The organism is Microbulbifer sp. ABE4_465 (assembly GCF_056160765.1).
Genome location: NZ_JBSWXV010000002.1, coordinates 461372 through 519042, shown reverse-complemented (window position 1 = coordinate 519042; position 57671 = coordinate 461372). Strand labels below are relative to the sequence as shown.

Annotated in this window: 49 protein-coding genes (2 of these 49 running past the window's edge); 30 read left to right on the top strand and 19 right to left on the bottom strand. The window is 58.1% G+C overall.

What is annotated here, in order from left to right; all coding sequences use genetic code 11:
* Nucleotides 1-1118 carry the 5' portion of an S-(hydroxymethyl)glutathione dehydrogenase/class III alcohol dehydrogenase gene (locus ACXAG1_RS05865; protein WP_475091929.1) on the bottom strand. It extends 19 nt beyond the left edge of the window, so only the first 1118 of its 1137 coding nucleotides appear in the window; its start codon is at nucleotides 1116-1118; its stop codon lies off the left edge, out of view.
* 247 nt (nucleotides 1119-1365) lie between these two features.
* On the opposite strand from ACXAG1_RS05865, the gene ACXAG1_RS05860 reads away from it, so the two are divergent.
* Complete coding sequence (locus ACXAG1_RS05860; protein ID WP_475119209.1) at nucleotides 1366-1746, top strand: hypothetical protein; 381 nt, start codon at nucleotides 1366-1368, stop codon at nucleotides 1744-1746.
* A 121-nt stretch (nucleotides 1747-1867) separates the two neighbouring features.
* Here ACXAG1_RS05860 and ACXAG1_RS05855 read toward each other — a convergent pair whose 3' ends face one another.
* The 6 genes from ACXAG1_RS05855 to ACXAG1_RS05830 form a co-directional block, all read right to left on the bottom strand.
* Nucleotides 1868-2521, bottom strand: coding sequence for a hypothetical protein (locus ACXAG1_RS05855; protein ID WP_475091927.1), 654 nt, complete (start codon nucleotides 2519-2521; stop codon nucleotides 1868-1870).
* A gap of 297 nt (nucleotides 2522-2818) precedes the next feature.
* Nucleotides 2819-3766, bottom strand: coding sequence for a tyrosine-protein phosphatase (locus tag ACXAG1_RS05850; protein ID WP_475119208.1), 948 nt, complete (start codon nucleotides 3764-3766; stop codon nucleotides 2819-2821).
* Between the two features lie 40 nt (nucleotides 3767-3806).
* A complete protein-coding gene (locus tag ACXAG1_RS05845) occupies nucleotides 3807-6347 on the bottom strand; it encodes a TonB-dependent receptor (protein WP_475119207.1) in 2541 nt (846 codons plus the stop codon).
* Nucleotides 6348-6517: 170 nt separating this feature from the next.
* Nucleotides 6518-7732 (bottom strand): hypothetical protein, encoded by a 1215-nt coding sequence (locus ACXAG1_RS05840; protein WP_475119206.1) that lies wholly within the window; start codon nucleotides 7730-7732, stop codon nucleotides 6518-6520.
* Complete coding sequence (locus ACXAG1_RS05835) at nucleotides 7729-8601, bottom strand: hypothetical protein (RefSeq protein WP_475091923.1); 873 nt, start codon at nucleotides 8599-8601, stop codon at nucleotides 7729-7731. The genes ACXAG1_RS05840 and ACXAG1_RS05835 overlap by 4 nt, the downstream gene beginning before the upstream one ends.
* Nucleotides 8602-8707: 106 nt before the next feature.
* Nucleotides 8708-9775: an AraC family transcriptional regulator gene (locus ACXAG1_RS05830; RefSeq protein ID WP_475119205.1), complete on the bottom strand. Its 1068-nt coding sequence runs from the start codon at nucleotides 9773-9775 to the stop codon at nucleotides 8708-8710.
* A 566-nt stretch (nucleotides 9776-10341) separates the two neighbouring features.
* Between ACXAG1_RS05830 and ACXAG1_RS05825 the strand changes: the two genes are divergently transcribed.
* The 5 genes from ACXAG1_RS05825 (at nucleotide 10342) to ACXAG1_RS05805 (ending at nucleotide 14178) form a co-directional block, all read left to right on the top strand.
* Entirely contained in the window at nucleotides 10342-10779 is a 438-nt protein-coding gene (locus ACXAG1_RS05825; RefSeq protein WP_475091921.1) for a host attachment protein, read from the top strand.
* Nucleotides 10780-10964: 185 nt separating this feature from the next.
* Entirely contained in the window at nucleotides 10965-11918 is a 954-nt protein-coding gene (gene corA / locus ACXAG1_RS05820) for a magnesium/cobalt transporter CorA (protein ID WP_475091920.1), read from the top strand.
* Nucleotides 11919-12157: 239 nt separating this feature from the next.
* Nucleotides 12158-12856 carry a hypothetical protein gene (locus ACXAG1_RS05815; RefSeq protein ID WP_475119204.1) on the top strand — a complete coding sequence of 233 codons (699 nt, stop codon included), beginning with the start codon at nucleotides 12158-12160 and terminating at the stop codon, nucleotides 12854-12856.
* Nucleotides 12857-13022: 166 nt separating this feature from the next.
* Complete coding sequence (locus ACXAG1_RS05810; protein WP_475119203.1) at nucleotides 13023-13580, top strand: cytochrome b; 558 nt, start codon at nucleotides 13023-13025, stop codon at nucleotides 13578-13580.
* Between the two features lie 19 nt (nucleotides 13581-13599).
* Complete coding sequence (locus ACXAG1_RS05805) at nucleotides 13600-14178, top strand: YceI family protein (protein WP_475119202.1); 579 nt, start codon at nucleotides 13600-13602, stop codon at nucleotides 14176-14178.
* A gap of 72 nt (nucleotides 14179-14250) precedes the next feature.
* Here the strand turns inward: ACXAG1_RS05805 and ACXAG1_RS05800 are convergent, their stop codons facing one another.
* The 6 genes from ACXAG1_RS05800 to ectA form a co-directional block, all read right to left on the bottom strand.
* Nucleotides 14251-15669, bottom strand: coding sequence for a sodium/proline symporter (locus ACXAG1_RS05800; protein ID WP_475119201.1), 1419 nt, complete (start codon nucleotides 15667-15669; stop codon nucleotides 14251-14253).
* Nucleotides 15670-15762: 93 nt separating this feature from the next.
* Nucleotides 15763-16770: a tetratricopeptide repeat protein gene (locus ACXAG1_RS05795; RefSeq protein WP_475119200.1), complete on the bottom strand. Its 1008-nt coding sequence runs from the start codon at nucleotides 16768-16770 to the stop codon at nucleotides 15763-15765.
* A complete protein-coding gene (locus ACXAG1_RS05790; protein ID WP_475119199.1) occupies nucleotides 16758-18203 on the bottom strand; it encodes an aspartate kinase in 1446 nt (481 codons plus the stop codon). The genes ACXAG1_RS05795 and ACXAG1_RS05790 overlap by 13 nt, the downstream gene beginning before the upstream one ends.
* Before the next feature lie 133 nt (nucleotides 18204-18336).
* Nucleotides 18337-18741 carry an ectoine synthase gene (locus tag ACXAG1_RS05785; protein WP_475091913.1) on the bottom strand — a complete coding sequence of 135 codons (405 nt, stop codon included), beginning with the start codon at nucleotides 18739-18741 and terminating at the stop codon, nucleotides 18337-18339.
* A gap of 113 nt (nucleotides 18742-18854) precedes the next feature.
* On the bottom strand, nucleotides 18855-20183 hold the full coding sequence (ectB, locus tag ACXAG1_RS05780; protein ID WP_475091912.1) for a diaminobutyrate--2-oxoglutarate transaminase: 1329 nt from the start codon (nucleotides 20181-20183) through the stop codon (nucleotides 18855-18857).
* Between the two features lie 78 nt (nucleotides 20184-20261).
* Nucleotides 20262-20891: a diaminobutyrate acetyltransferase gene (gene ectA, locus ACXAG1_RS05775; protein ID WP_475091911.1), complete on the bottom strand. Its 630-nt coding sequence runs from the start codon at nucleotides 20889-20891 to the stop codon at nucleotides 20262-20264.
* A gap of 509 nt (nucleotides 20892-21400) precedes the next feature.
* On the opposite strand from ectA, the gene ACXAG1_RS05770 reads away from it, so the two are divergent.
* The 4 genes from ACXAG1_RS05770 to ACXAG1_RS05755 all read left to right on the top strand — a co-directional run bounded on the left by ACXAG1_RS05770 (nucleotide 21401) and on the right by ACXAG1_RS05755 (nucleotide 28936).
* On the top strand, nucleotides 21401-21934 hold the full coding sequence (locus tag ACXAG1_RS05770; RefSeq protein ID WP_475119344.1) for a MarR family winged helix-turn-helix transcriptional regulator: 534 nt from the start codon (nucleotides 21401-21403) through the stop codon (nucleotides 21932-21934).
* 525 nt (nucleotides 21935-22459) lie between these two features.
* Nucleotides 22460-23470, top strand: a complete 1011-nt coding sequence (locus ACXAG1_RS05765) for an FHA domain-containing protein (RefSeq protein ID WP_475091910.1) — start codon at nucleotides 22460-22462, stop codon at nucleotides 23468-23470.
* A gap of 77 nt (nucleotides 23471-23547) precedes the next feature.
* Nucleotides 23548-26208, top strand: coding sequence for a protein kinase domain-containing protein (locus ACXAG1_RS05760; RefSeq protein ID WP_475091909.1), 2661 nt, complete (start codon nucleotides 23548-23550; stop codon nucleotides 26206-26208).
* A gap of 115 nt (nucleotides 26209-26323) precedes the next feature.
* Nucleotides 26324-28936, top strand: coding sequence for a protein kinase domain-containing protein (locus ACXAG1_RS05755; protein ID WP_475119198.1), 2613 nt, complete (start codon nucleotides 26324-26326; stop codon nucleotides 28934-28936).
* On the opposite strand, the gene ACXAG1_RS05750 is transcribed toward ACXAG1_RS05755, so the two are convergent.
* A complete protein-coding gene (locus ACXAG1_RS05750; RefSeq protein ID WP_475119197.1) occupies nucleotides 28937-29434 on the bottom strand; it encodes a hypothetical protein in 498 nt (165 codons plus the stop codon).
* A 1070-nt stretch (nucleotides 29435-30504) separates the two neighbouring features.
* Between ACXAG1_RS05750 and ACXAG1_RS05745 the strand changes: the two genes are divergently transcribed.
* From ACXAG1_RS05745 to ACXAG1_RS05725, 5 genes are all read left to right on the top strand, one after another.
* The gene (locus tag ACXAG1_RS05745) at nucleotides 30505-31923 is read left to right on the top strand and encodes a S1C family serine protease (RefSeq protein ID WP_475119196.1); all 1419 of its coding nucleotides are present in this window, start codon (nucleotides 30505-30507) and stop codon (nucleotides 31921-31923) included.
* Nucleotides 31914-32948 carry an FHA domain-containing protein gene (locus ACXAG1_RS05740; RefSeq protein ID WP_475119195.1) on the top strand — a complete coding sequence of 345 codons (1035 nt, stop codon included), beginning with the start codon at nucleotides 31914-31916 and terminating at the stop codon, nucleotides 32946-32948. Before ACXAG1_RS05745 ends, ACXAG1_RS05740 begins: the two co-directional genes overlap by 10 nt.
* A 99-nt stretch (nucleotides 32949-33047) precedes the next feature.
* Nucleotides 33048-34133 carry a histidinol-phosphate transaminase gene (gene hisC, locus ACXAG1_RS05735; protein ID WP_475119194.1) on the top strand — a complete coding sequence of 362 codons (1086 nt, stop codon included), beginning with the start codon at nucleotides 33048-33050 and terminating at the stop codon, nucleotides 34131-34133.
* A gap of 271 nt (nucleotides 34134-34404) precedes the next feature.
* Nucleotides 34405-35295 (top strand): penicillin-insensitive murein endopeptidase, encoded by an 891-nt coding sequence (mepA, locus tag ACXAG1_RS05730; RefSeq protein WP_475119193.1) that lies wholly within the window; start codon nucleotides 34405-34407, stop codon nucleotides 35293-35295.
* Between the two features lie 10 nt (nucleotides 35296-35305).
* A complete protein-coding gene (locus tag ACXAG1_RS05725) occupies nucleotides 35306-36346 on the top strand; it encodes a D-alanine--D-alanine ligase (RefSeq protein ID WP_475119192.1) in 1041 nt (346 codons plus the stop codon).
* 158 nt (nucleotides 36347-36504) lie between these two features.
* On the opposite strand, the gene ACXAG1_RS05720 is transcribed toward ACXAG1_RS05725, so the two are convergent.
* Nucleotides 36505-37092 (bottom strand): HNH endonuclease, encoded by a 588-nt coding sequence (locus tag ACXAG1_RS05720; protein WP_475119191.1) that lies wholly within the window; start codon nucleotides 37090-37092, stop codon nucleotides 36505-36507.
* A gap of 919 nt (nucleotides 37093-38011) precedes the next feature.
* On the opposite strand from ACXAG1_RS05720, the gene ACXAG1_RS05715 reads away from it, so the two are divergent.
* On the top strand, nucleotides 38012-39439 hold the full coding sequence (locus tag ACXAG1_RS05715; RefSeq protein WP_475119190.1) for a DUF7133 domain-containing protein: 1428 nt from the start codon (nucleotides 38012-38014) through the stop codon (nucleotides 39437-39439).
* 153 nt (nucleotides 39440-39592) lie between these two features.
* Here ACXAG1_RS05715 and ACXAG1_RS05710 read toward each other — a convergent pair whose 3' ends face one another.
* Genes ACXAG1_RS05710 through ACXAG1_RS05695 form a run of 4 tightly spaced genes read right to left on the bottom strand, consistent with a single transcriptional unit; the run spans nucleotide 39593 to nucleotide 45151 of the window.
* Nucleotides 39593-40147 carry a response regulator transcription factor gene (locus ACXAG1_RS05710; RefSeq protein WP_475119189.1) on the bottom strand — a complete coding sequence of 185 codons (555 nt, stop codon included), beginning with the start codon at nucleotides 40145-40147 and terminating at the stop codon, nucleotides 39593-39595.
* Nucleotides 40144-41412, bottom strand: a complete 1269-nt coding sequence (locus ACXAG1_RS05705; RefSeq protein ID WP_475119188.1) for a sensor histidine kinase — start codon at nucleotides 41410-41412, stop codon at nucleotides 40144-40146. Before ACXAG1_RS05705 ends, ACXAG1_RS05710 begins: the two co-directional genes overlap by 4 nt.
* A 50-nt stretch (nucleotides 41413-41462) precedes the next feature.
* Nucleotides 41463-42983, bottom strand: coding sequence for a PepSY domain-containing protein (locus tag ACXAG1_RS05700; RefSeq protein ID WP_475119187.1), 1521 nt, complete (start codon nucleotides 42981-42983; stop codon nucleotides 41463-41465).
* A 47-nt stretch (nucleotides 42984-43030) separates the two neighbouring features.
* On the bottom strand, nucleotides 43031-45151 hold the full coding sequence (locus ACXAG1_RS05695) for a TonB-dependent receptor (RefSeq protein ID WP_475119186.1): 2121 nt from the start codon (nucleotides 45149-45151) through the stop codon (nucleotides 43031-43033).
* A 160-nt stretch (nucleotides 45152-45311) separates the two neighbouring features.
* Here ACXAG1_RS05695 and xseB point away from each other — a divergent pair, with 160 nt between their 5' ends.
* From xseB to ACXAG1_RS05625, 14 genes are all read left to right on the top strand, one after another.
* On the top strand, nucleotides 45312-45569 hold the full coding sequence (gene xseB / locus ACXAG1_RS05690; protein ID WP_475119185.1) for an exodeoxyribonuclease VII small subunit: 258 nt from the start codon (nucleotides 45312-45314) through the stop codon (nucleotides 45567-45569).
* A gap of 30 nt (nucleotides 45570-45599) precedes the next feature.
* On the top strand, nucleotides 45600-46502 hold the full coding sequence (locus ACXAG1_RS05685) for a polyprenyl synthetase family protein (RefSeq protein WP_475119343.1): 903 nt from the start codon (nucleotides 45600-45602) through the stop codon (nucleotides 46500-46502).
* Nucleotides 46503-46865: 363 nt separating this feature from the next.
* Nucleotides 46866-47321, top strand: a complete 456-nt coding sequence (locus ACXAG1_RS05680) for a hypothetical protein (protein ID WP_475091894.1) — start codon at nucleotides 46866-46868, stop codon at nucleotides 47319-47321.
* An 83-nt stretch (nucleotides 47322-47404) separates the two neighbouring features.
* The gene (locus ACXAG1_RS05675; RefSeq protein ID WP_475119184.1) at nucleotides 47405-47908 is read left to right on the top strand and encodes a Na+/H+ antiporter subunit E; all 504 of its coding nucleotides are present in this window, start codon (nucleotides 47405-47407) and stop codon (nucleotides 47906-47908) included.
* A gap of 15 nt (nucleotides 47909-47923) precedes the next feature.
* On the top strand, nucleotides 47924-48208 hold the full coding sequence (locus ACXAG1_RS05670) for an MrpF/PhaF family protein (RefSeq protein ID WP_475119183.1): 285 nt from the start codon (nucleotides 47924-47926) through the stop codon (nucleotides 48206-48208).
* A complete protein-coding gene (mnhG, locus tag ACXAG1_RS05665; protein ID WP_475091891.1) occupies nucleotides 48201-48599 on the top strand; it encodes a monovalent cation/H(+) antiporter subunit G in 399 nt (132 codons plus the stop codon). Before ACXAG1_RS05670 ends, mnhG begins: the two co-directional genes overlap by 8 nt.
* A gap of 98 nt (nucleotides 48600-48697) precedes the next feature.
* Nucleotides 48698-49789 (top strand): DUF4040 domain-containing protein, encoded by a 1092-nt coding sequence (locus ACXAG1_RS05660; protein WP_475119182.1) that lies wholly within the window; start codon nucleotides 48698-48700, stop codon nucleotides 49787-49789.
* A gap of 1 nt (nucleotide 49790) precedes the next feature.
* The gene (locus ACXAG1_RS05655; protein WP_475119181.1) at nucleotides 49791-50189 is read left to right on the top strand and encodes a cation:proton antiporter subunit C; all 399 of its coding nucleotides are present in this window, start codon (nucleotides 49791-49793) and stop codon (nucleotides 50187-50189) included.
* 3 nt (nucleotides 50190-50192) lie between these two features.
* Nucleotides 50193-51680, top strand: coding sequence for a monovalent cation/H+ antiporter subunit D family protein (locus ACXAG1_RS05650; RefSeq protein WP_475119180.1), 1488 nt, complete (start codon nucleotides 50193-50195; stop codon nucleotides 51678-51680).
* Entirely contained in the window at nucleotides 51677-53158 is a 1482-nt protein-coding gene (locus ACXAG1_RS05645) for a proton-conducting transporter transmembrane domain-containing protein (protein ID WP_475119179.1), read from the top strand. Before ACXAG1_RS05650 ends, ACXAG1_RS05645 begins: the two co-directional genes overlap by 4 nt.
* Before the next feature lies 1 nt (nucleotide 53159).
* Nucleotides 53160-53498, top strand: a complete 339-nt coding sequence (locus ACXAG1_RS05640) for a hypothetical protein (protein WP_475091886.1) — start codon at nucleotides 53160-53162, stop codon at nucleotides 53496-53498.
* The gene (locus tag ACXAG1_RS05635) at nucleotides 53491-55194 is read left to right on the top strand and encodes a Na(+)/H(+) antiporter subunit D (RefSeq protein ID WP_475119178.1); all 1704 of its coding nucleotides are present in this window, start codon (nucleotides 53491-53493) and stop codon (nucleotides 55192-55194) included. Before ACXAG1_RS05640 ends, ACXAG1_RS05635 begins: the two co-directional genes overlap by 8 nt.
* Nucleotides 55195-55380: 186 nt before the next feature.
* Nucleotides 55381-57297 carry a 1-deoxy-D-xylulose-5-phosphate synthase gene (gene dxs, locus ACXAG1_RS05630; RefSeq protein WP_475091884.1) on the top strand — a complete coding sequence of 639 codons (1917 nt, stop codon included), beginning with the start codon at nucleotides 55381-55383 and terminating at the stop codon, nucleotides 57295-57297.
* A gap of 368 nt (nucleotides 57298-57665) precedes the next feature.
* Nucleotides 57666-57671: the 5' portion of a DUF885 domain-containing protein gene (locus ACXAG1_RS05625; protein ID WP_475091883.1), read on the top strand. 1878 nt of this gene lie beyond the right edge of the window; 6 of the gene's 1884 nt are visible here — the first part of the coding sequence; the start codon lies at nucleotides 57666-57668; its stop codon lies beyond the right edge, outside the window.

The following is a 57671-nucleotide window of genomic DNA, read 5'->3' as shown; positions in this document are numbered from 1 at the left end:
TGAATCACACTGCGGATGCTTTTGCCTTCGTGCATAAGGTCGAAGGCCTCGTTGATCTGTTCCAGCGGCATGGTGTGGGTGATAAAGTCATCCAGCTGGAATTCTCCGGCGAGGTAGCGCTCCACATATTCCGGCAGCTGGGAGCGCCCTTTCACCCCGCCAAACGCGGTTCCGCGCCATACTCGCCCGGTGACCAGCTGAAACGGTCGGGTGGAAATTTCCTGGCCCGCCCCGGCAACGCCGATAATCACAGATTCGCCCCACCCCTTGTGGCAACACTCCAGTGCCGAGCGCATTACATTCACATTGCCGATACACTCGAAGGAATAATCCACACCACCGTCGGTGAGCTCCACGATGACTTCCTGAATCGGCTTGTCAAAATTTTTCGGGTTGATGCAGTCGGTGGCTCCCAGCTTTTTCGCCAGCTCAAACTTGCCTTCATTGATGTCGACGGCAATGACCCGGCCCGCTTTGGCCAGGCGCGCACCGATAATCGTGGCAAGTCCGATCCCGCCAAGGCCGAACACGGCAACGCTCGCGCCCTCTTCCACCTTCGCCGTGTTCGCCACGGCGCCCATTCCGGTGGTCACGCCACAGCCGAGCAGGCAGATCTCTTCCAGGGGAGCCGACTTGTTCACCTTGGCCACCGAAATTTCCGGCAGTACCGTGTATTCGGAGAAGGTGGAGGTGCCCATATAGTGGTAAATCGGCTCGCCGTTGACAGAAAAGCGCGTGCTACCGTCAGGCATCAGGCCCTGGCCCTGGGTGGAGCGGATCTTCTGGCACAGGTTGGTCTTGCCAGAAGTACAGAATTTGCACTCACCACACTCCGGGGTGTACAGGGGGATCACATGATCGCCGACCGCTACGCTGGTTACCCCTTCGCCGACGGACTCCACAACACCGCCGCCTTCGTGGCCGAGAATGGCCGGGAACACCCCCTCAGGATCATCACCGGACAGGGTGAATGCATCGGTGTGACACACACCGGTCGCCATCAGTTTGATTCGCACCTCGCCCGCCTTGGGTGGCGCTACTTCCACGTCTTCAATGGACAGTGGCGCGCCGGCTTTCCAGGCGACCGCGGCTTTACACTTGATCGGCTCCGCTGACATGTAGCTCTCCTGTTTGTTCTGATGGCCAATTAGGCAGAAAGCTTAACAGATCAGAACATGCCTGCCTGTCTTAAATACCCACCCAGCGCCTGGCTTCGCACCATTTTGCTTCAATGTCTGGGGCTCGCGCCCTCTACTGGTGCTCAGCCAGTGCCTCGTACTCGCCCTCCCCTTTCACCGCCCATTGCGCTGAACTGGCCCATTCTTTGCTCCGATACAGACAAAAGACAACAAAGGCTCGATAACGATGACTGACCACCAGTGGCTGATGACCTCGCAAGCGCTCAACGCTCTGCGCACTCTGCGCAAACGTATCCAGGCCGAATTCGGCATCAACCTGCGCTTTTCTGATTTCAATTTTGAGCAACAGCTGGCAGGCCTCAAGCACCGCAGCAAAGACACCCAATCACTCACTTTGATCGCGCAGCTGGAAGCCATGAAGGGAGGGCCATTCCTTACCGGCCAGGAACCACCAGAACGCCTGTATCGCGGACAGAGAGTACTGCAGGAAACCGGAGGAAAAGATATTTACGAAATGATTTACGGTGAAGAACTCGCGCTGCACGACGGACGGGGATCACAAGCGCAGCCGCGCAGAATGTATCGCGGCCAGCCTGTACTTGGCTGACCGGTAATTGGCAAGCCGTGACTTATTGCATAGATGACTTTTTGTATAGGCGACTTTTGTATTGGTGGCTTTATGTATAAAAAGTATCTTCCAAAAAATGGTTTCGCGCAGAAGTTGCCGACTACATACGAGCCAATTCCTGCAACGCATCGACTTCCAGAAAATCTTCCATCTCGTCGAGCAATTCCTCCGCAAGATCTTCCAACAGGCGCTCGGTGGCCTCGCGGGTGGTATCTTCTACCGTGCCGCCATCCTTGGGGGCTTTGGTCCGATAGCGCGCCCGCAGTTTCAGCTCGGCAATATCCACGGTTCCTTCCCGCAGAGGGGGGGCACCGGCCCTGGAGCTCAGTAGGCGGTAGTGGAATTTTCCATAGGCAGCCATACTACCCTTCTCTACGTCGTACTCTTTGCTACTGAAAATATCGAGTATTTTCTGACGCACGGTCACATCAAACTCAGTTTGTAACGTGAGCGGCGCTGCACCATCCACTACGCGCACGCGCTCGTCATCAAAAAACTCGCCAAATTGCTGTTGAATCTGCTGGCTCAGATATACGCCGAACGCCTCGTTGGCTTTTCTGCGCATTTCCCCCAGGCCACCGTTACTGCCCGACAGTGCCAACAATAACTCCAGGTTATTGCCTGTGAGTGGAGTCGGCGCCTCAATGCGAATGTCAGACGGCGCTACCGAAAGCCAGAATTCTGGGTCACTACCGGTGTAGCCAGACCAGCCGCTGGCAGTATTGGCGGACAACGCCTGAGACCAAACAGTCAAACAGGTGAGAATCAGTGCGAAGGTACACCGCAGGCCCTGGGATAGCGGGGAATGAGCGGAAGAGGAGTAGAGGGCGGAAACTGGGTCGGGGAATATTCTTGAGGGCATTCTTAGGGGCATGCTTAGGGGCATAGTCTCGCTCCCGGGTCTTCGGGTTAATTGATCGTGCGGCCAACGGGCGGAAAGCCAGTTTGCTGCACGAACACTATCCCTTGCAACCTGCGGGCCAGATTCGGGACCTGGCCCCGGGAGCGAGCACGCCGACGAGCGGCTCTATTGCCCCACTGCTAATACGCCCTACTGAAGGTAGCGGGCCTTGAGCAGTGCGAGTTCCTGAGCGTCCACATCCAGCGCGTGCTGAATATAGCCCTCTACCGAACCGTGCTGACGCTCCATCTCGGCAAATGCGGTTTCCAGCCAGGAAGCTTCCACGCCGGCGAGTACACCGACAACTTCCGGCGGCAGCTGGGCGAAGAACGCGTACATCTGCTTCTGCTTTTCGCTGGCGTCTTCCGGCAGTGTCAGCGAGCTGTGCTGTTTGCTGCTCTTGACGACTTCATTGGTCAGCAAGTAGTCCTGCTCGATGGTTGCGCGGTCCACGCCCAGTGCGGTCAGGATCAGCGCCGCGCCGATACCGGTGCGGTCTTTACCTGCGGAGCAGTGGAACAGCAGCGCATCGTCGGAGTCGATCAGCTTCTGAAACATGGCCTTGTAGTGCGGCGTCTGCTGTTGCACCAGGCCAACATACGCCTTGTTCATCAGCTCGGCCAGATCCTGCTTGGAAAAGTCGGGCTTGCGCAATACCTTGCCAAACTCCGCTTCCCAGTCACCCATCATCTCGTAATCCCAGGTCAGGTGATCGATTTCGCCTGCCTGCCAGTGGGTGGGCTCGCTGGAGCGCTCTTCGCTGGAGCGGAAATCCACCACGGTGGCAATTTCACGATCTTCCAGATAGTCGTAGTCGCTTTCGGAAAGATTGGTCAATACACCAGAGCGGTACAGCTTGCCCCACTTTACGGTTTTACCGTCGGCGGTTTTGTAACCACCGAGGTCGCGGAAGTTGCGCCCGCCTTCCAGTGGCAGTACACGGGTGTGCGCCACTTCCGCCTGCGCACTGGACTGCGCTTCAGTATGTGCGCTATTGGCGGTCAGGGAATTGCCAGCCATGGAACCGGAAGACGCACAGCCACCCAGTGCCAGGGCCGCAATTGCGGCCACCAGGGTATTGGATACAAATTTATTCATCATTCACCTCAATTTATTTTCTGCTTGAACGCGTTAATTTTTAGAAGTTCAACCGGAAACCGGCGAGGTAGCGGCGACCGTAGCTTTCAACCTGGTTCGGGTTGCTCTCATCACCGGTGTAGCGCACGTCCTGCTCGTCGGTCAGGTTGTTGGCGTTGGCGTACAGGGTGACATCAGAGCCGAACACCGCCATGGGCAGGTCGTAACTTACGGACAGGTCCACGCGCTTCTGCTCCGCCCAGTAATCGGTCATGCCGACGTTCTCGGTGGTGGAGAGCCAGTCGTCACGGAACTGGTGGTTCAGGCGAATGGAGATGCCTTCCATCTCGTAGAACACGGAGGCGTTGAAGATGGTTTCGGAGGTACCCGGCAGGCTGTGTCGCTCACCTGCAATGGTTTCAAACTCACTGTCCAGGAGGGTCAGGTTGGCACTGATACCGAAACCGTCCAGCGCGGGCAGGAAGTCTGCGGCCTGGGCAATGGCATTGAACTCGGCACCGCTCATCTTGCCGTTGCTGCCGTTTACGTACTGTGTGTACACCCAGTAGTCGGCGCCGATTTCCGGCATATAGTCTGTGCCCGCGATTACATCGCTCTGCGCGTAAATCACGTTGTCGATGCTGCGGGTAAACAGGCCCGCGCTCAGCAGGCTGGCGTCACCGGCGTACCACTCGAGAGAAAGGTCCGCGCCCACGGATTCTTCCGCTTTCAGAGAAGGGTTGCCCGCCGTCACGGTGCTCTGAATGAAATCTACAGTGTCGTCGCCGCGCCACTCGGAGTAGGTCGGGCGGCTGACACCGGTGGAAACAGACATACGCAGTTTCACATCTTCCGCGAGGTCATAATTGAGGTGCGCACTGGGCAATACACTGGTAAAGCTGTCTTCAAAGTTACCAGTGGGCCCTTCACTCAGATAGTCGGTGTTCTCGACGCGCATACCCAGCACCAGATTTCCCCAGTCGTAGTGGGTGGTAACCATGGCGTAGCCCGCGGTGATGTCTTCTTCCAGGCGGATCGCCTGGGAGTCATTCGGGGTCAGCTCAAGACCGCCGACAGCTGCGTCCCAGGCCGCGCGCAGGCCTTTGTTGTCGTAGTAGGTCGCGCCGGCGATGCCGTTGCTGAACTGGCTGTCCCAGGCTTCGCTGGTGGCGAAGTCATTGATGTCTACTTCAGACGGGAAACCGCCAAAACCCAAGACCATGCCGAAACCTTCGGCCTCGCGAGAGTCCATTTCGATACCGGTTTTTACTACGGCGTCCAGGCCAAACAGTGTCAATTCACGATCTGCGTCCAGCTTGAATTTGGTCGCATCGATGGCCATTTCAGAGCCGATCAGCATGCCCAGATTGACGGCAAAATTGATATCGCCGACATCCATTGGTGTTTGCGTCATGGGGTTGAGCAAGCCGTCTACTGCCGGGTCGTGCAGGTCACTGACATCAAAACTCGCCATCGCAAAACCACCCTCGCTGCGCGGTATCGGCAGGAACATGGTGTTTTCGGTTTCGGTAAAGTTGACACGGGATTCGATGTGCCACTCACCCAGTGCTAAATCCGCACCCAGGGTGTTGGTAAAGGTGGAGTTTTCATACAGGCCGTACTCCAACATACGACCTACCAGCGCAAACTGGTTTTCCGCCACTGGACCAACGGCCTGGGTCGCTCCAAAACCCGCAGCCGCTTCGGCACCGCCGGCAAAATCAAATACGTACTGGTTGCGCTCTTCGAAATCCTGGAATTCGTTGTACAGGGTGGAAACAAATACGCGTTCCAGCGCGCCGTCGCCGCGGAACTCGAAGCGGCCGCCGTAGGCGCGGTCTTCGCGGACAACTTTATAGCTGCGGAAATCCAGCTCATTGACCAACAGCTCGCCGCTGTCGGTGCGCTCGATATCGTACTCGCGGTTATCAGTAACCTGCTCGCGGCTGTTCTCGGAGGTAAACAGTGAGAAGCCGAAGTTTTCATTGGACCAGGAGGTACGCAGGGCTACTTTTTCGATATCGCCGTCGCCCAGTTCCTGGTTGCCCATACCCACGTCGGTGGAGAAGGCCCAGCCATCTTTCACAAACGGGTCAAACGTGGAAATGTTGATATGTCCGGAAACAGCGCTGCCGGGCATGTCTGCCATGATCGCCTTGTTTGAGTCGATGCGGCTGGTGATCACAGACGGGAAGCTGTCAAAGCGCGGTACGCGACCGTTCTCGGCACCGGGAATACTCAGGCCATCAATGGCGAGCGAGGTGTAGCGGAAAGGCGCACCGCGGAAGTTGATGTAACGGGCCTGGCCCTGGTCGCGCTCGATGGCGAGGCCCGGTACGCGGCCGAGGGAGTCCGCGAGGTTCTGGTCGGGGAAGCGGCCGATGGTGTCGGCGGAGATGATGTCGACGGTGTTGTCGGCATCGCGCTTGGCGTCGATGGCGGCTTTCTGGCTATCGCGGATAGGCTGCGCCATTACCACGATTTCTTCCACCGCCTCGCCGTCAATGCTTTGCGCCTGCGCCAAAACTGAAGACGGTGCTGCGGCACCAGCCAGGGAAAGGGAAATCAACAAGGACAGCTTGTTGTATTTGAATTCGATCATTTCTCTGCTCCGAAGTGTGTTCGGGTGGTTTTGCTTGTGTGGTCTTGCAAAGGCCCCGGGGGTGAACCGGGCCGCTCGCTGGGCATGATCGAAATTGCGTGTGACAGTCGGGTTAAAAAGAGGCTTTAGACGGGAAAAGAGATATCTCCAAAAGAAAAATCTCTTATAAATCAGGGTGTTAAAAAATCTACTCGACGGGCATCGAGGGCCAGTCGATAGCGGTAGCGGCCACTCTTGAGATCCCGCTCAGACTCAAAAAGGTAGGCTCGGGCGATTTCTTCACCCAGGGCAGACACCAGTTCATCGCGGATTTTGTTGCGGTTCTGGTCGAGAGTCTTGGCTCGCAGGCCATTGTCGCGCAGGTCGTTGATGGATTTTGCGTGACCGCCATGGGCTTCCATCAGGTCGATCAGGGATTCCGCATTCTCGCGATCCGGCCGGTTGACCGGCGGATTCAGCAGCCAGCCTTCGCCTTGCGCGCGCAACCGTGCGTACCAGAGATAGTAAAAGAAAGGGGTTTTTGACAACGCTATAGGTATGCCATGAATGGACACGCGGAAATGGTGACAATCAAACAGCAAGCGATCCGCGGCAGTGGCAGCAACCAGTGCATCGTCAATGGCTTTCAGCCAGGGCTCCCGCTCGGCGGGCAGATTGTCTGCTGAAAGCGCGCAATAAAACCAGCTCAACTGCTCGTGACTTAGAGCTGTGACGTCCGCCTGAGACAATCGCTGCAGTATCTCCGCTGGGGGCAGCGGTGAACTCTGGCAAAGGTATTCAAACAGCTGGCACTGTACGGAGTTGAAACGAGTAAGCTGCGCCTGTAGCCGACGGGCTGCGCGAAAACCAGAACCGGACGCCATCAGCGAGCGAACCTGTATCCGCGCCCTGTCGGTTAATGGCCGGGGCAACAAAAGAAAACCGCCCAACAATAACAATGCCAGCGCACCCTGGCTGCCCACCAGTATCGGCAGATTCACCCCGCAATCAACCGACAAGCGTGCACGTTCCTGGATATCGCCATCGCCAAACTGCCAGTGAATTGTGATTTCCCCGCTAACCGGAGCACTCCGGCCGGCCTCCGGTGCCGGGCCGTCGTCCAGTAATTGCACCACCAGCGCGCGGCAATTCTGCAGCAGAGGCAGACGCCCGGAGGCCTCAATCGAAGAGAGATCCTGTTCCAATTGTTCCGCAATCCAGGGTTGCGGCCCACGGTGGGTGAGTCGGTTTTGCAAGGCCAGTTGCAACCGTTCCGGTAGCTGCTGCTGCAGGGATTCTCCGAGGCGTGCGCGAAAACTGTGCCCTGTATGCCAGTAGGCAATCACACACAATACACAGGTGATCACAGCCCAGATGATCGTCGCGCGGAAAAGTGGATTTTTCATCCCTCCATTCCCTCGCATTTATCCGCGCCGGGAAAATCCCGGTGTGCGCTGAACAGGCCGCTACTGGCCCGGTCAAATGCATCGGCGATGACACAGTCGATATGCGATGGACGAGCGCGGCGCACAAACAGGGTGGCCGCAGTTACGTTGTCGGCCATCAGCGTGCGCTGAAGCGGGATATCAAGGTCCTGCTCAAGAAACAATCCACCACTGACCAGATCCAGCTCGCCATTTTGAAACGCGCGATACAGGCTGATGGCATCGTCAAAATACAGCAATTGTTGCTGGGAAATATCCAGTCCGATTTCTTTTAATGACGCCAGCGGCAACAGGTGAAAGGTATGGCTGAGCTTGTCGTTTAACAGGCCAATTTTTTTACCCTGAAAAAACGCGCGATCCAGCCGTGGCTTTTGGTCGCGGCTGAACCAGTACACCTTGTACTGATCGTAACGCAGCAGCGGCTCATAATACGTTGCGTACTCGGGCACCAGGCCACTCAGGCTGTGGGGGCGGCTCCAGATCAGATCGTAGTCCTCGTTGAGGACTTCTTCCGCGCGCAGTTGACTGCGGGGTTTCCAGGAGATCTGTACGGAGTGGAAGTAGCGTGCCATGTCCGGCGAGCGGCACAGGTTATCGGCAATTTCGCGGGCGTGAATCGATGAGACGGTAAGCAAGCTGAACACACCATCCACTGCCGTATCATCGGCGGCGCTTCCCTGTGTTGCGCAGCGGTATACGTGGTATTGGTGCAACGCAGGCACCTGGACATCCTGCCGTGTCAGCCACAGGCTCGCAGCCACCCCCATGGCCAATAGCAGGCACAGGGCAGCGAAATAGGCTTGTTGGCTGGCAAAGAAAAGCGGCGACATTCCGGGAGCGCTACTGGACGCAGGTTGTGGATTCAGCTCCGCAGTCTATGTACGTTTTGTGACAAACCGATTACGTGCAACCGGCCGAAGGGCGCACCGCGTAAAGTCAGGTCTCGAGTTCCGGCAGCACGCGACGTGCGCGGTGGCTCGTTACCAGCCGCGCGGGGGTTACATCGAAGCACTTTTTGAATGCCGCCACAAAATTTGACGGGTGATTGTAACCGGCCAAAAACGCCGCCTCACCGATACTGACGCCTTCCAGAACCAACGCGTTTCTGGCAACTTCAAGCCGGCGGCGGCGAACGTAATCAATTACGGTGTATCCATAGGCACTCTTGAATCGCCGTTGCAGGGTACTTACGCTGATTCCAAGAGCCGCGGCTATTTCGCCGAGGGTACGGCAATGGCGCAGCTGCTCGTCCACATTCCGCTTGAGCGATGCGTCGGGCCCGGAGTCCCCGCACTGCGACTTCGCTTCAAATGGCTGCAGCGCTAACTGCCGCTGGAACTCCTCGATAAAGGACTGAAGCAGCGCGACAGCGTGTACCTCACCGTTCAGGGACTGCCCCAGATTTCCGTCTCCGGGACACCGGGCTGCTTTTCCCCCCTGCGCCGATGCCTCCGACCGCATCAGCGCCTCTACCTGCTGTACCAGTTGATCGCTCGGTTGCCACGTTCGCAACTGGCCATGACCGTGAAACAGTGCCTGCAATTGCTCGAGCTGCTCGCTGGTCTGACACCGACAGTGCAGCCAATCGCGCTGTACAAACACGTTCAGTTTGCGGATCCGGCGGTTTTTCCGCGCGAAGCGTGTAAACAATTCCGGACGCGCCAGCGCGTAAGCGACACATTCCGGCCGGGAAGGTGTAGCCCGCAAGTGGTAACGGCGACTACCCAACGTAAAATCTACATTCCCATCCAGCACACAACTGAAACTGATCCCGGCAGGCAGTTCACGGGCACTGGTGAGGTCCTGTAATTCTTGCGCATCATTTATATGTAGCGACAGTCCACCCCAGAAACTTCGGTGAACAAACTGCCCCTGCATGACCGAATCACCGACCGGCTGCGATGGGTCACTGGCGTCCAGCCGGTGGCCGAGACCGCCCTCACCCAACATGTTTATTACCGCACCCTTGGAGATCCGCTCCCCCTGGTTCCCCTTTCCATCCATTTGGACTTCTCTCTGTTTCCCCAACTCCCCCCCATTTATTTTTCAGGGGACCCCGGAATCGCTCGCGCAGCCACTTTATGCCGCACTCCTTCCGAGCCGACAGGCACCGTGACGGTTTGGCATAGCACATTGACGCTTCCGCATAACGATTCGCCGCGACGAAGACATCCACATAAACTAACATAAATGATAACAATTCGCATTGCTAAATGATGCAGTTGGCAGCCAGCACCCCGGGAGTTCCCTCGACCGCCGGTGAGAGGCAGCTACAGCATCTGCTCGCGAAGTGTTTTATGCGCAGGGGGCCGGTCACAGGCGGTCCCCGGTAAGCGCGCTTGAGTACGCAGCGTATGGAAGCGCTGTCTCTGGAATACCTCCGCATCTTGCTATTCCAGGGCAAGTCGGTGTTATACGCCCACCGACTGGCGTAGTGAGTGCATGGACGCACTTTTTTTATCCATATCAGCGGGCCCTCCTCGCATTTAGTGCCACCATGACCGTTAGGAACCCTCTTCCAACGGTCCTAATATTCAGCGGTATCCCCCACAAAAACAGAGGTAACCGCTATGCCAAAAGCCTGGGTTCTGGTAGCCAACCATACTCACGCCCGCGTCTTTGAGGCGGAAAAACGTGCGGGCACTCTCACTGAAGTAGAATCGCTGGTGTACCCGGAAGGGCGTATGAAGGGACAGGAGTTGCTTCGCGACGCCCCCGGGCGCTCGTTCGACAGCCATGGCCAGGGCCGACACGCCATGGCCGAGCCCACCAGCCTCCGCAAACAGGGCGCACAAAAGTTCGCCAAAGACATTGCCCACACACTGGAGCGAGGGCGACAGGAGGGCCGATTCAATCGGCTGTATATTGTCGCGGAGCCGTCCATGGCCGGCAGCCTGCGGCTGTCCATGAGCTCACCCTGCCTGGCCACCATCGCCGGCGAGGCGCGCAAGAACCTCACCACCAGTAACACCGAAGAAATCCGTGCGCAGCTTCCCATGTGGTTGTGACGCTGTACCGAATTCTCCCGGCTTCGATTCACTCTAAACTCCCTTTCCCGCCCGGCAACAAATGCCGGGCGGCGCCAATTGATTTGTCCTTCCCACCCTGAGACCATGCCCTACCACCAGCCGGCAGCGACATGCCCGGCGCGCCCGAGCGGACTCCAGAGAAAATCAATCGAAAAGGAAGCGGTATGCTGAGACTGTTCCAAATCCAGCGCGGCAAGATCAAAGAGACCTACGCCGGTAGCGATTACCACAGCCAACCGCTATCCGACGCCGCCTGGATTGATCTGCAGGACCCGGAGGAGGATGAACGCGACCTGCTGGAGCAACTACTGCGCACCGAGCTACCGGAATCCGAAGACGTTGACGAAATCGAATCGTCCGCGCGCTTTTTTACCGACTCCGCCGGTATCCACGTGCACTCCCTCTACCTGACCCAGAGCGAAGGCCGCCACGACACCGCCACCGCCGCATTTATTCTGCAGCCCCAGCGCCTGATCACCGTCCGCGACAGCGAACTGGCGGACTTCCGCCTGCTGCGCATGCGCGCCCGGCGCAATCAGGTAGAGGCCCATAACGCACAGGAGCTGCTGATCCTGCTGTTCGAACAGAAAGTGGAAAATCTCGCCGACGCCCTGGAAGACAACTATCTCAAGCTCGGTGAAGTCAGCCATCTGGTACTGGAAGACGAAGAAGCCGACCTGGAAGAAGCCATCGATCACCTGGCCAAACTGGAAGACTCCAACGGTAAAATTCGCCTGTGCCTGATGGACACCCAGCGCTCCATCGCCTTCCTCCAGCGCCACCTGAAAGACGACCCGGAACTGCGTGAAGACTGCTGGGGCATCCTGCGCGACATCGACACCCTGATGTCCCACACCACCTTCCTGTTCGAAAAGATCAATTTCCTGATGGACTCCACTCAGGGCTTTATCAGCATCGAACAGAACAAGATCATCAAAATCTTCTCCATCGCCGCCGTCGTCTTCCTGCCCCCCACCATGGTGGCGAGTATTTACGGTATGAACTTCGAACATATGCCGGAACTGGAGTGGCTGCTGGGCTACCCCTGGGCACTGTTGTTGATGCTGATGGCGGGTATGGCGCCTTACCTCTATTTCAAGAAAAAGGGGTGGCTCTAACCCACCGCACGTTGATGCGAAGGCAGCGATACCGGGTATACGTCTGCGAGACCTTCACCGCCATGGACGGCGGTGCAGAGCCCCCATGGATGGGTACACGGCGTGTCTCGCAGACGTATACCCGGTAGCGCTGCCGCCACCAATCCTGATCTCAGCCACCACCCCACCAAATTCACCGCCAGCTGCTAACCTTTATGGGTAAAACGGGATAAAGGTCATTGCAGGGTAGCAGGGCAATAATGGCGACGTCGGACGACAAAACATCAGGGAAAAGCAGTCCCAAACCCTTTCATATGCGGCGCTGGCTCAGCGTACAGCAGGCGGTCGATCACCTGAGCGCCCTGTCGGAAGACCCACTCACCAGCGACGATCTCGCCAGCCTCGCCGCCGACCACCAGCTCGACCTCTACTGGTACCGGCCTGGCCAGAAACTCGTCTATCTGGACAAACCCGGCTGGGGCAGTATCGAACTCAGCCAGCCACTGCGCCTGTGTCCAGAGCACAGCAGCGATTGGCGCGCCATCGTCGGTGTCTTGCGCCACCGCCCAGCCTTGCCCGCGGAAGAGAATGACACCCCGACACTGGTGGACAGCGACGGAAACCGTCTGCGCATCACCTTCGATTTCAACAACCGCCCCGAGCCTTTCAGCACGCGCTGGTACCCCAACTACGCAGAGCTGGTGGTAAAGCGCCGCGATCTGGACAGCCTCGAGGATCACCTGTTTGACAGCGACGACGAGCCCGCCCTGGAACCAGCACTGTTACTGGACGTAATCTGGCAACTGGAGCAGATGGCGATGGAAAACGGTGAAAGCCACGGTCCCGCTCACGACCTGAAATGGTTGACCCACCAGCTCAGCGATCGCACCAAACTGCCTTCCAACCTTCTCGATAAAGTCCTGAATGCGGCCGAGCGCCAGCACGCCACCCACCACTAGCACTCGCCTCACTGCCCCTATATATCCACAGGGCCAGCACGGAGCGATGGCGCCCATGCGATTTTTTCGAAAAATCCTTCCAGCTTTTTGCGCTAGTCCCCGAGCGTAAAGTTTTTATAATCCGCTGCCATTGATACCGAATCTGCCCAACTGGAGGCGCGTGCCCGTGCAGTCCCGCAATAGCAACACCCACTACGGCTGGGTAGCCATAACCTTTCACTGGCTGATGGCTCCCGTCATCATCGGCATGTTCGCCCTCGGCTGGTGGATGGTGGGGCTCAGCTATTACGACCCCTGGTACCGCCAGGGACCGGATATCCACAAGTCCGTGGGTATTCTGCTGCTGATTCTGCTGGTTGCACGCCTGGCTTGGCGTGCACTGAATGTATCTCCTGCACCGGAACCGGCACCGCGCTGGCAACAGCGGGCCGCAGCGGCAACCCACGGCGTACTCTATTTACTGTTGATCGCCATTTGCGTTACCGGTTACCTGATCTCCACCGCCGACGGTCGTGCGATCGAGGTATTTAACTGGTTCAGTGTACCCGCGACGATTCAGGGGCTGGAAAATCAGGAAGACATTGCCGGCACCATTCACGAATGGCTGGCATGGACATTGATGGGGCTGGTACTGCTGCACGGCCTTGCGGCCTTCAAGCACCACTTCGTCAATAAAGACAACACCCTGCGTAAAATGCTGGGTTTAGGTAGAAAATACGATTAACCCACAAAGGAAAACTCCCATGAAAAAACTTGCTTCACTGCTGTTTGCGGCACTGGTTGCCAGCACCATCGGCACTTCCGTTCATGCGGCCGACTACCAGTTCGACACCAAAGGTGCCCACGCGTTTATCCAGTTCCGCATCAAGCACCTGGGCTACAGCTGGCTGTACGGCCGCTTCGACAAGTTCGACGGCAGTTTCACCTACGATGAAGCCAAGCCGGAAGCCTCTTCCGTTCAGGTGACCGTGGACACCACCAGCCTGAACAGCAACCACGCCGAGCGCGACAAGCACCTGCGTGGCGACGACTTCCTGAACGTAGCCAAATTCCCCACCGCCACCTTCAAGAGCACCAGCTTTGAACCCAAGGGCGATGGCAAAGCGCTGCTGAAAGGCGACCTGACCCTGCACGGCGTCACCAAGCCGATCACCATCGACGTTGAAGAAATCGGTGGCGGCAAAGATCCCTGGGGCGGCTACCGTCAGGGCTTCACCGGCAAGACCGAATTCAAACTGAAAGACTTCGGTATCGACTACGACCTGGGCCCGGCTTCCCAGACCGTGGAAATGATTCTGGATGTGGAAGGCATCCGCCAATAAGCCACGATTTCCGTCTCACAGGATGGACTCGCAGGATAAAAAGAACCCGGCCTTGGTGCCGGGTTTCTTGTTTTAGGCGTTTACTGTCCGACCTACGGACTCTCGGGCCATAAAGTGCCCCGCAGCAAATACCAATAGCCCCATAAGAATACCCGGCATCCCTTCGTAGATATGGGCATGCCAGCCCAACCAGCGCCAGATCAGTGCGGTTGCCAATCCAAGCACACTCATCACAATCGCCAGCCTCTGGGAAGGCTTGCCACCGGCGGCCAGCACCATCAGTAAAGGCGCAAACGCCGAGGCCAGAGCAGACCAGCTCATCACCACCAGGCTGAATACACTCTGCTTGTTCGCCAGCGCCCAGACTACCGCTGCAGCAGTTATACCTAGGGTCGCGATCTTCAGCAGGCGGGTATTTTCCGTGCGCTGCGGCAACAGATCGTGGGTTAGAGCCGCTGAACAGCTCAGCACCAGAGAATCCGCGGTGGACATGGTCGCGGCGAAAATGCCCGCGAGAATCAGTCCCACCAGGACGGGGGACAACAATTCCATGGCCATCATCGGCAGCGCCAGCTCCGCATCAAAAGTACCTGGGTCGTTCAGCAGGATTCGCGACAACATACCCACGCCGGTGGCCATAAAATAGAAAATGGTGAACCACAGGTAGTACCAGCAGCGCGCCTGCAGCATGCGCTTGGAATCGTTCAGAGCCATAAAGCGCACCATTACATGGGGCTGGCCCACCACGGAGATACCGGCAAACAGCCAGCTCAACGCAAACAGTACACCGCCGGCAACACCGGGCAACAGCAGGTCCTGTGGATACCAGTTGAGGAAGCCTTCCACCTGTCCCATTTGCTGCCAGGCAGCGCTGATACCACCCACCGATTGTGTCGCCACAACCAGCAGAATACTCATGGCAACCACCATCACCATCGACTGGGCCGCATCGGTCCAGATGGATGCGCGAATACCCCCGGCCAGGCAATAGGCCGCGACAATCACGCCGCCGATCACCGCCCCACTCCAGATCGGAAGGTCCAGCACCACGTACAGCGCTTTACTGCCGGCCACCAGCTGAGCGCTGGCGTAAGCAAGGAGGAAAAGAAGAGAGAGAATCCCGGCGATTTTCTGCCAGAGACCAAAGCGGGTGCCCTGCCAGCAGGCCAGCACACCCGCATAGCTGGATTCGCCACTGCGCTTTGCTGCCTCACGCAGGTTTTTGTGCATCCACAGGGAGCCGAGAAAATCCCCGAGAATCCACCCCAGCATCAGCCAGATGGAGGCGAGGCCAGTGGCATAGGTATAGCCGATCACGCCGATAAACATATAGCCACTGTTGTTGGTGGCTACCGCAGAAAGTCCCACCAGCATCGGCGAGACATCCTGGCTCGCGAGATAGTAGTCTTTTTTGGTACCGCGGCTTTTGCGGTAGGAGCTAACCCCTACCGCGGCGAATAGTGAAAGAAAAAACAGGAAACTGATCAGCACGTCCATTCCCCCTAAGCAGTTTGATTTGTTATTGAAATTTATTCACAGCGGCCGAGGTTGTTTTTATTTTCGGCCCGGGAAGTATTCCCGCGATTAGCGCGGTTCGTCGGGTTTCCCTCCCGGCGCCGGCTGGATACCAAGCAGTGTCGCGAATTCTTCTGAACCATAAAGGCCATTCAACGCGGAATCTTCCAGTGCCTCATCCCGATAGGCAGGAGAGATATCCAGTGCTTTCTGCAGGTAACTGATCGACTCCTCCCACTGCTCCAGGTACGCGTAAGCACAGGCCAGCTGGTAGTAGGCATTGCCATTCTGGCTGTCGATCTGCAGAGCCTGCAAACACAGATTGATGGCCCACTGTGGCTCATCCAGCTCCAGCACCGCATCGGCTTTGTACGTAAGTGCTTCGCCGTCGTCCTGGCGCAACTTCAGAATCTGGTCGTACACCGCGATCTTGCCGGTGGGCGTCTGTTCGCGCCCGGCGCGCAGCCACAGGGAGTGAACCTCCTGGGTCAGCTCAATCTCGTCCCGGTTGTCCTCGATATGCTGGGTCTTCTCAGACAGCTGCTCTTCAATACTGCGTAACCGTGCCTCGTACTGCTCAACCAGACTGGAAATTTCCTGATTGGCGAGGGTGTGCACCTTTTCTTTTACATCGCGAATAGAGGTCCAGCCCATGATCACCAGCAGGGAGCTGAAGCCGGCAATCAGATAGAAGAAGTACGTGATGGTGTCAGTGGCGTAGGTAATCGCCTTGTCTGCGGCGCTCAATTGCCGATCGACGATGTTTTCCGTCAGGGAGACTTTTTGCGCGGCCATATCCACCCGCAGCTGCTTCAGTTCATCCAGCACATAGCGTTCGATAAACGGCGAATAGAGAGGCTTGTCCAGATTGCCCGCTTCCGCGGCAACCCGCTCCAACTCATTCAGTTTGCGAATATTCTCTGTTTTTTCCTCTTCGCTGATTACCGGAGGCGGCACATCCGAATCCTGCTGCGCCAGGGCCAAGTGCGCGGGGAAAAAACCACAGGCCACAACCAACACTGCCGCCAGCAAAGCTGACGGCAGTTTCGGAAAGGTGCCTCGAGTCAGGCCGCGCATATGGCTTCGCCGTGTTCGTGCACTTCCACCAGTGCGGCGTGCAGGCTTTTGACGGCACTTTCGTAATCGCTTTCGTCGATCACAAACTGCATGTCGACCTGGCGCATGGACTGGTGCACCGCGAGGATGCTGATCGCAGAGTTGGCCAGCGCGCCAACCGCGCGAGACAACATGCCAGAGACTTTCATGTCGCTACCGATGGCGGAAACCACCGCCACCTTGCGCACCTGAATATCGCAATCCGGGAACAACTCGCCAATCGCCTTTTTAATACGCTTGACGGTTTTCAGGTTGTTGCTCAGATAGTGCGTAATCGTGTTGGCGTTCGTATCCTTGGTCACCACGCTGCCTTTAAAGCGCGCGATGATTTCATTGATCGCCCGGTCGTAACTGGTCATGCTGCCCATCATGTCCTGATCGAAACATTCAACAGCATAGATGCTTTTGCGCCCCGCGATGATTTCCACACGCGGTGTGTCGCTGACATAGTCGCCGGTAACCAGAGTACCGCGGTGCTCCGGCTCGAAGGTGTTCATCACACGCAGGGGAATCTCCTGCTGGCGCAGACCTTTTGCCGCGCGGGGGTGGATGGCCTCCATGCCCAGGTTGGCCAATTGATCCGCCACGTCGTAGTTGGTGCGACCGATAGGCACCGCCTGCTCTTCACCCACAAGGCGCGGGTCGGCACTACTCAGGTGGTATTCCTTGTGGATGATCGCCTCGCTGGCGCCGGTCATTACCGCAATGCGGCTGAAGGTCATTTCGCTGTAACCGCGAGCGAAGGTTTTCATCAGGCCCTCGGCGGTGTGCGCGTACCCGGTGGCGATGGGCAGTTCGGTATCGAAATCCACATCGGCAAAGGCGCGCTCGATGCGCTGATCCAGAGTCAGGTGTTCGCCATCGCGCCAGCCGGTCAGGTCGATAAAGCGCGCGTTGATACCTTCCTGTTTCAGCAACTGCGCCATATTCCAGGCACTGTGCGCTTCACCCAGGCTGGCGAGCATTTCGCTGACCACATCCAGGTGCCCTTCCAGAGCAAAGTGTCCGTGCTGACACACCCGCTCGAGGTCCGCCAGACAGTTGGCGGCATCGTCCAGGCGTTCGCCGATAAAGCCATTGGCCTTGGCCAGGGTGACCTCATCATCAAACAACTGCGCATTCACTTCTTCCATACGTGCGCGCAGGCCGGCAACCGCGTCGGACCACTCGCGCTCGTCGTCGGCACCGGCAAACAGGGCAAAAACTCCCGGGCGGCCGGATTTCTTGTGCTCCAGCAGCATGTCGGTGATGCCGCCGTAGGCAGAGACAACGAAAACACGGCGGTACAGGCCTTCCGCTTTCGCCTTGCCATTTTTCAGAATGATGTTGTCGCGTACCGCACGGTAGTCGCTCATGGACGTACCGCCGATCTTTTCAACCGTATGTGCTTTCATGGAATCCTTGCGTTGACCGTTTTCGAGTTTCGAGCCGGGAGCGCCACGGCTGTTACCGGAATCAAAATATTCCCGGGTGGTGCTCCAAAACTCAGCTGCCTTGTTGTGCATTGCGATGACGTTATCGGCCGGCTTATTTTTCGTCCTGCACCTCTTCCGCATCCAGCTCGTAGGCGCCTTCCGCGTTGTGCACTTCTTTGCCGTGCAGAGGGGGATTGAATACGCAGGCCATTTTCATTTCAGATTTGGCCTTGAGTACGTGCTTGTCGTTTTTATCCAGAATATAAATGGTGCCCGGGGTGATCTCGTGTACCACGCCGTCGTCTTCCGCCATTACGGAGCCTTCGCCGGAGATGCAGTACACCGATTCCAGGTGATTCTGGTAATGCAGATGCAGGTCGGCACCTTCATAAATGGTGGTGATATGGAAAGAGAAGCCCATATTGTCGTTTTTCAGCAGCAGGCGGGTGCTCTCCCAACCTTCGGAAACAATTCGACGGTCGCTTTTTTCGGCTTCTTGCAGTTTTCTTACGATCATTTCTAACTCTTACAAATTTTTCTAAATTCGGTCATCAATGCGCTCTTCAGTATGAGCGCTATAAAACGGCCCGCGCAAAAAGCGCAGGCCTTTTTTCACAAAGCGACTGACGATCAGGCAGCACCGGCGAGGGTGTTATCTTCCTGCTCCGCTTCGTCGGCAAAGAAGTCGTGTTCTTCCGGCACATCTTCGCCCTTCAGCACTTTGGCAACCGCCGCTTCCACAATATCCAGTGCCTTGGTCAGGTTCTCGTCACTGATGGTCAGCGGGCACAGAGTTTTCACTACGTGGTCGTCGGCACCACTGGTCTCGATGACCAGGCCGTTGCGGAAGGCCTCGGTGGTGATCTTGTCGGCCAGCTCGCCGCTCACGCAGTTCAGACCGCGGAACATGCCGCGACCACGGGTGGTCATATTGCCGTCGCCGTATTTATCGACGATGGTCTGCAGCCGTTTCTCGATGTACTCGCCCTTGCGCAGCACTTCCTTGGCGAACTTGTCGTCACTCCAGAAATGCTTGATCGCCGCAGTCGCGGTAACGAAGGCCAGGTTGTTGCCGCGGAAAGTACCGTTGTGCTCGCCCGGCTTCCACTGGTCCAGTTCCGGCTTCATCAGCACAACAGCGAACGGCAGACCGTAGCCACTCAGGGACTTGGACAGCGTGACGATATCTGGATCAATACCCGCTTCTTCAAAGCTGAAGTAGCTGCCGGTACGGCCACAGCCCGCCTGAATGTCGTCGACAATCAGCAGTACGTCATGCTTCTTACATACGTCCTGCAGGTTGCGCAGCCATTCAGCGCTGGCGGCATTAATACCACCTTCGCCCTGTACGGTTTCAACCAGTACCGCTGCCGGGTGGTCAACACCGCTGGAGGAATCGCTCAGTACCTTGTCCAGGTACGCCGTGGTATCAAATTCGTCACCCAGATAACCATCGTACGGCATGCGCGCAACACTGCTCATGCTCACACCGGAGGCACCGCGGTGGTGGGAGTTACCGGTGGCGGCCAGGGCACCCAGGCTGCAGCCGTGGAAACCGTTGGTGAAGGAGATGATGTTCTCGCGGCCTTTGTATTTACGCGCAATCTTCAGCGCCGCTTCCACCGCATTGGTACCGGTAGGGCCAGTGAACTGCATCACGTAGCTCATGTCGCGCGGCTTCAGGATATTCTCGTAGAAGGCTTCCAGGAATTCACGCTTGGCTTTGGTGTGCAGGTCCAGGCCGTGGGTGATGCCGTCCTGCTGGATGTACTCCAGCAGCGCTTCCTTGAAGATCGGGTTGTTGTGGCCGTAGTTCAGGGTGCCGGCACCGGCGAGGAAGTCCAGGTACTGGTTGCCTTCCTCATCGTACAGGTACTCGCCCTGGGCCTTGTTAAAAACCCGCGGGAAAGCGCGGGCATAGCTCATTACTTCAGATTCAATTTCGTCAAATACTTTCATTGTGACAACCCTTCTTGAGTCGTTGATTTCAATTACAAATTAGGAACAGAGAAACAGGTCATAGAGTGGTGTTACCACTCAGCCAGCGACACCCGCTTGCGCTGCAGACACATCAAACGGGCCGATGCGCAGCAACATTTCGCTGTCGTGCTGGCCGTTGAAGTGGCGCTCGCGGTCAAACATCACCGATTCAGCGAGGCCAGCGCCGAGCTTGCGCGCCAGGCTGCGAAACAGCGCCCAGGAGGCGTCGTTGTCCGGGGTAATGGTGGTTTCGAGATGATTCACCTGAGCGCAGGCCGGGCGCGCGAGAATTTCGCGCAGCATGCGGCCGGCGAGGCCCATGCCGCGGCCGTTCTCAGCCACCGCCACCTGCCAGATGAACAGGGTTTCGGGGCGCTCGGGAATGAGGTAACCGGAGATGAAACCCACCAGCTCGCCATTCAGTTCAGAAGCCACACTGGTGGCTGAGAAGTGGCTGGCCTGCAGCAGGTTGCAATAGAGGGAATTGGTATCCAGGGGCGGGCAGTTCCCGATCAGCTGGTGCACATTGGCACCGTCCTCACTGACCGGGCGGCGCAGCAGAACCTGGGTGCTCTTGTTAACCGCAGCATTGACCGCAGTTTTAGTCTTCAGAGCATCCACTGGCTGCGCCAGCTGTACCTTGTCGTCAGTCGAGTCGTCTTCTTTTAGTTCGCTAGTCGCGCTCAAACCAATACCTTTCGCTTCGCCTTACTCAATCTTTAGTCATCAAATTGTTAGAACAGTATCAAACTTCTGTAACACTTTTCGCGAATGCGACATTTCCTGTCGATACGCCCGTGTTCCGTTTGAAATTTGACCTTTCTCTCAAAAAGTTATTTACTGCTCTAAACATTTAAATCCATAGTACTCTAAATATTACCGAGGGCGCAAGGCCAAGCCTTATGCAACTTGATCAGAACGCAGCCAATTTCAGCGCCAGCGATGAGCACCAGAATCAAGCGCAACCCGCGCAGCCACAGGGCGTGCGCACCATTGACGGGCGCGATAACCCCTCCGGAGATGGCCACAAAAACACGGCACCAGATTCCACGCAGAAACCGACTGATAATTCAAAACCCGACTTTCGGCAGGGTCGCCAGGACACAACAATTGACAAACCCGGCGCAGAAACCAAAATCGGCCGCGGGCAATTAAGCCGCCGCGCCTGCCACCCCGATTTCGAGAGCCTGCTGCTGATGGATAAAATTGAAGAAGTACTGATTACCCTGCGCCGCCTGATCCGCGCCACCGACCTGCACTCCAAGCAATTGGTTAAAACCGCCGGGCTCACCGCCCCGCAATTGCTGCTGCTGCAGGCCATTCGCGAGCAGGGGCAGGTCACCATCGGCGCCCTCGCCAAGGAGATCAGCCTCAGCCAGGCCACAGTTACCACGATCCTCGACCGCCTGGAGAAGCGCGGGCTGGTGTACCGGGAGCGCTCCTCGGAAGACAAGCGCAAGGTGCACGCCTACCTCACCGACAAAGGCGCCGATATCATCCGTGACGCGCCAACTCCGCTGCAGGAGCACTTCGTCAAGCAATTCCGGGATCTGCGCGAGTGGGAGCAGTCGATGATCATCTCCTCTCTGCAGCGGGTCGCCCTGATGATGGATGCGGAACATATCGACGCTTCTCCGGTGCTCGACGTGGGCGACCCGGACCGCAAAGACGGCCGCAATCTGCCCACCCACGACACCGGCAAACCATCCAGAGCCGATCACGAAAATTGAACACCTGACGCAAAGATCACACGTTGACTCGCACGCCAGCGCAAGGTTTGCTCTATTTCGTAATAATTCTCATCCAATCATTGCATTCGGGCCGCAGTCGGGTATAAATGGAGCGACAACACTGAGGTGCTCTCCGGACCACCGGCTGACCTGTAAACAGGCAGCCAGAGGTAAGCGAGTACTGACTCAAGACAGCGGCGCACTGCACTGTCGCGGCAACAAACGGCTCAGCAATCTCCCGTAGCAACGATGGGTGGACGCAATAACCCGCAGGGCTTTCCGCAAGCGGGCCACATGCCTACCCCCACACCCGCGATCGCGCCCCGGCGAAAACTACCGGCAAGAATCCGGTGAGAGCGGCAATCGCCCTCTCTTCAACCGAGCACATGGCCGTGCTCGGTAAAAAGCAATTCCGGCCGCCCTGTCTTGCAACTTCTGTATGGAACCCGAGCACCCGCAACCGCCGCACTCGGCACGGGCAGCCCGCACGATGTTCCATACAGCCTTTTGGGGAAAGGACTGAACATGGCCTGCTTGCAACATCCTGACCGGGATCAACCGGTCTACCTGATGGCGCACCACACCGTTGGTCGCCGCCAGGGTGTCGCTGACACGCGCATCACACTGCCGGAAATTTCCGGTATCCACGCTGCCATCCAGTGGACCGGTAGCCACTGGATCATCCGTGACCTCAGCCGCAACGGTACCTGGGTCAATGGTCAGCAACTGATTCCCGCGAAAAACCAGCAGCTGCAACTGGGCGACAGACTGACGTTTGGCCGCAACGACAACCCTATGTGGGTAGTGGAAAACCTCGATCCCCCGGAAAACCTGCTAATCGATATGCAAACCGGTGAAGGCATTCCCCTGGAGTCCTACCACTTGCTGCCAGACGAACACGACCCCATCGCCAGCCTGCACTTCAACCCGGTTAACGGCGTATGGATCTACGACATTCTCGACTGCGCAGAAAACAGCGACAGCGCCAAGGTCGTCAACCACGGGGCGCGCATTGATTGCGCCCGCAGCAGCTGGCAACTGTTTCTCGGCAACAGCCAGAGCACCACAACCGAGCTGTCGTTCAAAAATCTGTGCATCTCCGACTTCCGCCTGCGCTACACCGTGAGCCATCACGAGGAGCACGTGCAGCTGCAGCTGGCCAAAGACGAGATGAAGCTGGACCTGGCTGCCCGCTCACACAATTACCTGCTGTTATATCTGGCGCGTGCGCGTATCCGCGATATTCAACGGGGTGTGGATGAAGCGGACCAGGGCTGGGTCGCCATTGACCTCGCCACCCGCGAACTGGGCATTACCGTCAACCACCTCAACACCCAGATTTTTCGCGCCCGCAAACAGATAGCCGACAGCCTGCCAGACGCCATCGACACGTCGCGCCTGGTAGAGCGCCGCTCCTATGAAATGCGTCTGGGTTGCACCCAGCTGGATATTTTCAAAGGGTCACAAAAAGAAGAGTTGGAAGCGTCCACCGGGGAATACCCGGTACGCGCAGTTTCCGAAGAGGAGCCGGCGTAACGCCGGCCCGAGCAAGGAGCAGGACTGAATCCACGGACGGCGGTTCTCCCGTAGATTTAATTACCGCAGTCATCAACATGCAGCCAGAGCAGTTACCGTTTTATATCGGCCGTTATCACGCCACCGCCAGACTGGGTTCCGGCGGTATGGGCGTGGTGTACCTGGCCACCGATGAGCGCCTCAACCGCCAGGTCGCGATCAAAAAACTCCTCCGCAATCCCAACAGCAGTAACGCCGACGAACGCATCCGTCGCGAGGCCATGCTGCTCGCGCAACTCAATCACAACAATATTGTGCAGCTCTACGATGTGGTGGAAGGGCAAGACGGCATCGCCCTGGTGATGGAATACGTCGACGGTTGTAGCCTCGACCGCTGGAGCAAAGAGCGCTCACCGGACCTGCTGCAAAAGCTGCAACTACTGAAACAGATCTGCACCGGACTGACCCGCGCCCACAGTGCCGGTATCATCCACCGGGATCTGAAAGCAGAAAACATCTTGGTGGACAGCAACGGTACCATCAAGATCACCGACTTCGGCATCGCCAAAAACTGGCACGAAGACAGCGACCTCACCCGAGAACAGCATGTGGCGGGCAGCTGGGGCGCCATGTCACCGGAGCAGGCCCAGGGCAAACCGCTGGACAACCGCAGCGACCTGTTCGCCCTCGGTGTGGTCGCCTACCGACTGCTGTGCGGGCAGAACCCCTTCGGCGACAACAACAGCCCCTATGTGATCGTCGATCGCATTGTCAAAAGCCCGCACCCACCGGCGGCAAAACTGGCACCGGAATTGCCCCATGCGGTGAGCGACCTGCTGGACCGGCTGCTGGCCAAATTACCAGAGCAGCGCCCGCTGAATGCCGCCGAAGTGGCCGCGGAACTGGAATCCCTGCTACAGCAGATTCGCGGCAGCGGCTCCAGCTTCACCCGCACTCACAGCGTTACCGCCACGGTGACCGCTGAGGGCTATTTCCACCAGCCCTACAAACCGCACCGCAAGTTTGCACGAATCGCCGGCATTACCGGTGGTATCCTGGCCGCGTGCGCCGCCGGCATCGCTGTGGTGCTCGGGGTATCGCTGTATTCGCCCCCCGCAGAAACCCAGACGGGCCGCTATATCGCGGTACTGGAGCCCAGCGTTCGCGGGCAGGAAAACATCTCCCACAATCAGCGCCTGCTGATCAGCAACGTACAGAACGCGCTCAAGCAGGGCCTCTCCGACCGCCGAGGCCTGCACCTGATTTCCTACTCCGAATCCCGCAGGCTCGCCGGGCAACCCCTGGCGACCCAGGCGAAATCCCTCAATGCCGACCTGTTGCTGGTTCCCGACCTGGAGTGCCAGGAGCACAGTTGTGAACTGTCCCTGGAGCTGCTGGACAGCACCTCCCTCGCAGTGATCGGCACCCGCAGCACCCGGCTCGCCATGGAGGAGGGGCTGGAAAGCCGCGCCCGCACCCTGTACAAGGTCGACAAACTGCTGGCAGACTACCCCGCTCAGGTAAACACCGGCGCCACCCAAATCAGCGACAAGGACTACCTCACTTACCTGGAAATCTACGAGCGCCGCTACGACTACCTGCGCCTCGGGGACCTGCTGGATCAGCTGGACGAGCTGCAAAAGCGCGCACCGGGCTTTGCCCCCCTATATGAACTCTACGGCGAGATGGTGATCGACCACGAGTTCAATACCCGTGCCGCGGAGGCGGACACCCGCCTCGCCGACCTGCTGCAAAAGGCACCGGCTCGGCTCGGTGAAACACCGGAGTTCATGATCAGCCAATTGCGCCTGGCGATGATGCGCGACGACCCCGGCAGCGCCGAAGCCCTGCTGGCCAAACTGAAACTCACTCTGCCGGACAAGGCCAGCTACCACCAGCTGAACGCCATTTACCACCAGCTGCGTGGCGACTACAGCCAGGCCCTCGAGAGCATCGACCGCGCGCTGGCACTGCGTACCAGTTACGCCTATCTGGACCAGAAGGCCCTGAACCTCACCCTGGGCGGCGATATGCCCGCGGCCAACGCCGTGCTCAAGCAGGCCATCGCCCTCAACAGCGATTACATCGATGCCATCTCCCTGCTCGCCAGCAACCTGCTGGACCAGGGGCAACCGAAGGAGACCATCCGCCTGCTCACCGAAGCCGGTCTCGATCGCATTGGCCCCATGGACACCTACAACCTGTGCCTGGCCTACTACATCGAGAAGCAGTACGACCAGTCCCAGACCTGCTTCCAGCGCGTGTCGGATCTCGCCCCCAAAGACGCCGACCCGCTGCTGTACCGGGCAGAGATAGCCCGCGAGCTCAAACAACCGCAAGTCGCCGAAACATTTGCCCGGCAGGCACTGACACTGACCCGCCAGCGCACCGACTGGGAGGGGCTGCTGATGCAGGCCCGCGCCTACGCCGAGCTGGGCGAAGGCGAGAAGGCAGTGGAAAACCTGCTCAAGATCCGCCGCGACGCCCCGGACGACCTCTACGTCAATTACGCCCAGGCCCAGGTGTACATCACCACCGGTGATCTGCTCTCCGCCAAGGTACATATCCGCAAAACCCTGGAACTGGGTATCTCCCCCATCTGGTATTGCACCCCGCGGTTTGTCAAAATCTGCAACCTGACCGCCTTCGATGATCTCCGGCAGCAATACCCCGGACTCTGCGGCGGTGCCGAACACAAGAACAAACCGGCCGGTGATTCCCAGATCGCCGCCAGTGGCGAAGCCAGCACGAAGCTTTGATCGCATAACCGATCCACTCTTCAACACTCCGGCGCGCCCGTTTTAAGTGTTCGTGTTTCCTATGTGGGCCCAGCGGTAACGGGTCCGGGCTCAATCACAACAAGAACACACGCAGATGGACATTGCCGACTCCGAGGTTGCACCGCAATCTCCCGCAACCGATACGCCGCAGCTGAGCGACCGCTACCAGATCCAGAGCACCCTCGGAGCCGGCGGCATGGGCGTGGTCTACCTGGCGGAAGACCGCAAGCTGCACCGGCGGGTGGCGATCAAGCGGCTCAAGGCCGACGCCGCCAGTGACAATGCCCACCAGCGTATCCAGCAGGAAGCGCGCCTGCTCGCCCAGCTCAATCACCCCAATATTGTCGCCCTGCACGATGTGCTGGAAGACACCCTGGACAATGGCGGCCGCAGCGTTGCCCTGGTGATGGAATATATCGAGGGCACGACCCTGCGCGCCTGGATGCGCGAGCGCACACCCAATCTGCAACAGAAACTCAGCCTGCTGATGCAGATCTGCCAGGGCCTGCAGCAGGCCCACGACCTTGGCATCATTCACCGGGACCTGAAGTCCGACAATATCCTGATTGCGGAAAACGCCAAGGGCGAACCGGTGGCCAAGATCACCGACTTCGGCATCGCCAAATCCCAGCAGCTGGACGAACAGACCCTCACCGCAGAAAACCAGCTGGCCGGCACCATCACCGCCATGTCGCCGGAACAGATCCTCGGCAAAGCCCTGGATGCCCGCAGCGACCTGTTCAGCCTTGGCACCATCGCCTACGAGCTGCTCACCGGCAACCGCCCCTTCGGCAAAAACGACACCGGCGCCCTGGCCATGGCCCACCGCGTCACCAACGACCCGCACACCCCGCCGCAACAGGCCTGGGCCGGTATCCCCGAGCCCCTGGCAGTCCTGCTGGACAAACTCCTCGCCAAAGATCCGGCCCAGCGCCCGCAGAGCGCGCAGATTGTGTACCAGGGCTTCGCTCTGCTGCATAAACAGGGACTGGAAGCCGAGGGAGAAGACTACACCGCGACCCTCACCGACCTGTTTACCCACCACAAAATCAAATCCCGCCGCCGCTGGCAGCGGGTACTAGCGGTTGTCGCCGCCGCATTGGTTTTGAGTGCCGGGGGTTACTGGGGCTGGAAGGAGTTTACTAAGCTAGAGCCCCAGTATATTGCGGTGATGCCGGTGGAGATTAATGGGGAGATTCGCGGAGAGAAAAATGCCAAGGCGCTGACCCGGACCATGGTGCGGCAGGCGTTGATGAATTCGGTTTCGCAGTTGAAGGCTAGTGCGTTGGTGAGTTTTGAGCCGAAGGAGGAGTTGGATTTTGAGGCGCAACTGCAAGAACTGAGGGATAAAGGCGTGACCGATGCCCTGTTTGCGCGACTGGAGTGTGCGGAAACTCGCTGCGAGATCGAGCTTCAACGAATAAAACCTGCTAAAAACCAAGTCAGCCGGCGAGACAGTTTTGCATTTTTGACCGAAAAACCTCAGGAAGCTCAATATCGAACAAGTAACAGCGCGACCACTTTATTCGCGCGCCCCTATCAAAAAGGGAAACTTGTTCGCACGGTCATGTCAGAGAATGATTACGGTGACTATCTCGAAATTTTGGCTCGTATGGATGCGAAAGAGCTAGAAAAAAAGGACCTTCACAAGCTTTCCACTTTGGGTCAACGCTATCCTGGTAATTCATCTATTTACCAAGCCATATCTGACGCAGCCGCTCGTTTATTCGTTCTTCATGATCAAAGAGAGCACCTAGAACTTGCATTGCGAATATTGGACCGAGGTGAGGAGCAAGGAATAGATAAGTCAATTATTTATCGCTTGCAACTATTCCTATATGGTCTAGGAGACTATTCTGACCAATATCGATACTTAGCTAATCGGCTTGAAAATATCAACATGCCGGCCGCCGAGCTGATGTATCAGCGTGCTCGCCACTTTTATCGCAGTGGAAAGTATACAGATGCGGCTATTAACTCCATGAATGCTTACAAGCTAAATCCATCCGCCGACTCTTTATACCTTTCAGCGATATCGCAAGGTGCGATGGGGGATTATGATGCCTCGAGAAACACCTTAAAACAACTTACAGAGGCGTACCCAAAGCACTGGTCATCATTCTCTGCCCTTGGAGTAATTGAGCTAGAGCGTGGAAATTTTACTGAAGCTGAGGCTGCGATCACCGCCATACCTGCACATCTTCGCGGGTGGCGCACCAAAGCTAACCTAGGTACTGTTTATTTTTTACAGCGCCACTATGAAAAAGCACTTTCCGAATTTAATGATGTCTTATCCGTGGTCCCCAAAGATCCAGGAAGCATTAGTCAAATTGCCGAAATATATGCACTACTAAATAAACCGGTGACCGCAAAAAAAAATTACACCAAGCTATTAAAACTGACAGAAAATGATAAGAGTTTCGAGGGCAGGCAGTATTACGCAATGGCTCTGGCCAATCTGGGAGAAGAGCAAAGATCTATCGAACTTATCAACACTCTTCTCCGTGAGAGCCCTCACGATACTTATGTGCAGCATGTGGCCGCGCAGGTACTTGCGCTCTCAGGAGAAACGCTTTCCGCAAGCTACCACGTCAAAAGTTTACTGGAAAAGGGGATGAGCCCAGCCTGGTTCAAATTACCCGCATACCAGACGATCTGTACCCACCCCCAAACACCAAGCTCGGTTAAGAGCGAAATCTGCGACTAATCAAAGCGGTTCAAAACGTGCCCTTGGGTCACCTGAGACAAAATGCATACCGCCATCAACGGCTTCACACAACCACAGGAACTTGAAATTGTCCGGCTTATTCTCTTTATCCTTGATAACGATTTTTAGCTCGGTATAGCGCCCATTCACTCGCTTGGCAGTAGTCTTGAACTGGTGTTTGAAGTCCGGACTGAGCGCCAGGATACCATCCAGTTTGCGGTTGGTACTCAGAGCAAACTCCAGATCACGCCCCGGCACGGCGGAGAGATCGAGAGTAAGGTTGATCACCACCTTGCCCCCGCGACCGCCAAATTTAAAGTCCATATTGCCAAACAGTTCGTTCGGATTGCACTTCTCATAGAAGGGCCAGTACTGTGCGGTACCATTTTCGGGATCTACCGGGCGCAGCATCATATCGATCTCCATGCCTTCCGCCGGCACATCCACCACCAGCTCCGGCAAGGAGTCGCAATAATTATCCACTTCTGCTTTGTTCATGTTGTCATCCCTATAATTGTAATCAGCGAGCGATTGCTCACCTGCCCTGCAAACCGCCCAGGGGGTCAATGGTCTTGGAAAGTATCTGAATCAGACGCAGACTCAGGACGAGAACTGCGTCACATAGCTTACTGCAACCGATTGGCTTGTTTCTATAGCACTTTGATTAAAAAAAACCGGCAGTAAGCAAGCTTACTGCCGGTATAAATCAGATGGTCCCAGCCATCTACGGTTACAACAACACTATCAAGAGCGAAATGAGGCATCCGTGCCTCTGTCAGGCCCTTCCACGATCCCGGCTTCCTAGGCTCTGTGGTTACCGGGCCGGCCTGACAGTTCGGCTTGCGCCGAAGTCTTCCTGATCTGGTTACCTGCCGCCTAGGCTCTGCGGAGACAGGTAACTACCAATCCTTTGGCAAAATGGTTAAAGGGCGCTTTGCTGTTTGCCGATGACGAGAGCAAATCCTTCGCTCCCGCTGATCCTTATCCGTAGATCCGTTTTCCGTAACGGACACCGGAAACAGGGTGTCTGCAATCCACCTTGCCGCGGCTCCTGTGAGGGCCGGGCATCGCGTCCCCTTCAACCTTGAGGTGAAATTTACGGATTTCGCCATTACAGGTCGATCACACGCCATTACACGCTATTACACGGGTGGGGATTTGTTGTTCAAGCTGGTGGATTCTCCGCCACCTCAACCCCGTCATCACGGCGAGGGAACGTCATGCCGGACTTGTTCCGGTACCGTGTTCCAGAGAGCGGAGTACTTGGATGGTTCCTTGCTGGATGCCGGATCAAGTCCGGCATGACGGTGATGTCGTCATCCCGGCGCAGGCCGGGATCCAGGGGGCGGACTGCCTGGGTGGTTCCTTGCTGGATGCCGGATCGAGTCCGGCATGACCGGTTTCGTTGGGCGCGGCGTGTTGCCCTGGCTTTCACTACACTGTGAAGTCGGTGCCCAATGCACCGGGCAGGTTTGCGCCTGCCGGACGATTGCTTGTTGGCCCGCAGCCGATCCCGTAAGATCGGCGGTCATTTCGCCCATCAATTAAACAGCGCTGATTAATTAAAAATGTCGAGAATGTTTACGCGCCTGGATTGTCGCGCTTTTTTCCGCACGCTTCCTCTGGCTGTTACTGCCTATATTGCGCTGCTGTTAACGGCCTCTTTTGCACAGGCGCAAAGCTACGAACGACTGTACAGCGATTACCGCGGCAGCCTGTATCAGATTCGCCTGATCGAGCACTCCTCCAATTCCAAGGCGGGGCTGGGTTCCGGTTTCCAGATTTCCAAAGATGGCCTGATCGCCACCAATTACCACGTGGTCTCCGAGGCGGTGCACGATGCCGACAAGTACGTCCTTAAATACCTGTCGGTGGATGGCAAGGAAGGCGAGCTTGAGCTGCTGGATGTGGACGTGGTCAACGATCTGGCGATCCTGCGCCAGAAGGGTACGCCCGGCCCGGATTTCCTGCAGCTGGCCAGTCAGGCGCCGAGCAAGGGCGAGACCATAGTCTCCATGGGTAATCCGCTGGATCTGGGAATGACCATCGTCCCCGGCACTTACAACGGCATCGCCGGTGGCAGCTTTTACGACCGCATTCACTTCTCCGGCTCCATCAATCCCGGTATGAGCGGCGGCCCGGTGATCAATCGCAACGGTCAGGTGGTAGGCATCAACGTGGCTACTGCGGGCAATCAGATCAGCTTTCTGGTACCAGTGGACAAGCTGGTGGCCCTGCTGCAGGACTATAAAAAAGAAGCCGGCGAAGGCAACGGCGCGCTGGAGCTGCAGCCGATTATCAGCCGTCAGTTGCATCAGAACCAGCAGCGCATCATCGACCAGATCCTCAACGCCAAATGGCAGCTGCGCCCCCTGGGCGATGCCATGGTGGTGGGGGAAATCGTGCCCTCGATCCAGTGCTGGGGTAACACCAGCGACGACGAAGACGAGCTGGTGAAGCAGGTGGCCAAAGGGTGTACCGGGCAGGATGTGGTATTCCTGTCGGAAACCTTTGATACCGGGCGGGTGGAATACGAATTTTTCTGGCTGGAGTCCGAAGACGATTTTCTGTCTTCGCGTTTCTACGCGGCCTACGAGGAAAATATGAGCGGCTTCTTCCCCGGCAACAGTGCCGGAGAGGACGATGTAACCGACTTTAACTGCAAGCAGCAATTCACCACCCACCCGCGCAACGGCAAGACGCACTCTGGCAACGGTGCAAAAAACAAAGAAAACGGCGAGGACTCCGGCGACGAGGCGCAAACGCCGCCCAAAGCCAACGGCAGCAGCGAGCCGGTGATCGCACGCACCTCCTACTGTGTGCGCCGCTACAAGGACTACCCGGAGCTGTTTGACGTCTTCTATGTGAGCCTCACGGTGGATCACGACAACCGCGCCCTGGTGAGCCACTTCACCCTGTCCGGGTTCACCCAGGAATCCGCCACCGCCTTTACCCAGAAGTTTGCGAGCGAAGTTCAATGGCACTGATTATCGAAGAAATCAATCGTGCCCACCGGGTGTGTAACCGCTTCCGCCTGAACGGCGAGCGCGCCACGCTGGGCCGCTGCTACAGCAACGACGTGATGCTGGAAGACCCGCACGTAGACCCGGTACACGCGGAAGTGGTACAGGACGAAGACGGCTGCTATGTCCTGCGAGACCTGAACAGCCTCAACGGCATGCGCCTGATGCGCAATTTTCGCGATAAATCCGTCAAGCAGGCGGACGTGAGCGAGCGCCAGATCCAGTGTGGTGACGAAGTGCAGATCGGCAAAAGCCGGGTGCGTTTTATCGATGCGGAAATGAGCGTGGCGCCGGCGGTACCCCTGCACTCGGCGGAAAATGTGTTCGATCGGGCGGCAACGCCGATTGTCGCCATCGCCCTGTGCCTGCTGGTGGCAGGGCTCAGCCTGTGGCTTGCCTACCTCGGCAGCACCATGGAATTCGAGTGGACCGGGGCGGTGGAAGTACTCACCGACGCGGTGATCGGACTGCTGATTTACGCTGCGGCCTGGGCCTTTATCGGCAAGGTGGTCAAGCACGAGGCCCACTTCCTCGCACACCTGTCCATCGCTGCCACCGCGGCGCTGGTCTATGCCGCCTGGCAGTGGTTTGGCTCCCTGCTCAACTTCAACTTCAACCTGCACCAGGCGCTGCCGCTGCTGAATATTCTTGCGCTGGCGGTGATCCTGCCGGTAATGCTGTGGTGCGCGGCCTATCTTGCACTGAATATCGCTCCCCACTGGCGGCTGGTGGCCTCGGTGCTGCTGCCCTGGTGCTTCCTTGGCTTTGCCGCGGCGGTGGAGATTGGCAAGATGGACGAGTTCAGCGACTCCCCCGAGGTGTCCAAGGAGCTGAAATCCAAGAGCCTGCTGTGGCGCAAGCCGGTGCCTCTGGAAGACTTCCTGGCATCCACGCCGGCGCTGTTCGATATCCCGCTGGAGCCGGACGACGAGACAAAGCCGGCCAAGAAGAAGACGGCGGAGGCGGAGCTGGAGGTACGCGGCGAGTAATCGCCCACTTTATTCCACCGCAACCGTCGAACTCTGTGCCGTGAACACATAAAATCTCCGCGCGCCGCTGCCTTCTGGCGCGCACAAGGAGTGAATGTCATGACCGAGTCCCGCAAAGATCACAGCCTTTTCTGGAGCCCCGCTGTGGCGAAGCTGCAGCCGTATGTTCCCGGCGAGCAGCCCAAGACCACCGCGCGCCTGATCAAGCTGAATACCAACGAGAGCCCCTACCCACCTTCCCCCAAGGCACAGGCGGTGCTGCAGGAGGAAGGCCTGGCCGCCCACCTGCGCCTCTACCCGGACCCGGAATCCACCCAGCTGCGCGAGACCATCGCCGCCCAGTTCGATCTGTCACCGGAGCAGGTGTTTGTGGGCAACGGTTCCGACGAGGTACTGGCGCACGCGTTCTATAGCTTCTTCCAGCGCCCGGAGCCGCTGCTGTATCCGGACATCACTTACAGCTTTTATCCCGTGTACTGCCAGTTTTACGGCATCGAGTCACAAAAGCTGCCCCTGCGGGACGACTTCTCCATCGCGGTAGAAGACTTTGCCATCGATAACGCCGGCGGCGTGATTATCCCCAACCCTAACGCGCCAACCGGGCGCTATTTGCCGCTGGCGGAAATCGAGAAGCTGCTGCAGTTGCACCCGGAGCGGGTGGTGGTGATCGACGAGGCCTATATCGATTTTGGGGGCGAGAGTGCGGTCGCCCTGATCGACCGCTACCCGAACCTGCTGGTGATTCACACCCTGTCCAAGTCCCACGCGCTGGCGGGTTTGCGCCTGGGCTATGCGATGGGGCAGGCACACCTGATCGAGGGGCTGAACCGGGCGAAGAACTCCTTCAACTCCTACCCTATCGACGGTATTGCCCAGAAGGTGGCAACGGCGGCGATTGCCGACCGGGAGTGGCTGGCGGACAACTGTGCCAAGGTGATCGCGACCCGCGAATGGACCTGCTCTGAGCTTTCGGGCCTGGGCTTCGATATCGTCCCTTCCACCGCCAATTTTATCTTTGCCAAGCCGCCGAAGATCTCCGCCGAGGATCTGTTCAAGGCCCTGCGCGAACGCAACATCATTGTGCGCTACTTCAACAAGCCGCGGATTAGTGAGTACTTGCGTATCAGCATTGGTACCGATGAGGAGATGCAGGCGCTGGTGGCGGCTTGTCGGGAAGTGCTGTAGCACTCTCCCATTTTGCTTCCTCAGGACTAGAAACTACCTTGGCGGCCCTGCTACCGGGTAGGCCCTTGCGAGACACGCCGTGAACCCATCCATGGGGGCTCTGCAAAAACATCCTGTTTTTGAAGGTCTCGCAAGGGCCTACCCGGTAGCAGCGCCTTCGCATCAAACCTCAACGAATTACTACGAAAGCGGATACTTCCACAGAACTAGCGGACGGAACCTCTATAATTTCTCGACCACTAAACCCTAAATCGACGTACCCGCAGTAACCATGTCGCCTCAGATCAAGAAAGCCTTTCAAATCCTATCCGCCGCCACACTGGCTGTGCTGGCGAGTACTACTTTCGCCAAAAACCCCTGGGAAGCGGTAAAGAAACCGTCCAACCAACTGCCGGAAAGTATCGGCGGCTACAGCAATGGCTGCCTGAGTGGCGCGGAGCAGATGCCACTGCGAGGCGAAGGCTTCCAGCTGGTGCGTACCGGGCGCGACCGTCACTATGGCAATCCGTATCTGGTGGAGTTTCTCAAGGATTTTTCCAACGCCGTGGAAGAACACAACCTTGGGCGGCTGCAGATTGGGGATATGTCCATGGCCCGCGGCGGGCCATTTAGCAGCGGGCACAAGAGCCACCAGCAGGGGCTGGATGCAGATATCTGGTATTCCCAGGACGAGCGCGCCGCCGAGCGTCCGCTGACATCCTGGGAGCGGGATAATATCTCCGCCATCCCCATGGCCGATGACCGCAAGCATATGCTGCTGGAGAAAAACTGGGACCCGCGTATTCCCGGTATTCTGCGTCTCGCCTCTGAGGATCCTCGCGTCGCGCGAATCTTCGTGCATCCCACCATCAAGCGAAAAATGTGCAATATTGCAGGGAGCGATAACGAATGGCTGCGCAAGGTGCGCCCCTGGTGGGGGCACAACTACCATTTCCACGTGCGCCTGAATTGCCCGCCGGGGGACAAAAATTGCAAGCCGCAGGCGAAGGTACGCGGCAATCCCTGCGGCGGTGGTCTGGACTGGTGGTTCAGCGATGAGTTTTACGCCATTCTAAACGGTACCGCGCCGACCAAACCCAAGCCGGAAAAGCCGCCGAAGAAACCAGAGATGCCAACTCAGTGCGCCCAGGTACTGACGGCACCGGCAGAGCCGAACAACTGATGAGAGCCAGATGAATAAACAGGCCCCAAATAGCAACCCATCACAGACCATTCACGTTTTGCTGATCTGCGGCGGTGGCGGCAGTGAGCACGATGTCTCCCTGCGCACCGCAGATTTTATCCAGCGGGAACTGGCGAAGTCGCCAAAGTTTCAATTGACGCGGGTGACCATGGACGCCGACGGCCGCTTTGTGGATGAAAGCGGTCAGGTGCGGGAGCTGCGTTCGGACAAGCTGTTGTACAGCGCTTCTGGCGGGAATTCCGGCAGTGCGCAACCGGTGGATTATGTAATTCCCTCTATTCACGGTTACCCCGGCGAAACCGGTGATCTGCAGTCGCAGCTGGAAATTCTCGGGCTGCCCTATTTCGGCTGCGGGCCTGAGGCAAGCAAGGTGTGTTTTAACAAGATCACCACCAAGCTGTGGCTGACGGCGCTTGGGATCGACAACACCCCGTATCAGTTTCTGTGTGCGGACAACGCAGACGAGGCGGCGAAGGCGCAGGATGCATTGAAGCAATGGGGTTCGGTGTTTGTGAAGGCGTCGAATCAGGGGTCTTCGGTGGGCTGCTACAAGGTGAGCGATCCGGAGGCTCTGGACGGCGCTTTGCGGGAGGCGTTCAAGCTGTCGCCCTACGTGCTGGTGGAGAAGTGCCTGAAGGTGCGGGAGCTGGAGGTGGCGGCTTACCTCTATGACGGCGAATTGGTTGTGACGCCGCCGGGGGAGGTGTGTGCACCGGAGGATACTTTTTACAGTTACGAGGAAAAGTACGCGGAGGCGAGCCGGGCACAGACCCATGTGATGGCGGAAGGCTTGTCGGATGCGCAGCTGGGTTGGATTCGCGAGGCGTCGAAACGGGCGTTTGTGGGGTTACAGTTGAAAGATCTTTCGCGAATCGATTTCTTTCTGACGGATGACGGTGAGATTTACCTGAATGAGGTGAATACTTTTCCGGGTATGACCTCTATTTCCATGTTCCCGAAAATGCTGCAAAACCAGGGGCATGATTTTTCTTCTTACCTCGGTGCTCTGATCCACTCAGCGGTCTCTTGAACACTGTGGCGGCGCCGCTACCGGGTAAAGCCTTGCGAGACACGCGGTGAACCCATCCCTGGGGCTCTGCACCGCCATCCATGGCGGTGAAGGTCTCGCAAGGCTTTACCCGGTATCGACGCCTTCGCCCCAACTTTATGGGGTACTTTCTACTATCGCTAACTTGCTTGCGACAGTACTTCTGACAGCCACCCTTCCTGCCTTTTTCTCGAAAACTGCCCCCGCAAAAACTCCATCTGATCTCCACGAATCCGCGCGCTGTTGGTAAGTGCCAGGTATTCCGCCGCATTGGGCACAAATGGCAGTGCCAGTAGTTCCATGTCGATATTTTCCAGTAGCCGGTTGCCCTTGTGCTGGTTGCAGCGCCGGCAGGCGGTGACGACGTTTTCCCAGGTATCGCGGCCGCCTTTGGAGACCGGGTGAATATGGTCACGGGTGAGCTCGCGGATGGGGAAGCGGTTGCCGCAGTACAGGCAGATGTGCTGGTCGCGGGCGAACAGGGCGCGGTTGTTGAGTGGGGGGCGGGTACGGGGGCGGGCCATGCGGTCGCCGCCGCAGGCGATGATGGCGGCGAGGTCGAGGGTGGAGCGTTCGCCCAACCGATTGAAGCCACCGTGTACGGTCTGTACAACGCCACCGAGGGTCCAGGTGACCAGTTCCCGCACATACAGACAGGCGGCTTCTTCCCAGGTCAGCCATTCAAGGGGTTGGCCGGCGAGATTCAGCCTCAGGATTTGCGCTTGCACGAGTTCACCTCCCGTTTTTGCGAGCTCAGGAAACCATCCAATAAACAACAAAGCCCCGCGGACAGTCCGGCGAGGCTCGGGGAATTTAAAAAGTTGTCAGGGAAAACGTTGGCAGAAGACTTGGAGAAAGAAGCGGAGAGAGAGAAATTCGATGCGCGGGAGGAATGGAGCGAATTTTGGAGCCGATGGAGGCTCGACCACCAGTGATGAGCGGGTGGTTGCGATACGAACGGGTACAGCATTTGATTACTGAATTCGTTATCCTCCTCATACTCACCAGTCATAAAATTGGACCGGCTTGCTCTGATTAAAGCGGAGGTTTGTTACGATTTCCAGACAGTGGAGGCAATCCGCTGCAGAATTTTGCCAAACAGCGGCAGCAAGCCTGTATAGACAAGACGTGAAAGCAGTAAAACAAGAAGAGCGATACGGCGAGTTCGGGAAGGAAAGGAATTTTGCAGGCCCAGAACGTAAAACACCGCTTGAGCAATCCGGCCCAAGCGGTGCGTCTCACAGGATGGTGCCCAAATCCTTTCGGGCTGGCAGCGCGGTCTCCAATCCTTGGTGACCTGTCCTTGCCGCCGTTGCAATCCGTTCTCCGTCCTTGCAAATACATTATGGTCGAATGGGAAAATTAGGGTAGTGGGAAAGTGCTGAACTTGTTGTAAGAGATGTCTTACAAGCGAGTGACGGGCGTCACATTAAACCTGATCAGGTCCGGGGGGAGTGCGTGGCGCGTATCGCAACTGGTACGTCTGTGCGACATTCAGCGGCTTACTATAGTTACTTCTGTTACGAGATCAAGACAACTGTGAGATCTACGTCGAAAAAAGCGCTAGTTTTTTATCTTTTCGCAGCATTTGGCGCCATTGGGGTATTTGCGCTGGTAATTGCACTTTCACTGGGATGGGTGCCCGGGGTGAATGTTCCCTGGGGACAACTGTTCGGTGCGAGTACCAATGAAGATACGGTACGGCACCAGATAAAGGTCGCCGACGGTTTTCACGTTGCGTTGTTTGACGATCAGGTTCCCAACGCGCGCTTTATGGCGATTACCCGCAACGGCGACCTGCTGGTGTCACAACCCAAGCTCGGGCAGGTCAGCCTATTGCTGGCGGATCGCAACCGCGACGGGAAAGCGGATGGCAAGCGGGTACTGATCGACGGTCTCAAGCGCCCCCATGGCCTGGCACTGTTTGAAGACTGGCTGTTTATCGCGGAAAGCGACGGCGTGGGGCGAGTTCCTTTCGACCACTCGGATGGCCGTATCGCCGGCAGTTACCAGAAGGTCGTTAGCGGCCTTGCCGATACCGGTAACCACTGGACAAAAACCATCGGTATGGGGCCGGATGGCTGGATGTATCTTTCCAGCGGCTCTACCTGCAATGTCTGCGCAGAAGAAGACCCGCAGCGCGCAACGATCATGCGCTTTCGACCGGACGGCAGCAATTTCGAGATTTTCGCCACCGGGCTGCGCAATAGCGTCGGCTTCGACTGGTCTCCCAAAGATGGCGCCCTCTACGCTACAGACAACGGCCGCGACTGGCTCGGCAATGATTTCCCGCCCTGCGAACTGAACCGAATTGAAAAAGACGGGTTTTACGGCTGGCCCTACGCCAATGGCGACCGTATTCCAGACCCGGACCTGGGAATTAACGGCAGTGCGCGCATTCAGCAAAAAATCAAAACGTCCATTCCACCGGTATATGAATTCCGCGCGCACAACGCGCCGCTGGGGATGCGCTTTTTACGCAGCCCCCTGCAACCGGCCGATTTCCGTGATTCGGCCCTGGTCGCGCTGCACGGCTCCTGGAACCGGGATGTCAAAGACGGCTACAAGGTACTGGTACTGCACTGGGATGAGGACGGACGCATTCACGCAGAGGACTTTGTCTGGGGGTTTTTATCCGAAGACCGCGAGACGGTGTTCGGGCGACCGGTGGATATCGCCGAAGATGTACGGGGCAATATTTATATTTCCGACGATTACGCCGGTGCGATCTACCGCGTGCGCGCGGGCGCACCCTCGGGCGAGAATTCAGCGCCTGCGGACGGGCGCCCGCCGATCAGCGCCCCCAAGAAACCACTCGCCATCGACAGTAGTGCCGCCCGACAGGGCGCGCAGATTTACCAGCGCCGCAATTGCATCCGCTGCCACCAGCAGCTTCCATTAGAAGACCTGAGCCGTCGCTACACCATCAAGCAGCTCGCGGATTACTTCGATACCCCCACGCCGCCGATGCCCAATTACGGTTTTAGCAACAGCCAGAAGCGCGCCCTGGCCCACTACCTGATGGAACAGGAGATAAAGGGCGGCGGGCGGCAGCTGGAACATTTTCTGCCTTAAAACGGCGCACCCCGATGAAGGCCGGGATCCAAGAAACGGAGTACTCGGCTGGTTGCGGGCTGGATGCCGGATCAAGTTCGGCATGACGGTGGATCCCATCATCCCTACCCAGCGGCGGGTATGGAGAGATTGGGCGGAGGGGTGAGAAAAGAGTTACTGCCCTTTCGGCCGTTTCTGCAATTTGCGCTGCAAGGTCCGCCGGTGCATCCCGAGGGCACGGGCGGTTGCGGAAATATTGCCATCGTTTTCCGCCAGCACCCGCTGAATATGCTCCCACGCCAGCCGGTTGACCGACGGCGGTGCGCTGGCGATTTCCGGCAACTCCGGTACATCATCCAAGGCGCCCTGCTCGCCGGTCAACGCCGCCATCAGTTGATCGCCTCCGGCCGGTTTGCACAGGTAGTCGTCCGCCCCCAGTTTGATGGCCGCCACCGCGGTTGGAATACTGGAATAACCGGTCAAAACGATGATCCGCGCACGCGGGTTGGCCGAACGCAGTGGCGCTATCAGCTCCAGCCCACTGTCGTGGTGAATTTTCAGATCCAGCAGTGCGCAATCGAATTTTTCCCGCGCGACCAGTCCCTGCGCTTCATCCACCGACTCTGCCACCCGGGTGTCAAAGCCCCGGCGCGACATGGCCCGCTCCAGCATATTGCGGGTACCGGATTCATCGTCGACGATGAGTAGTCGCGGGGCGGAGTGACTCACAAGATTTCCTCACGCTCGACTTCCAGCGGCAATTCGATGGTGGCGACCGTACCCGGAACATCCTTGCGCGCGGTCAGCGTCAACTTGCCGCCAAGCTGCGCAAGTGCGGTTTTGCACAGGATCAGTCCAATACCGAAACCACCGGATTCCGTAGCGGGGCTCTCAGACTCGAGCCCGCGGCCACTGTCGGCAATTTCGATGCACAGGCGATCTCTGCTCCAGTCCACATCGAGGGCCACCGGTTGTGGAATATCCCCGGCTAGAGATGCATCCAGGGCATTGTTCAGAATATTGATCAGGGTCTGCTCCAGAGTCAGCGGCAGGCGCGCCTGTTGCTGATCGGAACCACGCTGCTGGAGCGTGAAGCGCGCATCCGGGCGCAGCAACTGCCAGCGTTCCAGGCTGCGCTCGATAAACGCCGCCACCGACTGCAGCTCTTCACTGCCCGCAGGGTCCCGCGCGCGGCTTTTCAGCTGCTCCAGGGCCTGCTTGCACAGATTGACCTGCTGCTGCAGCAATTCCAGATCGTCTTTTACCGGCTCGGAAAAGTCCTGCTGTTGCGCCTGTAATTCCTCCACCAGCAACCCGATCGTCTGCAGGGGCGAGGCCAACTCGTGGGCAGTGCCCGCCGCCAGCGTCCCCAGGGAAAGGACCTGATCGCGCCGCGCCTGCTCCTGTCGCAACTTGTGCAGGTGGCGATCGCGGCTGCGCAGGGCCTCCGCCATGCTGTTGACGAAGCCGGCGATAAGCAGCGCAGAGAAGGTGAAGGTTGCCCACATGCCGATCAGGTGTTGATAAAAATCACTGCCCTCACTGGCGTGGCTCATGTTGTGGCCGGCGTGAGCACCGTGCCCACTCTCCACACCGGGAAAAAACACCATCAATCCGGTGTAGATGGCGATACTGATGGCGGCCATCAGCCAGGCAAAAAAGCGCGGCTGGGTGGCCGCGGCGATAGTCAGGGGAACCAGCAGATAGGTGACGAAGGGATTGGCAGCGCCGCCGCTAAAGGCCAGCAACGGCGGCAGCCACAGCCAGTCCATCAGCAGGTGACCGAAAAACTCCCGCCGCCCCACCGCAACACTGCCGCGCGCGCGCCAGCCGCTGATCAGCGTGGTGACCACTCCGAGCAATACAAACACCAGTGCACTGCCACTGAGAGAATCCGCCAGCCACAGGCTGACACCGATATAGGCCGAGAGCGCGATGGCCCGCAGCGCCGTAAGGCGCCGCAGGTTGGTGATGATGGTTTTGTCTCCACCCAAGGGTGGCGCTGGGGATGACACGGGCAATCTACTCGGTAAAACGTATATTGCTATTGTGTCGCGGGGGCGGGCATTGGGCCAGTACTCGCGCTCCGGGGTTTGCGCACCGCCTTTTTACGGCGCCCCGCGAGCATCACACCGCCGATCACACTGCTGCCGATCAATACCAGCTGGGTGGCGACGATCAGGTAATCCCGCACCTGACGACCGGTAAACGGGGTCAGGTGGCTCCATTTGTGCAATAGGGAGAAAGACAGGCTCTCGACACGATCGACGCCACGGGACTGATCCACCAGAACTCCGGTCACCGGATCCACAAACAGCATGGTCTTATCGTCATTGGCGACGTCCACCTGCCACACCGGCAGGCGCTTGTTGCGAAAGTCGTAGCCGGGCCCGTAGCGGGTCACCAGCGACATTCCGGCGATATCCTGCGGCTGAATACCGGCAAGCCGCGCAGCCAACAGCTGAGCCTGTTCGCGGTCACCAAATTCGGTCAGTAACTGGCCATTGCGCGCATCCACAAACACGGACCCCGCTTCCGATGGGCGGCCGTCAAAGCGCTGGTTGCGATTGCCGGGCGCGGTACTTTGTGCCGGCGCCAGGCCCACGCGGTACAGGGGTATGCCCTCTGCGCCGCGAATCAGCGACAGGCTGTTGATGGCACGGCCATCCAGCGCGTTTACCCAGGCAAAATCCGTATTCAGATTGCGGTACTCCCCCGCTTCGCCAAGGCGCAGCCCCTGCACCGACTCCACCAGAGAGGACTGCAGCAGGTGGTAGAAACCACTCGCGGACCAGCCCAGTAGCGGCAGCCACAGCACATAGCCGAGCAGGCGGTGATAGCGGCGCTTGCCGTCCTTGATCTTGCGCTGCTTCAAAGCAAATACCAGTGCGAGCCCGGTAGCCGCAAAGGCAAATAGGGTCAGCATCAACAGGCCCACCAGAATCAGCCGGCCGTATTCCAGATCGTCCAGCCAGGCAAACGTGTGCAGCTGGCGGAACACACCCTGCATTACGGTTTTTGTGCTGTCGGTCATGGAGGCCAGGGCCGCCGTTTCCGTATGCACGAACAGGGTCAGGCCATCGTCACCTTCAAACCGGATCCGGTAAACCGGCAGCAGTCGATTGACCGAGGGATAGGTATTGTCGAACCGGGTTTGCACCTGCACCTCGGCAATCTCATCGACCGGGCGGCCGCTGTAATAGGCCGCCAGCCAGCGGGCCTGGTGCAGGTCGCCGTCGAGCACCTCACGGCCACTGTCGAGGTCGTAATAACGGCGCGGATCCGTCTCGGAGTGGGTCACCTGCAGCAACGGTGCACCGTCGCTCGGCACCAGTTTCACAACACGCGCGCCGCTGACCTTTTCCCCGTCCGCCAGCAGCGCCGGCAGCCTGCCCAGTTCAGAGGCCTCGAGGCTCACCGAGGGCGGGAAGAACTTGGCCGCCGACGGCCCAAACCAGGCCATCATCGGGTGGCTGATACCGGAAATGGCCCATATCAGGATACCCGCCAGCGCCCACCAACCGAGCTTGTTGTGCCAGTCCAGCCACTGCTTTTTCAGGTTCATGCTGTTCTCTTTTGATTGTTGTTTTTATTACGCCGTGTATCAGGGAATCAGAAGCGGTAGCGCACACCGGCAAACAGCGAGCGCGGCAGTCCTGGGCGGTAGCTCAGGTCTTCATCGCCCACCTGGTTGGAGGTGTAGGTGGAGTAGCGCTCGTCGGTAATATTCGACAGGCGCGCGTAGACAGACAGGTCTTCACCCACGTCGTGGGTGGCGCGCAGGTTGAACAGTTCGTGGCCGGCGTATTGCTGGGTATTGGTTTCGTCGGTGTAGTAGTCACCCATATGCGACCACTCCAGTTCCATGCGCAGGCCGGTGAGCCACTCGGGCGTATAGGCCAGAGTGACGTTGGCGAGGGATTCCGGTGCGCGGCTGATATCGTTGCCGGCGAAATTCAGGTTTTCGCTGACCATGCAGAAACAGCTCGGATCAAACCGGCTGAATACATAGGAATAGTCCTCGTACTGCTGGCGCATGGCCGCGTAGGAAACCCCCAGCTGCCACTCCTGCCCCACCGGTGCCTGTACGGAAACCTCCACCCCCTGGTGGCTGGTCTCACCGGCGTTGGTGGTCTTGCGATCATTGCCCTCGATGTAACTGACAATGTCGTTTTCGGTGGTCATGTCATACACCGCCACCTCGTAATTCACCCGCTCGGCGACGATACCGCGCAGGCCGATCTCCTGGCTGACACTGGTCACCGGTTCCAGCTCGGTGGTGCCCTCGGAGGAACCCGGACGGAACAGGGTACCCACGGTGGGCGCGCGGAAGGCGTGGCGATAGCTGGCGTAGAGCTGGTGGCTGTCGCTGAGTTTGTACACCGCCCCCAGTTTGGGGCTCAGGTTGTCGTAATCCCGGGACTGGGATGCGGGACGGAAGTGCGACGGGTCCGTATTCGGCGTACCTAGCTGATCCTCATAGTCCACCTCGAACACGTCGTAGCGCAGGCCGGCACTCAACAGCCAGTTTGCGCTGGGGGCGAATTCCGCGTGTACGTAGGGAGATACGGAGGTCTGCTCCGCTTCAAAGTGGTAGGTCAGCTCGCCGGTGCGCGCGTAATCCACAAAGTACTCGCCGTCGCGTGTGACGGTGATGCGTTCCTCGCGGTATTCCGACGGGGTGTAGTCCGCGTCCACTCCGACAATCACTTCACCGCCGTCGAAATCCCGGCGGTACTTCAGCAGCAGGCCGTAGGAGCTGAATTCGGTATCGCGGATATTCGGGTCGTAGGTCACCATCCAGCTGGGCATCATCGCCGAGGTGTTGTGGCGCACAAACGGGGTGGCGGTAATCAGGCTCTTCTCGTTCGGGGTGTAGGACAGCTCGGAAGACAGGCGAAAGGCCTCGATATCCCGACCGCCGATATCCCCATGGTACAGGTTTTTCTGCACATTGTTGCGGTAGTCCTCTTCTTCAAGACCGGACACACCGCTCTGATCGATGGTGGAGTACGACAACACCGTCTTGCTGTCCCAGCCCTCCGCAAACTGGCTGTCCAGGCGGCCGCTCATGGAGGTGCGGGTGTAGTCGGCCTCCTCGCGGAAACCTTCACTGGCGGTGCTGTTCAGGTCAAGGCGAAAGGCGCTGCTCTCACCCAGCTTGTTGCCGCCGGAGATCAGCGCGCGCTGCCAGCCGTCCGCACCCAGTTCGCCATTGAGGGAAAATTCGGCAGCGTCCGGTGCCGCCTTGGTGACCGCATTGATCACCCCGCCGATAGCATCGCTGCCGTATAGCGCCGACGCCGGGCCCTTGGTGACCTCCAGCTGCGCGCTCTGGGGCACATTGATCTCGTACAGGCCGTTGTGGTTGAAGAAGCCGGTGGGACGGGTGGGAATGCCATCTTCCAGAAACAGGTAGACCCCGGCGGTGGAGATGGGCTGGCGGATCGAGGTCATATGCCCTTCCCCGCCCAGGTTATTCACATGCACCCCGGCCACGCGGTTGAGGGCGTCCGCGGGATGCGCCGGGGCGATATGCTCCAGCGCCTCTTCGCTGATCACACCGACGGATTCCGCCAGCTCCGAGCGGGTTTTGGCCTCGCGCGTGGCGGTGACAATGACCTGCTCGAGTGCATTGTCGGGCAGCGGGGCAGTCTCTGCGGCAGCGAAGGTTGCGGGAATCAGCGCGATCAGGGCGAGCGGACGCAGTGTAAATGGGGCAGTGCGGGACACGGTAACTTCCTTGTTCGGCGTTTGTATCAACAGATGAATCCTACCGAAAAAGTCCGCTGCGCAAGTGCGCCATATTGTCGCAGGTGGGCGTCCCGTTGACCCCTTTTCCGCTTGCGGCTAAGGTTGCCCGCACCCGCAAGCCCTATCAGAGATTTTCCCCATGCCCGCAAAGAAGAAAGCCGCAACATTTGAGAGCGCACTGGAAGAGCTGGAACAGCTGGTGGAGCGACTGGAAAGTGGCGAACTGCCCCTGGACGAGGCGCTTGCGGACTTTGAGCGCGGGGTGAAACTGACCCGCGAGTGCCAGCAGAAACTGGCCAGCGCCGAGCAGAAGGTCAAGGTACTGATGGAAGAAAACGGCAAGGTGCAGGAACTGCCCTTTGACGCCGCCGACGAATTCTCCGGAGACGCGGACTAAGTGAGCAGCTCCTCCCCGGTTTCCACCCCTGTGCCCGCCAAACTCAAAGCCTTCCTGCAGTCCTCCAGCCTGCAGGTCGAGCAGACCCTGAAGTCCGCCCTGGCCGACCGGAGCGACGCCGAATCCCTGTTTGCCGCCATGCAGTACGCGGCACTCGGTCCCGGCAAACGCTTGCGCCCGGCATTGGTGTACGCCTCCGCATTGGCACTGGGCGGCGAAACCGCCGCGAAAGATTGCCACGAAGCTGCCGCCGCTCTCGAGTGTGTACACGCCTACTCTCTGGTCCACGACGATCTCCCGGCCATGGACGACGACGACCTGCGCCGCGGCCGCCCCACCTGCCATATCCAGTTTGACGAGGCCACCGCAATCCTCGCCGGTGATGCACTGCAGTGCCAGGCATTCGAGCTATTGGTGAACTCGGCGCTGCCGGCGGAACTGAAGGTAAAGGTGATTGGCGAGCTGGCCCATGCCTCGGGAGCCCGCGGCATGGTGGCCGGTCAGGCGATTGATCTGGCGGCAGTGGATCACACCCTCTCTCTTGAGCAACTCAAAGAAATGCACCGCCTGAAAACCGGCGCACTGATTGTCGCCAGCGCGCGTATCGGCGCCCTGATCGGCGGAGCCAACGAGATACAACTGGCCGCCACTACCCGCTACGCCGAAGCGATCGGCCTGGCATTTCAGGTGCAGGATGACATTCTCGATGTGACCGCCGATACCGAAGTCCTGGGTAAAACCCAGGGCGCAGATGCGGCGCGCAACAAACCCACCTACGTGTCGCTGCTCGGGCTGGATGGTGCGCAGGCCAAGGCAGAGGAACTGCATCGGGAAGCCAGTCAGGCCTTGCAGGAAATCTCCACTGGCGCCGAAAACGTCAACCTTAATATTCTCCAGCAGCTCGCGGATTACATTGTTAAGCGGGATCACTGATCGGCCTGACCGAAAACGTCCCGCAGCCCCTTCGCCTCCCCACCTGTATATGCTCTACCGCGACCGGTTTTCTACAACTGGCTCGCGGCCTGTGACTTTTTAACGAAAAGTTGTGAAATATTGTGCGCCACGGGCGCTCAAGATCTCTAAAACAGCGCTAAAAAATATCAATATAGAAAAATAGACCAGAAAAAATCCAATCTCTGGCACCCGAGCTTATTTGACGAAACCCGCAAACTCTGCAAGATTTACCACTGGCTGTGCAGTTTTCAGACTGCGTGCACTTCACAAAATTAACAATGGGAGGGTTCGCAGACCGGCGCAGCCTTAAAAAAACATAAATAAAAATAATAGGTGACGAGTATGAAGCGAAAACTGCATGCAGTGATTGCCCCCGCGGCCGTCGCCGCATTGACAATTGGCCTGACAAACGGTGTACTTGCACAACCTCTCACGGCAACGGAGCTGATAGAGGCTTGCAAAAGCCATCAGGTTGACCAGCAAAGCGCCCAAGCCACCAGCTGCCGGGCATTTATCCACGGCTACCTGTCTGCCAGCAAAGATATTGTTGCCGCAGACGAGCGCCCTTCCGAATTTGTCGCACGCGCCATTCGCACGCGTGCCAGCCGCCTCTCCGACGACGCGGCCCAACGGCTCAGCAGCCGCTACTGTCTGCCAGAGGCAGCAACGCTCGACACCCTGATTGGCAAAGTCTCAGAACTTTCACAGCCCTTTGCCGAAGAGGCAACGGCGGAATCCGCAATGCTGACAGTTTTTGAAAATCACTATCGCTGTAAAAAAGATGTACCGAGCCCCTGATGTAGTTTCGTTGTCCCACTTGGCCAGCGCTCACCACATCGGACTTATTCGCACTCTAATATGGTTTTTGTAGTAGATTATTCATGCGTTATACCCTGTGCCTTTTTGCCGTTCTCGCATTTATTTGGCTAAGTAACTCCGGGCAATACACTGCTCTGATTCTCACTTTTGGCTTAGCCTCCACGGTCTTTGTAATCCTCATTGCCCGGCGCATGAAAGTGGTGGATGGAGAATCCCTGCCTCTGCAATTATGGGCAACATTACCCGGTTACTATCTGTGGCTACTGCGCAAAATCATCGCCAGTAACCTGGAGGTGGCCGCCTGTGTGTGGGGCGGTATCCTTTCCCGACGCACGACCATCTCCCCCTGCAGTGAACGCATCCCCGTCGACCTGCCATCCGATCTCGGTCGAGTCCTCTATGCCAATTCCATTACCCTGACCCCGGGCACAGTAGCAGTGGACGTCGATAGTGACTCGGTGCTGGTACATGCCCTTCGCCGCAGCGGCCTGGATGACCTCAAGCGGGGCGAGATGGAGCGGCGGGTTGCGGCTCTCACCGACAACACACCCGTTACCGAACGCTGACAGGGCAGATTAATAATGCTGAACGCTACATTGATTGCCCTGCTCGTCGTTATGACGCTTGCGCTGATACGCGCAATAAAGGGGCCGACGATTCACGATCGCATTCTCGCAGTGAATATGTTCGGCACAAAAACCGTACTGTTGATTGCCGTTATCTGCTTTACCTTTGGCGAACCCGAATATCTCGATATTGCCATCGTCTACGCGCTCATCAACTTTGTGAGTGTAATCGGGGTGTTGCGGTATTTTGAGTTCCGCACCCGCAATGGCACCGGCGCGCCGGAGGTGACCGGTGATTGAAACAGTACAATCTTTTGCCAGTGGCACCCTGCTTTTACTGGGCTGTTTTTTCATGTTGACCGGCGCCGTGGGTGTGCTGCGCTTTCCCGATTTCTACTCTCGCATGCACGCGGCGGGCATTACCGACACCCTCGCCACCTTACTGATTATCAGTGGCCTGATGCTCACCGCCGGCTGGAGTCTTGCGCTTTTTAAACTGGCGCTGATCATGCTGTTTATTTTCTTTACCAGCCCCACCGCCAGCCACGCACTCGCGCGCTCGGCGCAACTCAGCGCACTGCGCCTGCCGCAGATTGCGCCAGAGCCAACACCGACAGAAATGACGAACTCACAACCTGTGGATACTTCGCCAGACGCCGAGCCTGAAGCCGCCGACAGTACCCGCGTCTGAGCGTCACATATATCACGCAACCGGGGCCAATTTCGGGAATTGACAACCGCAATGATGACAACAAAAACAATACCGGCAGCCATCGAGGGTCGATACCGATGAACCTGCTACTTGATATCGCGCTACTGGCCCTGTTGCTGGTCACCGCCATTTCCATCGCCTGGATCAAAGACCTGTTTGCCGCAGCCATGCTGGCGGGCATTTACGGTCTGGTATCGGCGGGCTTTTTCATGACCATGGGCGCGGTGGATGTCGCATTTACCGAAGCGGCCGTGGGTGCCGGAATTTCACCGCTACTGATCTTGCTGACACTCGCACTTTGTGGCCGCTACCAGCGCGCAGACCGCAATCGCGCGCGACTCGCCATTGCACTTGTGGCCACCGTGGGCGCACTGCTGGTTACCGCTACCGTCGACATGCCGTCCTTCGGTGATGCGAACGCACCAGCACAGGTGCATGTGGCACCGCACTATATCCAGGAATCCATGAGTGAAATCGGTATCCCCAATATCGTCACATCGGTATTGGCCAGTTACCGGGGCTTCGATACCTTTGGCGAGGTGGTGGTGATCTTTACCGCCGGACTCGGGGTACTGTCACTGCTGATGACCAATGCCGCACAACCGTTGCGGATTATGCAGCCTTCACCGGTACAGCAAGCATCGCGGGATATCGTTCTGCGGGTTGTCGCCAAGGTGCTGATTGCGCCGATCATGCTCTACGCACTGTACGTGCAATTCCATGGTGAGTACGGCCCCGGTGGCGGCTTTCAGGCAGGGGTGATCTTTGCGGTGGGATTTATTCTCTACAGCATGGTGTTTGGCCTGGACGCAGTGCGCAAGGTCGCCAGCCACGAGCTGGTCCAGCTATTGTCGGCAATGGGTGTTCTGATTTTTGGCTGCACAGGACTGTTGAGTCTCGCCAGTGGAAAAAATTTTCTGGATTACAGCGCTCTGGCCGAGGACCCGGTTACCGGGCAACACATCGGCATTATCGCCATAGAAATCGGCGTCGGAGTCACCGTCGCCTCGGTGATGATCATGATTTCCTATCTGTTCTCCGCGCAGCTGCGCGACCGGGAGGCAGAACTCGCGATCAAGGGCACACCGCCCTTTGCCGACGATACCGCCGACGGTGAGGTCAGTCGCGGTCTGTCCCCACTACAAACACTGGAACGGGGGGCCGGTTAGGATGTTATTGGCATCGCACTACAACTACTGGATCGTCATTGCGTTAATGATGATCGGCCTGTACATAGTGATCGCCCAGGGAAACCTGGTGAAGAAGATCATCGGATTGAATATTTTTCAGACCTCCGTTTTCATTTTTTATATCAGTGTGGGCAAAGTGGATGGTGGCAGTGCGCCCATTCTGCATGAGGGCGACACTCTCTATTCCAACCCGCTGCCCCATGCGCTGATCCTTACCGCGATTGTCGTGGGCATTGCGACCACCGCACTGGCACTGGCGCTGACCATTCGCATTAAACACGCCTATGGCTCCATAGAAGAACGGGACATTCAGGCTGCGGAAGCGCAGCAGGAGCGCACCCCGTCACAACCCCAGCCCGCTGTGGACAAGGAGCCGTAGACCATGCTGTCGCACCTCCCTATTTTGCAGGTCATTCTGCCGCTGATGGCGGCCCCCTCCTGCCTGCTGATTCGTAAGACCACCCTGGTGTGGCTGTTTACCCTCGCGGTCAGTGTGGCTGCACTGGTAGTCAGCATTCTGCTGTTGCAGCAGGTTTATGCCACAGGCCCCATCACCTATGAACTGGGCGGCTGGAAAGCGCCCTGGGGAATCGAATACCGTATCGACCTCCTTAACGCCTGGGTACTGTTTATCGTTTCCGCGCTCAGCAGCGTGGTGTTGCTTGCCGCCAACACCAGTGTCCAGAAGGAGCTGGAGCCCAATCGTCAGACCGTTTTCTATACCCTTTATCTGCTGTGCTTTGCCGGGCTGCTGGGTATCGTCGCCACCGGCGACGCGTTCAATGTATTCGTATTTCTGGAAATTTCCTCTCTCTCCACCTACGCACTGATCGCGCTCGGCAAGGATCGCCGTGCACTGTGGGCAGCGTTCCAGTACCTGATTATGGGCACCATCGGTGCCACCTTTATCCTGATCGGTATCGGCTTCCTGTACATGATGACCGGCACATTGAATATGGCGGATCTGGCCGCGCGCATACCGCCGCTCGGTGAATCCACCACGGTGCTCGCGGCCTTTGCGTTTATTTTTGTGGGCATCTGTCTCAAGCTGGCGCTGTTCCCGCTGCACCTGTGGCTGCCGAACGCCTACAGCTGTGCACCATCGATCGTCACCGCGTTTCTCGCCGCCACCGCTACCAAGGTCGCGCTATATCTGTTACTGCGCTTTACATTTACCGTGTTCGGCGTGGACTTCTCCCTGTCGCATCTACCGCTGGATATTCTGTTGATCGGTCTCGGCTTGGTAGGTGTATTTGCCGCATCCATCGTTGCCATCTACCAGGCCAATATCAAACGTATGCTGGCGTTTTCCAGTGTGGCGCAGATTGGCTATATGGTGGTGGGGATCGGCATTGGCACCGCCACCGCACTGCAGGCCACGCTGATGCACCTGTTCAACCACGCGTTGATGAAGGGCGGCCTGTTCCTGGCGCTGGCTGGACTGGTTTATCAGATGGGCGGCTGCCGTATCGAGCACTTCCGCGGTCTCGGCCGCACCATGCCCTGGACTATGGCCGCCATTGTGGTGGGTGGCATCAGCCTGATCGGCATGCCGCTGACCGTGGGCTTTGTCAGCAAGTGGTACCTGATTGCCGCCGCCATGGAGCAGCAGCTCTGGTGGGTGGCGGTGCTGGTGGTGCTCGGTTCGCTGCTAGCGGTGGCCTATATCTGGAAGCTAGTGGAAGCGGCCTATTTCCAAGCGCCGGAAAGTGAATCTGGTGCGGCGAGTAAACGCGAAGCACCGCTGGGTATCCTGCTACCCGCCTGGCTGCTGATCGCCGCGAATATATATTTCGGGATTGATACCCGCCTGCCGGTAGAAGTGACTGCCGCAGCCTCGCAATTCCTGCTCGGAGGCGCTGCGCAATGAATGAATCCAGTCTGTTGCAACTGACACTGTTGATTCCGCTACTGGCACTGGTGGGCATTCAGCTCGCTGCCCGCTGGGAAAATGTCCGCGAAGCAGTCTCGCTGATTGCCGCCAGCGCGCTGTTTTTTACCGTCACCCAACTCTATCAACCCATGCTGAATGGCGATGTGATCGCTGCGCACTGGCTGGAAATTTTGCCGGGGCTGGCACTGGCCTTTCGGGTAGAACCTCTCGGATTGATGTTTGCCCTGGTGGCGAGCTTCCTGTGGATTATCACCACGCTCTATGCTATCGGCTATATGCGCGGCCACGGCGAGGAAAACCAGACGCGGTTTTACAGTCTGTTCGCGGTTTCCATTGGCGCGGTCATGGGCATCGCCTTTGCGGAAAACCTGTTTACCCTGTTTATCTTTTACGAAGTACTGACACTTTGTACTTACCCGCTGGTCACCCACGCGGGTACCGACAAGGCCCGCGCCGGTGGACGGATTTATCTCGGAATTCTGCTGGGCACTTCGGTGGGCTTTTTCCTGCTCGCGATCATTGCCACCTGGCTGCTCGCCGGTACGCTTTCGTTCCAACAGGGCGGCGTTTTCTCGCCGGGTACTTCTCTCGCGCTTTTGTCCGTTCTGCTGGGGCTGTTTGTGTTCGGCGTGGGCAAGGCGGCGATCATGCCCTTCCACCGCTGGCTGCCCGCAGCCATGGTGGCGCCGACACCGGTCAGCGCATTATTGCACGCGGTAGCCGTGGTAAAGGCCGGTGTGTTTGTACTGCTGAAAATCTGCCTGCTGATATTTGGAATCGAGACCCTGCAGGCGATCCCGGCGACCGAGTGGCTGTTGTACCTGGCAGGCGTTTCGATTCTGCTCGCATCTATCATTGCCCTGCGCCAACAGAACCTGAAAAAACGCCTGGCCTATTCCACCGTAAGCCAGCTGGGCTATATCACTCTGGGCGCCCTGCTCGCCACCAGCGCGGGCATGACCGGCAGCGCACTGCACATCGTGATGCACGCCTTTGGCAAGATCACCCTGTTCTTTTGTGCGGGCGCGATCCTTGTGGCCGCACACAAAACCGAAGTCAATCAATTGCGCGGCCTCGGCCGACAGATGCCGGTCACCATGACCGCGTTTCTGGTAGCAAGCCTGTGCATCATCGGCATCCCGCCTACCGGCGGCACCTGGAGCAAGTGGTATCTGATGCTGGGGACATTTGAGGCCGAGCAGTGGGTTTTGATGGGGCTGCTGATGCTCAGCTCACTGCTGAGCATCGCCTATCTGCTGCCAATTCCGCTGCGCGCGTTCTTTTCCAATAACGATCGGGATGGGATAACTGCTGACGGGCACGCGGCTGGAGCTACCGTCATCAGGGAAGCTCCCCTGCCATCCCTGATTGCCCTCGGCATCACCGCGGCGGGCTGTATTTACCTTTTACTGTTTCCCGATGCGTTCTATGTGCTGATCAAGGCTGGAATCTGATATGAACAGTGATAAACAGGATTTCTTCGACAGCCCCAAAAACATCCGCAATATGCTGCGGGTGTTTTACGCAATCTGTGCGCTGTTATTTGCGGCGGATTTTGTCATTCATCGCCACACGGAATTCCGCTGGGAAGGATTGCCCGGCTTTTACCCGGTATACGGATTTGTAGGCTGTGTGATTCTGGTGTTTGCGGCCAAATGGATGCGCACCTTCCTGATGCGACCGGAAGACTATTACGATAAGCGGGAGCTGGCCGACTTCAATGCCGTCGATAGCGGCGAACCTACGGAAGAAGATCCCACCATTTACTTGAACGGAGAGCGCGATCATGTATGAAGTTGCGCCGTTTATTCCGTTTTTTGTCGCCGCGGCACTGGGCCTGTTTTTGCGCGGCTGGGTGCGGGCACTACTGTTTATCGCGGTACCGATTCTCGGCCTCGCCAACTTATGGCAGCTGGGCGCCGGCGGTTCCGGAGTTGAATTCGGCCACTACGCCATTCTCGATTTCAACCTGCTGTTGTTCAAAGCGGACAAGCTGAGCCTGCTATTCGGCTACCTCTTCCATATTGCCGCACTGATCTCGGTGATTTACGCCCTGCATGTGCGCGATACCCTGCAACAGGTCGCCAGTATGCTCTATGCAGGCAGTGCTCTGGGCGCGGTGTTTGCCGGGGATCTGCTCACCCTGTTTATTTTCTGGGAACTGCTGGCACTGACCTCGGTATTCCTGGTGTGGGCGCGCCGCAGCGGCCGCGCCTATGTGGCGGGGCTGCGCTATTTCACCCTGCATATTCTTTCCGGGCTGTTGCTGCTCGGCGGGATCATCTTCTACGGCCAGACCCACGGTACCCTCGAATTCGGCCAGATCGGCCTCGATGACAACGCCTACAGCTGGATGATCTTCCTCGCCTTCGGTATCAAGTGCGCCTTCCCGTTTTTCCACAACTGGCTCACCGATGCCTATCCGGAGTCCACGCCCACCGGCACCGTGTTTCTCAGCGCGTTTACCACCAAAGTCGCCGTTTATGCTCTGGCGCGGGCCTACCCGGGCACCGAACTGCTGGTGTATATCGGCGCTACCATGGCCTGCTTCCCGATCTTTTACGCGGTCATCGAAAACGATCTGCGCCGGGTACTGGCTTACAGCCTGATCAACCAGCTGGGCTTTATGGTGGTGGGGATTGGCATCGGCACCTCACTCGCTATCAACGGCGCTGTGGCCCACGCGTTTAACGATGTGATCTTCAAAGGGCTGCTGTTTATGTCCATGGGCGCGGTGCTGCACGTGACCGGCAAGATCAACGGCTCGGAACTGGGCGGGCTCTACAAGAAAATGCCCAAGACCACGGTGCTGTGTATCGTCGGCGCTGCGTCCATTTCAGCCTTCCCGCTGTTCAGTGGATTTGTCAGCAAGTCCATGGTGATGAGTGCGGCGATCAAGAATGGCTACGACTGGGTCTGGCTGATCCTGCTGTTCGCCTCCGCGGGTGTGTTCCACCACGCGGGCATCAAGATCCCCTACTTTGCCTTCTTCGCCCACGACGCCAAGCTGCCGGCCCGCGAGCCGCCGGTGAATATGCTGATCGCCATGACGATCGCCGCAGCGCTGTGCCTGACCATCGGCATCTATCCACAGGCGCTGTACAGCCTGCTGCCTTACCAGATGTCTTACACACCCTACGACGTGACCCATGTGCTGACCCAGCTGCAACTGCTGTTCTTCTCAGCCCTTGCGTTCGTATGGTTGAACCTGCGCCACCTGTACCCGCCGGAACTGCCCTCGGTGAACCTCGATGCGGAGTGGATCTACCGCCGGCTGGTACCGGACGCCATGCGCGCCCTGTTCAACCGCCTGTTTGCCCTGGACAGCCGCCTGCGCCAGGCGGCGGTTTCCGGCGTTGAACGGCTGGTGGAGGGCGTTGCCAGCCACCACCGCGCCGACGGTGTGATGGCCCGCAACTGGCTCACCGGCAGCATGGTGGCCGGTGTGGTCCTGCTGCTGGGGATCTACCTGGTACTGGGCTGGCTCTGACCGCAATTACTGACCGGGGAGCCGCCCTGCCGCGCGGGATGCAATATCCCTTCGGGGGGCATACAATTCGCTTCTTATATCAGTTGCAATTGATACCTTGGGCCGCCGCCCGCCACTCTGTGGATAACTCTATGGTTAGTGCCATGGAAAGTGCGGCGCCCCGAGCTGCCCGATTCAGGACCCTTGATGTTCGACGAGATTCCCCGCCAGCGCCCGACTACGCCGCTCCTCGACCAGATCGATGACCCGGCCCAACTGCGCGCCCTGTCGGAAAAACAGTTGCCGGAACTGGCAACCGAGCTGCGTGAATACCTGCTCTACTGCGTGGGCCAGACCGGCGGTCACTTTGGTGCCGGTCTGGGCGTGGTAGAGCTCACCATTGCCCTGCACTACATCTACAACACCCCGGAAGACCGCCTGGTGTGGGATGTAGGCCACCAGACCTACCCGCACAAGATCCTTACCGGCCGCCGCGAGCAGATGCTCAGTATGCGCCAGCAGGGCGGCCTTTCCGGCTTCCCCAAACGCAGCGAAAGCCCCTACGACACCTTCGGTGTGGGTCATTCCAGCACCTCCATCAGTGCCGCCCTGGGTATGGCCCTGGGCTCCCCGGATGAGCGCAAGGTGGTGGCCGTTATCGGCGATGGCGCCATGACCGCCGGTATGGCCTTCGAGGCCCTGAACCACGCGGCCCACACCGGCAAAGACATGCTGGTGGTGTTGAACGACAACCGCATGTCCATCTCCAAGAACGTGGGCGGCCTCGCCACCTACTTCGCGCGGATTCTGGCCAGCAAGACCTACCTGAATATGCGCGAGGGCAGCCGCAAGATCCTGTCGGCCATTCCCAAGGCCTGGCAGCTGGCGCGCCGCACCGAAGAGCACGTGAAGGGCATGATTACCCCCGGCACTCTGTTCGAGGAGCTGGGCTTCAATTACGTAGGCCCCCTCGATGGCCACAACATGCAGGACCTTGTGCACACCCTGCGCAACCTGCGCAATCAGCGCGGCCCGCAGCTGTTGCATATCGTCACCACCAAGGGCAAGGGATTTGGCCCCGCGGAAGAAGACCCGGTGGGTTACCACGCGCTCAATAAACTCGAGCCCGAACCCAAGGTTCAGGTTGCAGTTCCGGAGCTGAAAAAGAAATCACCAAAGTATCAGGATATTTTCGGCCAGTGGCTGTGCGACACCGCCGAGCAGGATGAAAAGCTGATCGGTATCACCCCGGCCATGTGCGAAGGCTCCGGCATGGTGGAATTCGCCGAGCGCTTCCCAGAGCGCTACCACGACGTCGCCATCGCCGAGCAGCACGCGGTCACCCTCGCCGCTGGCCTCGCCTGCGAAGACCAGAAGCCGGTGGTCGCGATCTACTCCACCTTCCTGCAGCGCGGTTACGACCAGCTGGTGCACGACGTGGCCATCCAGAACCTGGATGTCACCTTCGCCATCGACCGCGCCGGCCTCGTCGGCGAAGACGGCCCCACCCACGCGGGCAGCTTCGATCTGACCTTTATGCGCTGCCTGCCCAATATGATCATCGCCGCCCCCAGCGACGAAAACGAGTGCCGCCAGCTGCTCTACACCGCTTACCAGCACCAGGGCCCCTCTGCGGTACGCTACCCGCGCGGCACTGGCCCGGGTGTGGAAATCGAAAAAACAATGACGGAGCTGCCGGTCGGCAAGGGACGGGTGATTCAGGAAGGCAAAAACGTTGCGATCCTGAGTTTCGGCACCCTGTTGACGCCGGCTCGTGAAGCGGCGGAAAAACTCGGCGCGACGCTGGTTGATATGCGCTGGGTTAAACCCCTGGACGAAGAGTTGATCGACCGCTTGGCGGACAGCCACGAGCTGCTGGTCACATTGGAAGAAAACACGGTTGCTGGCGGCGCTGGCAGTGCGGTTTCAGAATACCTGAACCAGCGCATCGTTCCGGTACCGCTATTGCAGCTGGGCTTGCCTGACAAAATTATCGAACACGGCAAGCACCCCAAACTGCTCGCAGAAATCGGCCTCGATGCCTCTGGTATCGAAGAACAAATCCGCGAACGCCAATCGCAAATGCACCAGGCCCAATCAAACGGGCAAGCTGCAGCAATATAACGCTAACAACGTACAACAGTAAAAATCGAAAGCCGGGTACCGGGTACGGGTTTTCAGGAGCGTCGGCGATAGGACGTCGCCGCCGCAGCGCCCAGGGATGGGTTCACAGGGGGGCGCCTAGCGCGGTCCTGAAAACCCGTACCCGGTATCCGGCCGCCACTGCGCTTCCAGCAGAGCGCCGAACAAATACCAGTGGCGGCGGATCACAGGGTGGTGCATTTGGAAACCGCTGTGAATACATCCCTGTACGCTCCGTCGCAAACGTCCCTGTTTGCGACGGTTTCCAAATGCACCACCCTGCGCTCCGCCTTCACGTCAGCCTTAAGCGCTTCGAACACACAACATATAATTCAGAGACAGGAAGTACGATGTCC

Bases quoted from the DNA above. Each gene is read 5' to 3' on its own strand.
- ACXAG1_RS05770 (WP_475119344.1), top strand. From the start codon at position 21,401: ATGGATAAAATTGAAGAAGTACTGATTACCCTGCGCCGCCTGATCCGC.
- ACXAG1_RS05765 (WP_475091910.1), top strand. From the start codon at position 22,460: ATGGCCTGCTTGCAACATCCTGACCGGGATCAACCGGTCTACCTGATG.
- mepA (WP_475119193.1), top strand. From the start codon at position 34,405: ATGTCGCCTCAGATCAAGAAAGCCTTTCAAATCCTATCCGCCGCCACA.
- ACXAG1_RS05650 (WP_475119180.1), top strand. From the start codon at position 50,193: ATGCTGTCGCACCTCCCTATTTTGCAGGTCATTCTGCCGCTGATGGCG.
- corA (WP_475091920.1), top strand. From the start codon at position 10,965: ATGCTGAGACTGTTCCAAATCCAGCGCGGCAAGATCAAAGAGACCTAC.
- ACXAG1_RS05850 (WP_475119208.1), bottom strand. From the start codon at position 3,766: ATGAATAAATTTGTATCCAATACCCTGGTGGCCGCAATTGCGGCCCTG.
- ACXAG1_RS05725 (WP_475119192.1), top strand. From the start codon at position 35,306: ATGAATAAACAGGCCCCAAATAGCAACCCATCACAGACCATTCACGTT.
- ACXAG1_RS05640 (WP_475091886.1), top strand. From the start codon at position 53,160: ATGAACAGTGATAAACAGGATTTCTTCGACAGCCCCAAAAACATCCGC.
- ACXAG1_RS05680 (WP_475091894.1), top strand. From the start codon at position 46,866: ATGAAGCGAAAACTGCATGCAGTGATTGCCCCCGCGGCCGTCGCCGCA.
- ACXAG1_RS05670 (WP_475119183.1), top strand. From the start codon at position 47,924: ATGCTGAACGCTACATTGATTGCCCTGCTCGTCGTTATGACGCTTGCG.
- ACXAG1_RS05845 (WP_475119207.1), bottom strand. From the start codon at position 6,347: ATGATCGAATTCAAATACAACAAGCTGTCCTTGTTGATTTCCCTTTCC.
- ACXAG1_RS05760 (WP_475091909.1), top strand. From the start codon at position 23,548: ATGCAGCCAGAGCAGTTACCGTTTTATATCGGCCGTTATCACGCCACC.
- ACXAG1_RS05785 (WP_475091913.1), bottom strand. From the start codon at position 18,741: ATGATCGTAAGAAAACTGCAAGAAGCCGAAAAAAGCGACCGTCGAATT.
- ACXAG1_RS05675 (WP_475119184.1), top strand. From the start codon at position 47,405: ATGCGTTATACCCTGTGCCTTTTTGCCGTTCTCGCATTTATTTGGCTA.
- dxs (WP_475091884.1), top strand. From the start codon at position 55,381: ATGTTCGACGAGATTCCCCGCCAGCGCCCGACTACGCCGCTCCTCGAC.
- ACXAG1_RS05645 (WP_475119179.1), top strand. From the start codon at position 51,677: ATGAATGAATCCAGTCTGTTGCAACTGACACTGTTGATTCCGCTACTG.
- ectB (WP_475091912.1), bottom strand. From the start codon at position 20,183: ATGAAAGTATTTGACGAAATTGAATCTGAAGTAATGAGCTATGCCCGC.
- ACXAG1_RS05750 (WP_475119197.1), bottom strand. From the start codon at position 29,434: ATGAACAAAGCAGAAGTGGATAATTATTGCGACTCCTTGCCGGAGCTG.
- ACXAG1_RS05740 (WP_475119195.1), top strand. From the start codon at position 31,914: ATGGCACTGATTATCGAAGAAATCAATCGTGCCCACCGGGTGTGTAAC.
- ACXAG1_RS05660 (WP_475119182.1), top strand. From the start codon at position 48,698: ATGAACCTGCTACTTGATATCGCGCTACTGGCCCTGTTGCTGGTCACC.
- xseB (WP_475119185.1), top strand. From the start codon at position 45,312: ATGCCCGCAAAGAAGAAAGCCGCAACATTTGAGAGCGCACTGGAAGAG.
- ACXAG1_RS05815 (WP_475119204.1), top strand. From the start codon at position 12,158: ATGGCGACGTCGGACGACAAAACATCAGGGAAAAGCAGTCCCAAACCC.
- ACXAG1_RS05745 (WP_475119196.1), top strand. From the start codon at position 30,505: ATGTCGAGAATGTTTACGCGCCTGGATTGTCGCGCTTTTTTCCGCACG.
- ACXAG1_RS05755 (WP_475119198.1), top strand. From the start codon at position 26,324: ATGGACATTGCCGACTCCGAGGTTGCACCGCAATCTCCCGCAACCGAT.
- ACXAG1_RS05860 (WP_475119209.1), top strand. From the start codon at position 1,366: ATGACTGACCACCAGTGGCTGATGACCTCGCAAGCGCTCAACGCTCTG.
- ACXAG1_RS05805 (WP_475119202.1), top strand. From the start codon at position 13,600: ATGAAAAAACTTGCTTCACTGCTGTTTGCGGCACTGGTTGCCAGCACC.
- ACXAG1_RS05835 (WP_475091923.1), bottom strand. From the start codon at position 8,601: ATGTCGCCGCTTTTCTTTGCCAGCCAACAAGCCTATTTCGCTGCCCTG.
- ACXAG1_RS05790 (WP_475119199.1), bottom strand. From the start codon at position 18,203: ATGAAAGCACATACGGTTGAAAAGATCGGCGGTACGTCCATGAGCGAC.
- ACXAG1_RS05700 (WP_475119187.1), bottom strand. From the start codon at position 42,983: ATGAACCTGAAAAAGCAGTGGCTGGACTGGCACAACAAGCTCGGTTGG.
- ACXAG1_RS05825 (WP_475091921.1), top strand. From the start codon at position 10,342: ATGCCAAAAGCCTGGGTTCTGGTAGCCAACCATACTCACGCCCGCGTC.
- ACXAG1_RS05635 (WP_475119178.1), top strand. From the start codon at position 53,491: ATGTATGAAGTTGCGCCGTTTATTCCGTTTTTTGTCGCCGCGGCACTG.
- ACXAG1_RS05840 (WP_475119206.1), bottom strand. From the start codon at position 7,732: ATGAAAAATCCACTTTTCCGCGCGACGATCATCTGGGCTGTGATCACC.
- ACXAG1_RS05655 (WP_475119181.1), top strand. From the start codon at position 49,791: ATGTTATTGGCATCGCACTACAACTACTGGATCGTCATTGCGTTAATG.
- ACXAG1_RS05795 (WP_475119200.1), bottom strand. From the start codon at position 16,770: ATGCGCGGCCTGACTCGAGGCACCTTTCCGAAACTGCCGTCAGCTTTG.
- ACXAG1_RS05830 (WP_475119205.1), bottom strand. From the start codon at position 9,775: ATGGATGGAAAGGGGAACCAGGGGGAGCGGATCTCCAAGGGTGCGGTA.
- hisC (WP_475119194.1), top strand. From the start codon at position 33,048: ATGACCGAGTCCCGCAAAGATCACAGCCTTTTCTGGAGCCCCGCTGTG.